At 46.2% G+C, this 45,649-nt stretch carries 38 protein-coding genes, 2 tRNA genes and 1 other annotated feature; of the genes, 13 read left to right on the forward strand and 27 right to left on the reverse strand.

Annotated features, from left to right (window positions below):
• The first annotated feature begins 87 nt into the window (after window positions 1–87).
• Window positions 88–222, forward strand: a complete 135-nt coding sequence (cutA, locus tag QUA74_RS23115) for a divalent cation tolerance protein CutA (RefSeq protein WP_333333852.1) — start codon at window positions 88–90, stop codon at window positions 220–222.
• Between the two features lie 67 nt (window positions 223–289).
• On the opposite strand, the gene QUA74_RS23120 is transcribed toward cutA, so the two are convergent.
• Both QUA74_RS23120 and QUA74_RS23125 read right to left on the reverse strand, forming a co-directional pair.
• On the reverse strand, window positions 290–829 hold the full coding sequence (locus QUA74_RS23120) for a DUF2231 domain-containing protein (RefSeq protein ID WP_333333854.1): 540 nt from the start codon (window positions 827–829) through the stop codon (window positions 290–292).
• A 51-nt stretch (window positions 830–880) separates the two neighbouring features.
• A complete protein-coding gene (locus tag QUA74_RS23125) occupies window positions 881–1,159 on the reverse strand; it encodes a hypothetical protein (RefSeq protein ID WP_333236180.1) in 279 nt (92 codons plus the stop codon).
• Between the two features lie 211 nt (window positions 1,160–1,370).
• Here QUA74_RS23125 and QUA74_RS23130 point away from each other — a divergent pair, with 211 nt between their 5' ends.
• On the forward strand, window positions 1,371–2,543 hold the full coding sequence (locus QUA74_RS23130) for an FAD-binding oxidoreductase (protein WP_333333856.1): 1,173 nt from the start codon (window positions 1,371–1,373) through the stop codon (window positions 2,541–2,543).
• A 289-nt stretch (window positions 2,544–2,832) separates the two neighbouring features.
• Here the strand turns inward: QUA74_RS23130 and QUA74_RS23135 are convergent, their stop codons facing one another.
• The 7 genes from QUA74_RS23135 to QUA74_RS23165 all read right to left on the reverse strand — a co-directional run bounded on the left by QUA74_RS23135 (window position 2,833) and on the right by QUA74_RS23165 (window position 15,991).
• Window positions 2,833–3,948, reverse strand: a complete 1,116-nt coding sequence (locus QUA74_RS23135; protein WP_333333858.1) for an ATP-binding protein — start codon at window positions 3,946–3,948, stop codon at window positions 2,833–2,835.
• Between the two features lie 4 nt (window positions 3,949–3,952).
• Window positions 3,953–7,657, reverse strand: a complete 3,705-nt coding sequence (locus QUA74_RS23140; protein ID WP_333333860.1) for a PAS domain S-box protein — start codon at window positions 7,655–7,657, stop codon at window positions 3,953–3,955.
• A gap of 83 nt (window positions 7,658–7,740) precedes the next feature.
• A complete protein-coding gene (locus QUA74_RS23145; RefSeq protein WP_333333862.1) occupies window positions 7,741–10,527 on the reverse strand; it encodes an adenylate/guanylate cyclase domain-containing protein in 2,787 nt (928 codons plus the stop codon).
• Between the two features lie 57 nt (window positions 10,528–10,584).
• Complete coding sequence (locus QUA74_RS23150; protein WP_333333864.1) at window positions 10,585–12,141, reverse strand: PAS domain-containing sensor histidine kinase; 1,557 nt, start codon at window positions 12,139–12,141, stop codon at window positions 10,585–10,587.
• Complete coding sequence (locus QUA74_RS23155; protein WP_333333866.1) at window positions 12,138–12,674, reverse strand: Rab family GTPase; 537 nt, start codon at window positions 12,672–12,674, stop codon at window positions 12,138–12,140. The genes QUA74_RS23150 and QUA74_RS23155 overlap by 4 nt, the downstream gene beginning before the upstream one ends.
• A 2-nt stretch (window positions 12,675–12,676) precedes the next feature.
• Window positions 12,677–15,376 (reverse strand): OmpA family protein, encoded by a 2,700-nt coding sequence (locus tag QUA74_RS23160; RefSeq protein ID WP_333333868.1) that lies wholly within the window; start codon window positions 15,374–15,376, stop codon window positions 12,677–12,679.
• Between the two features lie 6 nt (window positions 15,377–15,382).
• A complete protein-coding gene (locus tag QUA74_RS23165) occupies window positions 15,383–15,991 on the reverse strand; it encodes a hypothetical protein (protein WP_333333870.1) in 609 nt (202 codons plus the stop codon).
• Window positions 15,992–16,972: 981 nt separating this feature from the next.
• Here QUA74_RS23165 and alaS point away from each other — a divergent pair.
• From alaS to QUA74_RS23185, 4 genes are all read left to right on the forward strand, one after another.
• Window positions 16,973–19,633, forward strand: coding sequence for an alanine--tRNA ligase (alaS, locus tag QUA74_RS23170; RefSeq protein WP_333333872.1), 2,661 nt, complete (start codon window positions 16,973–16,975; stop codon window positions 19,631–19,633).
• A gap of 317 nt (window positions 19,634–19,950) precedes the next feature.
• Entirely contained in the window at window positions 19,951–22,893 is a 2,943-nt protein-coding gene (locus QUA74_RS23175; RefSeq protein ID WP_333333874.1) for a CHAT domain-containing protein, read from the forward strand.
• A 253-nt stretch (window positions 22,894–23,146) separates the two neighbouring features.
• Window positions 23,147–23,509: a hypothetical protein gene (locus QUA74_RS23180; protein WP_333333876.1), complete on the forward strand. Its 363-nt coding sequence runs from the start codon at window positions 23,147–23,149 to the stop codon at window positions 23,507–23,509.
• Window positions 23,496–25,046 carry a hypothetical protein gene (locus QUA74_RS23185; protein ID WP_333333878.1) on the forward strand — a complete coding sequence of 517 codons (1,551 nt, stop codon included), beginning with the start codon at window positions 23,496–23,498 and terminating at the stop codon, window positions 25,044–25,046. Before QUA74_RS23180 ends, QUA74_RS23185 begins: the two co-directional genes overlap by 14 nt.
• A gap of 47 nt (window positions 25,047–25,093) precedes the next feature.
• Here the strand turns inward: QUA74_RS23185 and moeB are convergent, their stop codons facing one another.
• The 8 genes from moeB to QUA74_RS23225 all read right to left on the reverse strand — a co-directional run bounded on the left by moeB (window position 25,094) and on the right by QUA74_RS23225 (window position 32,059).
• Window positions 25,094–26,266 carry a molybdopterin-synthase adenylyltransferase MoeB gene (gene moeB / locus QUA74_RS23190; protein WP_333333880.1) on the reverse strand — a complete coding sequence of 391 codons (1,173 nt, stop codon included), beginning with the start codon at window positions 26,264–26,266 and terminating at the stop codon, window positions 25,094–25,096.
• 79 nt (window positions 26,267–26,345) lie between these two features.
• Entirely contained in the window at window positions 26,346–26,825 is a 480-nt protein-coding gene (locus QUA74_RS23195) for a M67 family metallopeptidase (RefSeq protein WP_333333882.1), read from the reverse strand.
• A gap of 330 nt (window positions 26,826–27,155) precedes the next feature.
• On the reverse strand, window positions 27,156–27,383 hold the full coding sequence (locus QUA74_RS23200; RefSeq protein ID WP_333333884.1) for a ferredoxin family protein: 228 nt from the start codon (window positions 27,381–27,383) through the stop codon (window positions 27,156–27,158).
• A 144-nt stretch (window positions 27,384–27,527) separates the two neighbouring features.
• Window positions 27,528–28,763, reverse strand: a complete 1,236-nt coding sequence (locus QUA74_RS23205; protein WP_333333885.1) for an ATP phosphoribosyltransferase regulatory subunit — start codon at window positions 28,761–28,763, stop codon at window positions 27,528–27,530.
• A 299-nt stretch (window positions 28,764–29,062) separates the two neighbouring features.
• On the reverse strand, window positions 29,063–29,986 hold the full coding sequence (locus QUA74_RS23210; protein ID WP_333333887.1) for a DnaJ domain-containing protein: 924 nt from the start codon (window positions 29,984–29,986) through the stop codon (window positions 29,063–29,065).
• Between the two features lie 101 nt (window positions 29,987–30,087).
• Entirely contained in the window at window positions 30,088–30,903 is an 816-nt protein-coding gene (locus QUA74_RS23215) for an inositol monophosphatase family protein (protein WP_333333889.1), read from the reverse strand.
• Between the two features lie 237 nt (window positions 30,904–31,140).
• Window positions 31,141–31,656, reverse strand: a complete 516-nt coding sequence (locus tag QUA74_RS23220) for a thermonuclease family protein (RefSeq protein ID WP_333333892.1) — start codon at window positions 31,654–31,656, stop codon at window positions 31,141–31,143.
• 34 nt (window positions 31,657–31,690) lie between these two features.
• Window positions 31,691–32,059 carry a 2Fe-2S iron-sulfur cluster-binding protein gene (locus QUA74_RS23225; RefSeq protein ID WP_242721298.1) on the reverse strand — a complete coding sequence of 123 codons (369 nt, stop codon included), beginning with the start codon at window positions 32,057–32,059 and terminating at the stop codon, window positions 31,691–31,693.
• Between the two features lie 207 nt (window positions 32,060–32,266).
• Here QUA74_RS23225 and QUA74_RS23230 point away from each other — a divergent pair.
• Window positions 32,267–32,351 (forward strand) — tRNA-Ser (locus QUA74_RS23230).
• Window positions 32,352–32,610: 259 nt separating this feature from the next.
• On the opposite strand, the gene QUA74_RS23235 is transcribed toward QUA74_RS23230, so the two are convergent.
• On the reverse strand, window positions 32,611–33,417 hold the full coding sequence (locus tag QUA74_RS23235; protein WP_333333894.1) for a pentapeptide repeat-containing protein: 807 nt from the start codon (window positions 33,415–33,417) through the stop codon (window positions 32,611–32,613).
• A 71-nt stretch (window positions 33,418–33,488) separates the two neighbouring features.
• Here QUA74_RS23235 and QUA74_RS23240 point away from each other — a divergent pair, with 71 nt between their 5' ends.
• The 4 genes from QUA74_RS23240 to QUA74_RS23255 all read left to right on the forward strand — a co-directional run bounded on the left by QUA74_RS23240 (window position 33,489) and on the right by QUA74_RS23255 (window position 38,790).
• Window positions 33,489–34,391, forward strand: coding sequence for a phosphodiester glycosidase family protein (locus tag QUA74_RS23240; RefSeq protein ID WP_333333896.1), 903 nt, complete (start codon window positions 33,489–33,491; stop codon window positions 34,389–34,391).
• Window positions 34,392–34,941: 550 nt separating this feature from the next.
• Window positions 34,942–35,598, forward strand: coding sequence for a HEAT repeat domain-containing protein (locus QUA74_RS23245; RefSeq protein WP_333333898.1), 657 nt, complete (start codon window positions 34,942–34,944; stop codon window positions 35,596–35,598).
• A gap of 231 nt (window positions 35,599–35,829) precedes the next feature.
• Window positions 35,830–36,999, forward strand: a complete 1,170-nt coding sequence (locus QUA74_RS23250; RefSeq protein ID WP_333333900.1) for a ribbon-helix-helix protein, CopG family — start codon at window positions 35,830–35,832, stop codon at window positions 36,997–36,999.
• Between the two features lie 180 nt (window positions 37,000–37,179).
• A complete protein-coding gene (locus QUA74_RS23255) occupies window positions 37,180–38,790 on the forward strand; it encodes an FAD-dependent oxidoreductase (protein WP_333333902.1) in 1,611 nt (536 codons plus the stop codon).
• Window positions 38,791–39,086: 296 nt separating this feature from the next.
• Here the strand turns inward: QUA74_RS23255 and rplL are convergent, their stop codons facing one another.
• The 6 genes from rplL to secE all read right to left on the reverse strand — a co-directional run bounded on the left by rplL (window position 39,087) and on the right by secE (window position 42,786).
• On the reverse strand, window positions 39,087–39,476 hold the full coding sequence (rplL, locus tag QUA74_RS23260; protein ID WP_333333904.1) for a 50S ribosomal protein L7/L12: 390 nt from the start codon (window positions 39,474–39,476) through the stop codon (window positions 39,087–39,089).
• A 137-nt stretch (window positions 39,477–39,613) separates the two neighbouring features.
• Window positions 39,614–40,240: a 50S ribosomal protein L10 gene (gene rplJ, locus QUA74_RS23265; RefSeq protein ID WP_333333906.1), complete on the reverse strand. Its 627-nt coding sequence runs from the start codon at window positions 40,238–40,240 to the stop codon at window positions 39,614–39,616.
• 29 nt (window positions 40,241–40,269) lie between these two features.
• Window positions 40,270–40,442, reverse strand: a sequence feature (ribosomal protein L10 leader region).
• A 109-nt stretch (window positions 40,443–40,551) separates the two neighbouring features.
• Window positions 40,552–41,265, reverse strand: coding sequence for a 50S ribosomal protein L1 (gene rplA / locus QUA74_RS23270; protein ID WP_333333908.1), 714 nt, complete (start codon window positions 41,263–41,265; stop codon window positions 40,552–40,554).
• A gap of 223 nt (window positions 41,266–41,488) precedes the next feature.
• Entirely contained in the window at window positions 41,489–41,914 is a 426-nt protein-coding gene (rplK, locus tag QUA74_RS23275; protein WP_006635588.1) for a 50S ribosomal protein L11, read from the reverse strand.
• A 3-nt stretch (window positions 41,915–41,917) separates the two neighbouring features.
• Entirely contained in the window at window positions 41,918–42,556 is a 639-nt protein-coding gene (nusG, locus tag QUA74_RS23280; protein WP_333253475.1) for a transcription termination/antitermination protein NusG, read from the reverse strand.
• A complete protein-coding gene (gene secE / locus QUA74_RS23285; protein WP_333333910.1) occupies window positions 42,553–42,786 on the reverse strand; it encodes a preprotein translocase subunit SecE in 234 nt (77 codons plus the stop codon). The genes nusG and secE overlap by 4 nt, the downstream gene beginning before the upstream one ends.
• A gap of 78 nt (window positions 42,787–42,864) precedes the next feature.
• Here secE and QUA74_RS23290 point away from each other — a divergent pair, with 78 nt between their 5' ends.
• Complete coding sequence (locus QUA74_RS23290) at window positions 42,865–43,059, forward strand: hypothetical protein (protein WP_333333912.1); 195 nt, start codon at window positions 42,865–42,867, stop codon at window positions 43,057–43,059.
• 58 nt (window positions 43,060–43,117) lie between these two features.
• Here QUA74_RS23290 and QUA74_RS23295 read toward each other — a convergent pair.
• Together QUA74_RS23295 and rplS are read right to left on the reverse strand one after the other, a co-directional pair.
• Window positions 43,118–43,190: transfer RNA gene (locus tag QUA74_RS23295), tRNA-Trp, on the reverse strand.
• 133 nt (window positions 43,191–43,323) lie between these two features.
• Window positions 43,324–43,707 (reverse strand): 50S ribosomal protein L19, encoded by a 384-nt coding sequence (rplS, locus tag QUA74_RS23300; RefSeq protein ID WP_333047681.1) that lies wholly within the window; start codon window positions 43,705–43,707, stop codon window positions 43,324–43,326.
• A gap of 67 nt (window positions 43,708–43,774) precedes the next feature.
• On the opposite strand from rplS, the gene QUA74_RS23305 reads away from it, so the two are divergent.
• Window positions 43,775–45,148, forward strand: a complete 1,374-nt coding sequence (locus QUA74_RS23305; RefSeq protein ID WP_333333914.1) for an inorganic phosphate transporter — start codon at window positions 43,775–43,777, stop codon at window positions 45,146–45,148.
• 63 nt (window positions 45,149–45,211) lie between these two features.
• On the opposite strand, the gene QUA74_RS23310 is transcribed toward QUA74_RS23305, so the two are convergent.
• Entirely contained in the window at window positions 45,212–45,472 is a 261-nt protein-coding gene (locus QUA74_RS23310) for a hypothetical protein (protein WP_333333916.1), read from the reverse strand.
• Window positions 45,473–45,649 lie beyond the last annotated feature (177 nt).

Raw genomic sequence — 45,649 nt, forward strand, 5'->3', positions numbered from 1 at the left:
CTTATCACCAGCGACCGTTGCCGTTGGTGAGTGCAGTGACGATCGCGATTTAATAGCTGTTTAGTCTAAACTCCAGTTAAAACTGATTTGGCTAAATTTGAGGCTTTAAAAACAAAAGTTCAGGAACTCCATTCCTATGAAGTTCCCGAAATTATTGCTATTCCTATTATCGCTGGCAGCGATGCTTATCTCAATTGGCTGGGACAATCTTTAAGTTTGTAGTAAGGACTTTAGTCCTAAAGTGTCAAATGAAGAGGGACGGAAGTCCCTACTACAAATGGTCAGAAACCTAAGAATTATGACTGGTAGGGCCGATGACGCCGATTTTATGGCGAAAACTTAGTTCACCGCCGAACCAGCCTGTAATGCCCAGCAAAGCTGCAACGACGATCGATATTGCTAAACCTGTATATACGATCGGCTCAGCCGGATTTCCTTGGCGCAACAGCAAGTTAATCAGGGTAAGTACCATAACCGCCACATTGCCCCCCATGTGCAACCAACCGGCACTGCGATCGCGCACTCTTTTAACTTTGAAAAAATCTAAAAAGCCCGTGATTGCGGCCAAAATCCCCGCAGCAAAACCAACACCGATCAGCCAAACCGAAGCTCTCGCCCAAAACGGATCGCTTGTCAGCCAATAACCGATGTCCGTGCCGGCGGCTCCTACTAAAAAGGCTACCGGAAACAGTACGAGCACGGGGTGAAGCGGATGGCCTGCAATTGCAACTGAACTCGTAATGCCGGCGTCGCGATACTCTGCGTCGTCACTTTCGAGAATCGGCGGAAGATTGGGATAGGGCGTACTATTTCTTTGATTTGTTTCCATGATTTCTACAGATAACTTTTGTACAACAAAACCGTTTTTATTGGAGTGAACTTAATCCCAAATCCGCTCGCCATTTTCGTCAACGCGGGCCTGCCGAATTACGTCGGAAATTTCCTCGGCGTCTTTGACGTGGTGCAGGGCTTTCTTTTCCCCATCGGGTTCTTCTACGATCACATAAGTTGGAACTGTAACAACATCGCCCGTGATGTCTGGCACGTGGTCTACCGCCAGTTGCTGGGCTTTTTCTTCGATGGTTTGCGGTTCGTCGGAAATGCGATCGCCCGGATTGACCGTGCGCTCCATATCTTTGCCTGGTTTGTCGATACTCATAAAAACCTCTCTGGTATTTCTAATTTTTTGTTGACTCTAATTCCTACTATTGAACGAAAAATATCTCTACCCAAACATCTCCCGACGGGTGGAAGTTTCAGTTAGGGCGATCGCAGGCAGCCTCTTCCTGTAGGTAGAGGTTTTTCGATTGGTTCCGAAAAAACCTAAGCTAAAATCTAAGCATGATATTTTCCTTCCCTTTGAGTTGCCCATGAAAAGTTACGATTGGATTGTTGTCGGCGCTGGCATTACGGGTGCGTCACTGAGTTACGAACTGGCAAAAAAAGGTTTTGCTGTCCTGCTTTTGGAACGAGATGCTACCATGCAAAATGCTACTCGTTTTAGTTATGGCGGCTTGGCTTATTGGTCGGGAACGACTGATTTAACTCGTCAATTGTGTCGGGAAGGTATCGAACGTCACCGCAATTTATCGGCGGAATTAGAGGCTGATACTGAGTTGCGCGAGTTGGATTTGTTGCTGACAATTGATGCGGGTACTGATGCCGAAAAAGCGGTGGCTAATTACGCGCATTTTGCGATTGTTCCGCAGCTTTTGAGCGTTGCAGAAGCTGGGGAGTTGGAACCTTTGTTGAATAAAAGTGCGATCGCCGGAGCTCTGACTGTGCGTCACGGTCACATTTCGCCTACTGCCACAAATAAAGCTTATTGTCAAGGGTTTCTACGGTTGGGAGGAACGATAGAATTTGCTGAAGTAATTGGGTTTATAGAAGAGGGAAATCGGATTTCGGGAGTCAAGACGGCGCAGGGAATTTATCGTTGTGAAAATGCTGTTGTTTGTGCTGGAGGTTGGAGTCGGAGTTTGCTGAAAGCCGCTGGTGTTTCTGTGGGAGTTTATTTTACTCGCACGGAGATTTTGGAAACTGCACCTGTGGATTTTAAACTCAGAACTTTGGTGATGCCTGCGATATTAAAACGTTTTGAATTGGAAGCTAAATCTAGTAGAAATGAGGTTGATTTTCTTTGGGATGAACCTGGTAAGGAGTTGCTGTCGCCGATTTTAGATTCGGGTGCCATTCAATTTAATGATGGGAGTTTGCGGATCGGGCAATTGTCTCGCACTTTGAGCGATTTGAATGCTAAAGTCGATCGCGAAATTAGCGAAAGGGCAATTCGTGCAGGAATCTGCAAAGTTTTGCCGGATTTGGCACATTTACCGGCAACTTGGCACGAGTGTATTGTGGCATTTAGCGCGGATAATTTGCCTGTAGTGGGGCCGATTGCCGATCGCCCTGGATTGCACGTTTTTTCGGGTCTCAGCAATCCTTTGGCTATTGTACCTGCTTTAGCTGAGCGATTTGCGAATGCGGCGGGGGGAGAAGAAGATAGGGCGATCGAGCTTTTGTCTCCCAATAGATTTGCTTAAAAATGATATCATGTCCGGCAGGATTCAGACTTGTATGAATTTTGTAGGGGCAGGTTCACTAACAATAATTGCCTGTAATCTACAATCTCATAAACCCGCCCCCCCGATACTTTTATCTCATCTCGGTTGAATTGTCCGCGATGAAATTCTGTCGCGTGGTGGGGACGGGTTTATGTAGATTGTTAGTCTGGATGATAGATTGTTGGTGAAACCCGCCCCTACAAGTATTGTGCTTATTTTACCGGACATGACTAATGACTACTGACTACTGACTACTGACTACTGACTACTAACTACTAACTAAAAAAGGCAGCGCGACAATAAATGTAGTACCTTTGTCTACTTCACTTTCCACACTTATTGTACCGCCGTGCAGGTCAACTATGTGTTTGACAATGCAGAGTCCCAAACCCGATCCTTTAATCTTGCCTACATTAGCACCCCGTTCAAACTGCTGAAATAATTTTCCTTGATATTCCAGTGTCATCCCAATTCCCTCATCTCGAACGCACAAAATTATTTGCTGGTTTTCGCAGCTTAATTCTAAACTGACATTGCCGCCGTTTGGAGAATATTTAATGGCGTTTGAAAGCAAATTAGTCAACAGGTGGTGCAGTAGTTTTGCATCGAGATTGGCGTGCACCGGATTGGTTTGGGTGCGGAAAGTTACGAGGTGTTTGTCGGTGACGATAGGTTGCAGTTCTTCTAAAATAGATGTGCAAAAATCCGTCGCATTAATCTGATTTAAATTTAAGGAAACTTTGCCTGATTCTGCTTTGCTAAGCATTAAAATATCTTCCAGCAACCCACTCATATTACTGACGGCTTTTTTAATCCGATCGACATTTTTATTGCTAGTTCCGGGGTTTCTCTGCAAGTCGCTATCTTCTAGCATTTCAGCCGATAACTGTATAGTAGTCAAAGGAGTGTTTAAATCGTGGTAAGCCATTGAAATAAAGCGCGCTCTATTTTCGCTTTTTTCTGCTGCTAATGCCATTATTTTTTTCAGGCTAACTGCTTCTTGATGTTTGCTCAGTGCTATCTTGATAGTGGCGTGCATTTCTCTTTCTTTAAAAGGTTTGAGCAGGTAGCCGTAAGAACCAGTATTTTCGGCTCGCTGCAAAGTTTCGTCGTCGGCATAGGCAGTTGTATAGATAATTGGTATATCTAATTCTTGATTAATTATTGCTGCTGTTTCTATGCCGTCAATGTCACCTTTGATAACTATATCCATTAAAATTAAATCGGGTCTTAGTTCGCGGGCGCGCTGGATGGCATCCGCTCCTGAAGAAACGATATCGGCGATTTGATACCCCAATTTTTCTAACTTTGGGGATAAATTTTTAGCAATTAACAGTTCGTCTTCGACAATCAAAATATTAATTGGTTTTGCGGCAAAACTCATATTTTTACAATCTTTGAAAGTAGTTTAATTCGTTAAATTTTAAGTGAAACGATGTACCAAATTCTCTGGATATTTCGATGGTTCCTTCTAACTGATCGGTTAAAGTGCAGACAACTTGAAACCCCATTGAGTGAGTTTTCCGAAAATCTAAGTTTTGAGGAAAGCCAATGCCGTTGTCCTTAACTAAGAGGTTGATTTCTTGATCGCCCGTTTGATAGCATTCTACACTAACTGTACCAGTTGTGCCATCAGGAAAAGCGTGTTTCAGGGTATTTGAAACCAATTCATTGGCAATTAAACCGCAGGGAGTAGCAGTTTCAAGATTTAGGGAAATTGGCTCAGCTAATACCTGCAACTGAATTTGGTTGTTGCTAATATTGTAAGAGTGAAACAAGCTACTTACCAAATCTTCGAGATATTCGCCAAAATTAATTTGGGCTAGGTTAGTCGAGCGGTACAGTTTTTCGTGAATCAGAGCCATAGAATAAAGGCGATTCTGACTTTCTTCAAACATTTTGCTTACTTGCGGGTCGGCAACTGTGTTCGATTGCAATTCTAACAGACTGGCAACTACGCAGAGGTTGTTTTTGACGCGGTGGTGAATTTCTTTGAGCAAAATCTCTTTTTCTCGGAGAGAGTTTTTTAAATTTGCTTCCGCTTGTTTGCGGTCGCTCAGTTCAGCTTGCAGTTGCTGGTAGAGCAGAGATTGCTGAATGGCGATCGCTAATTGATTCACCAACTGCTGAAATAAATTGATTTCCCATTCTAGCCACTCACGAGGGCGATCACATTGGTGGGCAATCAGCAATCCCCAAAGTTGGCTGTGCTGAATAATCGGCACTACTAACTTTGCCCTAACTTGAATCTGTTTCATAAACTCCACCACACAAGGCGTAATGCGGGGGTTATCTAGTTCGGATAGGGCAGAAATTCGCCCCTGCAAATAAAGCTGATAACTTTCATCCGGAAAAACCTCTTCGCCAAAACATCTATCCATGAGTTGGCTGCATCCTTCGGCCACTGCTTCAGCAATGACTCGCCCGCCGCTTTTGGGTAAAATTTGATAAACCAAAACTCGATCGGCTAATAATACTTGCTGGAGTTCCGCAACCGTAGTGTTGAGAATTTCCTCTAATTGCAAAGACTGGCGGACGCGACGGGCGATCGCCTCCACAAGCCGTTCTTGCTCGAACTGCTGCCCCCTAGCGAGTTCGGCGTATTTAGAATTGCTGATATCAGCGGCGTAACCAATAATTTCGATCGGAATGCCCCTGCTGTCAACCAATAGTTTTAGTTCCGTCCGCAGCCAGCGGTAAATTCCGTCTTGATGTAGAAAACGATACTCGCAAATGCAATTTTTTTCCTCGGACAAACCCGAAAAATTTACTACAAATTGTGGCCGATCTTCAGGGTGAATCCGGCTCGACCAAAAGTTAGGATCTGCTAACAGTTCTTGGGGCTTGTAGCCAACGATTGCCTTAACGTTGTCGCTGATGTAAGTAGTACAAAAATCTCCTGTAGGTGCGGTCGTAAAAATTACTGCCGGATTAGAAGCCAGCAAAAATTGCAGCCGTTCTTTTAACTGTTGCAATTCCATTTCTGCTCGCTTGCGATCGCTAATATCTTCGATCGCCCGCATGATGTAGAGAGGAATGCCCTCGCGATCGCGGATCAGCGTCACCGTCAAGTTTGCCCACATCAACTCGCCATTTTTCTTAATCAAGCGTTTTTCCATTTGGAAGCGAGGAATCTTGTCGCAGACCAACTGCTTAAATTGCTCCACATCTGCTTGTAAATCTTCTGGATGTGTGAGTTCAGTAAAAGTCATGGTAGCCAACTCCGCATCGCTGTAGCCCAACATCTGGCGGTGAGCTTCATTCACTTTGATCGTGCGGTAGTCGCGCACGCTTGTCAAACCGATCGCGATCGGAGCATCATCAAATAAGTTGCGAAACTTTTCCTCGCTCTTTTGCACTGCTGCTTCTGCGTGTTTGCGAGCGGTAATGTCTCGGGCGACCCACATCACTCGATCGAGATCCAGAGGCGAAATACTAGCATCAAACCAGAATAACTTGCAGCCAATTTCCATCCTGTATTCAACTCTGTGGGTTTGCCCAGATGCCAATGTTTGGCGAATGTGGGTCAGAGCAAAATTAGCTTCCGCTTCTGGGAAGATTTCGGCGAGGGTTTTGCCCAGCACTTCAGGAGCCGGTTTGTACAGCAATTCGGGAGCCGTAGGGGCAATTTTGAGGTAGCGGCCCGTTGCGTCGAAAACCAGCACGATATCCGTCATCGCATTAAACAGCGCCAGCAGTTCGGCTTCGGAGTTTTGGAGTTTTTCTTCGGTCAATTTGCGCTCGGTAATGTCGGTGTCAGTCCCAGTCAGGCGGCAAGCCTTGCCGTCCGCTGATCGGATCGCGCTGCCGCGGGCAAGTATCCAGCAGGTGCTGCCGTCTTTACGCAGCATCCGGTGTTCTACTTCATAAATTTCTGTCACACCCTCTAGATAAGCATTTACTGCTTCGGCGACTGCAACTCGATCGTCGGGATGAACGTGAGACACCCAATTTTCCATGCGGTTGGGAATCTCTGCATCCTGATAGCCTAACAAAGCTTTCAAAGACGGAGCAATGTAGATTTCGTCGGTTTCCAAATTCCAGTCCCAAACCCCCACTTTGCCCGCCGATACTGCCAGTTCGTACCATTGTGTCCGCTGCTGGACTCGCATTTCTAACTCTGCATTGAGCTGCTGCAAAGCGATTTCTGCTTGTTTGCGATCCGTGACATCCCGGCCTGCAGCTTGATACTCGACGATTTGTCCGCTCTCGTTGAATATAGCCCGATCGATCCACTGCTGCCAGCGAATTTCCCCGCTCGGCACAATTACTCGGTGTTCGGACGTAAAAACAGGCTTATCGGGAGACACAGAAGTATAGTGTTCTTGAAAAATTTCTCGGTCTACTTCTGGGAGCAGCCACATGAAGGTGTTGCCGAGCAAGTTTTCTGGTTGCACGCCGAAATAACGGCAATAAGCTTGATTGACAAATGTGATTTTACCGTCGGGAAGGTAGCGGCAAATCAGTTCGGTTTGCTCTTCCACAATCGCCTGGTAGCGCGCCTCGCTCTGCGGCAGGGCATTTTCGGCATTTTTGCGATCGCTGACTCGTTTTTCTAGTTCACAATTACCGTCTAACAGTTCGCATTGTTCCTGGAGTTTTGCCACTTCTTGATGCAGTGCCTCTATCCAGCTATACATTGCTGGGCGAATACTTTTTTCGCTGACTATACCTACGAGTTCACCCCCTTCATCCACAATTGGCAAGCAATCAATCGAGTATTGACAAAATAGCTTAAATGCGGTAGAAATATCTTTAAATTCTGATTCTTTTAAGACAATTAAATTCCGCGTCATTGCGTCGGCAACTTTCATGCCTTGCCATCCGTATTCGGCCGCGGCTAAGTTCAGCACATCTTCCGGGCTTAGCAGTCCGACTAGCTGATTTGCATCGGCAACTAAGACGCAACTAATCGATGCTTTTACCGTTTCGTTAGAGTGCGGCGGTGAATTAGGCAGCGGACAAGGGTCGATCGCCCCACGCATCAGGGCGATCGCATCCCCGAGGGAAGTAGAGGGCGCAACCGTCACAGGGTGGCGATCGACAGCTTCGTCGGGCGATCGTAAATTTGCCGACAAATTAGCAAGTTCCATTAGTCTTGGTGAAAAAGTATTGTTAATTAACTTTAGCAACACTTTTAGTCATCAGCCAGATGACTGATGACTGATGACCTGCCTTATTTTCTGCCCATGAGAATATAAGTTTTCATTCCCCCTTTGCCTTTAACTTCAATCATTCCTCGCTCCTGAAACAAATATTTGTCTTCCACTAACTTATAAGTAGTTTCGCTCACTTGAATCCGCCAAGGCAAACCCTGAGATTCCATGCGGGAAGCAATATTTACCGTATCGCCCCACAAATCGTAAATAAACTTCTTTATGCCAATAACTCCGGCAACAACCGGGCCGCTATGAATGCCGATACGGATACTAAAATATTTATTATGGCTAGCATTAAATCTGGCTATTTCTGCTTGCATATCTAGGGCCATTTGGGCGATCGCCTCGGCGTGGTCTGCCCTGGGTTCAGGCAGTCCTCCTACTGCCATGTATGCGTCGCCGATGGTCTTGATTTTCTCTAACCCGTGCCGTTCGCACAAAAGGTCGAATTCTGAGAAAATCAGATTCAGGAGCTCCACGAGATCGATCGGATTCATGACGGCAGACAAAGCAGTAAACCCCACAATGTCAGCAAACAAAACAGTCACTTCTGGAAAGTATTCGGCAATAGTAGTTTCGTTTTGCTTGAGGCGTTCTGCTATTGCCTGGGGCAAGATATTTAACAGCAGGTTTTCTGATTTTTCTTGTTCTTCCCGCAGGGCATCTTCTGCTTGCTTGCGTTCCGTAATGTCGTGGTAACTCCAGACTCTGCCGATAATTGTATCTCCGAGCCGCTGCGGTTGCGAATAGCGTTCAAAAAATCGGCCGTCTTGAAATTCCAACAAGTCGTAACTTTCGGCTTCTGGCTGCTCATAAAGCGATTCAATTCTCTCTTGAAATGCTTGGGGGTCTTTGAGTTGGTTCAGGACAAAGGCGATCGTTGTGGCGTCGTCTCGCATTGCCATCACTTCATTAGGTATGCCCCACATTTCCACAAATTCTCGATTGAAAGTGACAATTTTTCCGCTTCTGTCAGTAGCTAAAATACCGTCCGCAGTAGAATCAAAAGTTGCTTGCAGCAAGGACACAGATTTTGCCAGGGCGTCTTCCGCCCTTTTTCGAGCAGTAATATCTCGCAAAATAGCGCGAATCGCTACTAGCGAACCTTCGGCGAATTTACAGCTTATACTGCCTTCCAGCAAAATTGGCTCGTGATATTTAGTAATAAATGTTGCTTGAATATAATCTGGATATACAGTATTTTCATTTACCGTTTTTTGGGCAATAGCGTGATATAATATATCCCTATACTCTTCGGAACTATTGGGATGAATGATATCAAACACAGTCATTTGAGCAATTTCTGCTTCACTGTAGCCCAGAGTTTCTCGCCAAGCCCGATTTACATACAAAAAATGACCGTCCGCTCCAATACTTTGAATTAAGTCAGTAGCATTTTCAAATAAATCTCGTAGTTGTTCTTCGCTTTCCCGCAAAGCTATTTCCGCTTGCTTGCGTTTGATAAATTGACCGAGTTGGCTGCCGATGGTTGTCATTATCTGGAGCAACTCTTCATCAAAACACTGCACTTCGCGGCTGAATAAAATCATCACCCCCAACACAGACTTAGCCGAATTTTCAGGGTCGTAGTCGCCCAAAATTGGGAAAGCAAAAGCTCCGTGCAGTCCTTCTTCAGCAGCGATTTCGCGGCGCAGACAACTGTCGCTTTTTGTAACATCCGCAATCCACTGAGAGGAACCGCTCGCCCAAACGAGACCGGGCAATCCTTCGCCAAACGCACAAGTCATTTGTTCGGTAAATTCGGCAAATTTGGGGATAGAAACTGAGCGTTTTGTCCAACTGGCGACGCACCGAAGCAAATTGGGGTTGGAAACCCCAGTTATTCTTTTAGTTTCTGACAGCAGTTTTTCCCCAGATTCGGGCATCCAAAGTTCGGCAGTATCCCATCCCAAGCTGTCACAAATTACGGGGAGGATTGCTGCTATAGCTTTTTTGATTGTTTCGGATGCCGACAGGATGCGAGTGGTGACGTACTGAGTTATTTGTCGCTTGCGGGCGCGCTGTCTATCTGTGACATCGCGGCCGATGTACACGAAATCTTGAACGGCTGGCCAAGAGCCAGAAACGCCTTTAATGTCAGTCGAAATCGCCGTACAGGAAAACGAAACTGTGAGCTTTTCTCCGCTTTGGCCTCGGCAAATTACTTCGGTGTGAGTTTGAGATTGTTGACTATCCTCTTGACTGATTGCTTGCAAAGAGGAGCCAACAGCAGCAAGAGTGTCTATTGGCTGGCCTACTAATTCTGATTCGCTGTAACCAAACAAATCTTGAGCCGCTTGATTGACTTTTTTAATTTTTCCCGAGGCTGTTGTTACCAACAAAACTTCGGCCATTGAAGTAATAATTTTTTCAACATAATTATTAGTAGTGGCTAAGGTACTCAATAAAATATCCATTTCATTGGTAGCTTGCACTAGAGTTTGTTCTAAAGCCATCCTGTCGGTTACGTCTTCAAAAAATATAATTAATCTCTGATAATTATCGTCCTTGGTGAACTCGACGATATACATATCAAAATAAAGCCGCGATCCATTTGCTAATAGCCTCGTGATTGCTTTTAATTCAAAGTGTGGCAAACGTCTTTCAAAAATATTGATTAAAATTTCTTCAGTTCCCACTAATTCGGGAAAGGGAAGGCGGACATCGTTGCCGGCGGCTACTTCCTCGGGACAGTCGCCAAACCGCTGCACTTTGATAGAGGTTTCTTGGATTAAAAAGTCTTTATCCAGTGCTAGATACTCCAAGTGGGGGGGAACTAACAGCTTTTTTAACAGGGTTTTCATGTTGAATTTTTAGTAGTGAATGCGCTCTCTGTAGCGCATTATCTGAAATTAATCTATTTATCTGTGTTGGTAAAATGGAATTTTGACTATAAAGGTAGTGCCTAACCCTGTCTCGCTGAAAAATTCGATTTGACCTCCGTGCAAGTCTACACACTGCTTGACTATGGATAAACCCAGTCCTGTACCGGGTATTTTTCCGACATTTTTGGCTCGATAATAAGATTCAAACAGTTGTTCTTGGTCTTCTAGAGGAATGCCAATGCCTGCGTCTTTAATTTTAAATATAACTTCTTCATTATTCTGACAATTTAATTCAAAATAAATATGGCTATCGAGGGGCGAATATTTTATAGCATTTGACAGCAAATTTGTCAATATGTGGCGCAGCAATTTTGCATCGAGTGCGGGCAAGTTTTGCGTTTCCTGCGACTCGTTATCATTTGTGGTCGCGGGCGTGACTAATTCTTGATAACTAAAGTTAATTGTATGATTTTTTCCATAACTAATTTTAATTGATTCTACTAACTCGCTGCAAAATTTTTTTAAGTCAACTGGTGCGGGATAAAATTCGAGTTTTCCGGCTTCAGCGCTGCTGAGCAACCGCACGTCATCTAATAGCTGAGCCATTTGTTGAGATGCTGATTTAACGTGTTGCAGGTATTTTTGTTTTTCCGCGTGGGTGATTTCGTCGCCGAAGTCTTGGAGGATTTTAGTAGCAAATAATACTGTACTTAGAGGATTGCCGAATTCGTGAGCAATCATCGAGAAAAAACGAGATTTTACCTGTCTGAGTTCTTGCTCTTTTGCCAAAGAGCCGCGAATTTCTATTTCTTTTTGTTTGCGTTCCGTGATGTCCCTGCCTATATAAATGAAATCGTAAAGTCCCTCTAATTCTGTCTGAATTGGCGAACAGGAAAATTCTACCCAAATTTCTTCTCCTGCTTTAGTAGTGCCGACTATTTCTAGTTCTCTACGCAGCTCGTTCTGAGACAAAATATAGCGGTGGCGAGCTTGGCAAATCAATGTTTCTTCGAGTAATATTAAAGACAGGGGGTTGCCGAGCAATTCTGCTTCGCTATACCCAAATAACCATTGGGCCGATTGATTGATTGTTTTGATAGTTCCTAATGTTGTTGTCACCAACAAAGCATCGCCCATCGAACGAATAACTTTATCTATATAATCTTTAGAAGCGGCTAAGGCGCTCACCAAAAGATTAGCTTCATTGGCCCTCTGAATCAACGATTGCTTCATCACCATCTTTTCGGTGGTATCTTCAATCAAAATTAGCAATTTATTTGGCACATCTTGTTGTTCGTCTTCATGTTTGATAGCCAACATATCAAAGTATAAAGGGCGGTTGTGGTCGGCAAACCGAGCGATACCTTTGACTTCAAAACCCGGTAGCCGTCCCATAATGATAGACATGAGGATATTTTCAATGCCAATCAGTTCGGGAAAACTCATGCGAGCATCTGCACCGGGTATCGCGTCGCTCGGAGTATCGGCATAATGCTGCACTTTGGCGGAGGTTTCCTGAATGATGAAATGGTGATTTACTACAAAATACTCTATTTGTCGCGGGTTCAATAACTTTTTTAAAAGGGGGTTCATACTGCTTCTATCATTGTGTAAGCTAGTTTATAAAAAATTTCGTCCACGTCTTTGCCTGTTTTAGCAGATGTCGTGTAAACTGCTATTACTTTGTCTTGACATATCGCATGGGACATTTCCACTAGCAGTGCCAATTTTTCCTCGTCAATCAAGTCTACTTTGTTCAAAGCGACGATTATTGACCCTTTAGGATTGACGGCAGAAAAAAGCTGAATGTGTTCGGAGATTCGCTCAACTGTTTCGGAGCGGCTGACATCGGCAACGATTAAAACGCCGCTAGCTCCCTGCAAGTAAGTCGGTGCTATTCCTTTGAATTTTGTATGTCCTTCTAAGTCCCAAATCAGCAACTTTGCAGTCACGTTTTCCCGCTGTTTTACCCCTTCTAATTCTACGATTTTGCTGGAAATTTTTACTCCCACAGTGGAGAGGTACTGGTCGCTGAATTGCTGATCGACAAAACGGCGGATCAGGCTGGTTTTGCCCACGCCAAAATCGCCAATCATGCACATTTTTTTAGATATAGGAACTGACATAATTATTTACTGTTTATGGCCTTAGTTATTGGTTCAAATACCACGCATCTGCTTAAAAGTCGTGGTTGATTGGGTTCCACGTCGGCAGGAGGATTGGGGATGCCAACCGTTTGGAGGCGCTTCGGGTTAGCACCTTGCCGCACTAAAACATCTCGCACGGCTGCGGCACGCCTGAGCGACAACAGTTGATTTGTAGCAAGTTCTCCACTTCGATCGCTGTGCCCAATTATCTTAATCTGTTTTTGAGGATATTGATCCATGAAATTTTTGACACTGGCGATGATTTCTTCATCTGTTGAGTCTAATTTTGTCGTTCCTTGCTCGAAGTAGATGCGGGTTGTAATTTTCAGCGGCTCTAATTTAACGGTACTGATGACCGACTGAACACCGGGAATTTGCTTCAGGGACTGAGCTATTTTCTGTGCGTCTGCACTGTCTCTAACTCGCCCCTCTACTGTAAGTTTGCGATCGCCATACCGAGTAGAAATAGAAACGCCCTCTCTCTGGTTCAAAACAGCGGTGATCCGCTGCACCTCGGCTGCCGTCAAAACTGGATCTGGGGGGACATCTACAGCTATAATTCTATTATCTAATTGCAATTTCGGTGCAGTTGATGCGGCTATTTTTTCTGCTTGTGCCCGCAATTCTTGATTTGGCAACTTTCCTGTTAGCTTTAAAGTTTTGCCATCAACTGCAACATCTAAGCGGTAAACTGCTAATTCGGGAGTCGAGGCTAAAGCGGCGACGGCATTTGCTTCGAGGCGGCGCTCAACACTGCTGCGGTACTGATAAATTCCCCAAGGTACTAAGATTAAGCTTAGGGCGGCTAAACCAATACCCGCTAGGGCGATCGGGGGTTTGGTTGATTTTTCCGTTTGTAGCGGGTCGAATAAAGTTTTTATACACGGGTGCAGCGACTCCGGTATAGTACCCGGATCGCCGTTAAACTCGTGAATTACTTTACCATAATTAAGGATGAGATTACTAACGGTTTCTCGTATTTTCTTGATGAAAGAGTCTGGCGGTTCTCCTTTAATCACGGCTGCCATGTAGCAATATCCCGCTACTTCTAACATAATCTTGGAGTCGCCGTATTCAATTTGATTTAGTTCGGAAACTTCTCCGGGCCGAACGATACAGTCGTTAACAAAGCTGCGAATAGCTGTGAGCATTCCGGCTACCATTTCTGATTCTAACTGGTAGCTTTCTGAGTTTTGAACTTCGGAAATGATCAACCCAGATGCTTTGTGAATTAAGAAGGCTGCTTGGACGGTAAAGGGTACTGATTCTTTGAGGATTAATTCCGCTTCGGAGACTCCTTGTACTTTGGAGCGAATTTTTCGCTGAAATCCTTCGACGCTGATGGCATTGGACACTTTTTCATTGATTGTCTTGATAGCTTCTGCCATGTATCGGGAAATTGTACTGCCAATTACGGGATAGAGCGCATCCACCATAGAGTCGCGTTCGAGTTTTATTTGGGCTGTAATTGCTTTGCCCATTTCCGGGGCGATCGCCTGGGCGATCGACTCTTGGTCGAGGCGAATTTGCTCTTTGATTGCCAGACCGATTTCTGGGGCGATCGCGTTAGCAATTTCCGCTGGCGAATTCACTATTTGTTGAGCAAGTGCGTCGGGAAGCAGCTCAGCTATTGCCGCACTCATTGCTGACTTGTTTTCGTGAGTTTTTGCCCTAATCACTTCGTCAATAATGGGGACGATCGCGTTGACAACTTCTTCTCTGGAATCGGCAATTTTGCGGCTGAGAATTTCTGCGATCCAAGGAAGCATCAACTCAATCAACTCTTGGGGCTCGTAGATTTGGTTCTCCAGCTTTCCTAATTTATCGTCGATTGTGGCCATCAGGTGGCGCACCCCCGGCAAATCGTTTTCTGCCAGCAGACTTTTCACTTGCTCGATATCCGACATTTTTGAGCCGAACATCAGATTTTGCAGCCTTTCCATCGCGCTGTCGGCTTCATTTAAGTCCTGTTTAATTTGCCCTAATATTTCTGTCGGCTGTTCTCGTAAGTTGGGAATTGCTAGATCCGAAGCCACCGCAGCATCTAAATATCCAGTTTCTGGTGGCTCTGAGACTGTGGAAACTATGGGATTATCGGGAATTTCCGAGGGTTTTGACTCGGTTTCGGAAGCGGAAACATCCTGTAAATGCCGATCGATACCGTGGGATTCTTGAGCCTGTACTTCCTGTAGAGAATCTTTTATTGTCAAGTTAGACAATTCTTCGACAGGCTGTGATTTGTCCTCCAAATCCGGCTGAGCGATCGCTGAAACATCTATAGTTTTAGCTGAGGAATAGTCTTTTTCCAGTTCTGAAGTGTTGAGTTTGTGAGTAGCGAATAGCAAACTTTTGAACTCGTCTGCAACAGGCGGGGAATCGCCCGACTTCGGTTTGCGATCGCCACTTTCGGGTACAATCGCTGGAACTTCCTCTTGCTTTTCTGAGGAAATACCTAACAAATCCATCAACCCGCCGAGGGCCCCAGCTTGATTATTTTCGCCACTGCTGTCATCTTCGGGCTCTGCATTTTGCTGGTTGGAACCTGCAATAATTTTGAGATCGACTAACAGATTCAGCAAGGGTTCTAGCTGGGTTGCTGCATCGGCAGCAGACTCGTCAGGTTTAGAAACAAAACCCTCTAACTCATTTTCGTCAGCCGGATTTTCTTTCGGTAAAGCCATGCGTTATTATCCGTTATGGTGGCGCTCCGGCAACAGAAATTCGTTATTTAACTTATTATCAGCAACGCCTTTAAGTTCGGGCACAAATTCTGTTCCTTTGAGCCTCATGCCGAGTTCAAACAGAATTTCTGCCATGTCATCTCTGGAAACTTTAACATCTCTGAGCATAGAAAAGCGGCGATCTAGCTCTTCAAAAACCTGTGTTTTCAAAGTGCGGGTTTCTTCAGATAGTCGATCTCTGGTTTGGGAGAGTTCGTTGCGAAGCGAACTGGTTTGATTGTCGATAGCTTCGTCGAGGGCTTCCACGCTGCTGGAGAATTTGCGGTTAACGCGATCGACTTGCTGGCGGATGTCTGCGCTTTCTTCTTGGGTGTTTGAGGTGAGCGATTTAACTTTTTTTTCTAAGGAATCAACCGCCGCCTTCATTTCTCCAGAAAGAACTGTTTTTACTTGTTCGATGCGAGTTTGCATATCTTGCTGCATCATCGACAAGTCGGAATCTATTTTATCGAAGCGATTATCGTATTCTCTAAGCTGCGCTCCAAAAATTATATCGCGAATCTGGTCGATATTTCCCAGCCGTTCGCGCATTTCTTCTTTAGTTATTTCGGCCATGCTTGTACCTAGAATCTCCGCAGATTGTGAGTTTAAGAACTGTGCTAGTGATTTACGACATTTGTTGGCGGCACTAGCTTTTTTGAGTGGGCGGGCTTTTATTGTTTGAACTCTCACCCCTGCGTCGGGGATGGGATATTTTAGAGTTTTGACTCTAAATATCCTGAGATTCAAATTCTTGAGCCAGGTCTTGTCACCAAAAATGGCGGTTGGCTATCCTTGGCTTGCAGCAAGCTCAGAGAAGCGTAGATTTGCTGCTATACAGGACAGCGGGGTAGGTTTTAATGTCTTGTACGGACATCTTCAATGATATCGCATCTTGACAGTGCCTCATACCACAGCGCTTGATCCCCGGCAAAAGGCGGGGGGCGCACTCCGCGTCTAATTATATATAAGATATAACTCAAAAGCTGCACCGATCGCTCGCCGATCGGCTCCGACGGATGTTTCCTCTCAACAGAAAGCACTTATACAGTCGAACTCGGCCCCTCTTTCCCTCTTTCCAAAAAAGCGTAGGGCCCGATCGACAGCGACCAGACCCAATAATATGAGAACTTTGTTTTTTCTAACAAACGAGATGTGTTTCCGGTTGAGAACTTTTACTTACTAGGGTGTACAACTTGTGCAGCTTTACTTTTAATCCGCCGCTACAACTAAGTCTCACTCGACTGCGGTTTGGCTTGACTGCTCGATCGGCAGTTCGCCACTATTCCAAGTTGTGTTCGGTTAATTTCTGCTGCGCCTCGGAATCTAGACCGGAGACACCATGCCTATATCCTCGAATTTTCTTTCTAAATATAGCGACCTCCTTTCTCTTTCTGTCCCGGTGTCTATTATTAAGTTAGCATGGCCTTTCGGAGGAGTAAAGCACTATTTGCAAAACTTGATAGGTCTTTACATTACTAAGTATAATGATATAAATATCCACATAGATGTAAGTTCTATTATTGCTACATCTTTACATACTTAACAGTTCTTGTCATGTCTATTTCTCCTAAGTTTCTCAGTGGCAGCCAAATCCGCCAAACATTCCTCGACTTTTATGCCCAGCGGGGACATAAGATGTTGCCGAGTGCTTCTTTGGTGCCCGAAGATCCGACGGTGTTGCTGACGATCGCCGGAATGCTACAATTCAAGCCGATATTTCTCGGACAGCGCACCGCCGAATCACCGCGCGCCACGACTTCTCAAAAGTGCATCCGCACCAACGACATCGAAAACGTCGGCCGCACCGCCCGCCACCACACGTTTTTTGAAATGTTGGGTAACTTCAGTTTCGGGGATTATTTCAAGAAACAGGCGATCGCCTGGGCGTGGGAACTTTCCACGGAAGTTTTCGGTTTACCAGCGTCGAATTTGGTTGTTAGCGTTTTCCGAGAAGATGACGAAGCTTTTGCGATTTGGCGCGATGAAATTGGCATTCCGGGCGATCGGATTCAGCGCATGGGAGAAGATGACAATTTCTGGCAATCCGGCCCGACTGGCCCCTGCGGCCCGTGTTCGGAGATTTACTATGATTTTCACCCAGAGAGAGGCGACAATATTGACCTCGAAGATGATACCAGGTTTATTGAATTCTACAACCTGGTTTTCATGCAGTACAATAAGGATGCAGAGGGCAATTTAACACCGCTGCAAAATCAAAATATTGATACTGGCTTGGGACTGGAACGGATGGCGCAAATCCTCCAGAAAGTCCCCAATAATTACGAAACAGATTTGATTTTTCCGATCGTTCAATCGGCGGCGGAACTGGCCGGAATTGATTACCACAATAGCGATGATAAAGTCAAGGTTTCGCTGAAAGTAATTGGCGATCACATTCGGGCTGTGGTGCACATGATTGCGGACGAAATTCGCGCGTCGAATGTCGGCCGGGGTTACATTTTGCGGCGGTTGATTCGCCGGGTGGTGCGCCACGGGCGGCTGATTGGAATTCAGGGCGAATTTACGGTGCGGGTGGCTGAAAGTGCGATCGCCCTTTCGGAAGCTGCTTATCCGAACGTGCGGCGGCGGGAAGCTCAAATTAAGGCGGAATTGGCAAGGGAAGAGGCGCAGTTTCTCAAGACTTTGGAACGCGGAGAGAAGCTTCTGGAGGAAATTGTCGATCGCACAAAACAGCAAGCAAACCAACAAATCAGCGGTCAAGATGCTTTCACTCTTTACGATACCTACGGTTTCCCCTTAGAACTGACTCAAGAAATTGCTGAGGAACAGGGAATATCTGTGGATTTGGAGGGCTTTGAAGCAGCGATGAAGGAACAGCAAACTCGCGCTAAAGATGCTCGCCAAACAATCGATTTAACCGTGCAGGGTTCTTTGGATAAGTTGGCTGAAACTATCCAAGGAACTGAGTTTGTCGGTTATGCTGAATTGTCGAGTTTAGCTGAGGTGGAAGTTATCTTGGTTGAGGGTAAATCTGTCGAGGAAGCAGCCGCCGGTACTGAGGTACAAGTTGTTTTGAACCAAACGCCGTTTTATGCTGAATCCGGCGGACAAATTGGGGATAAAGGTTATTTGAACGGCAGCATTCAGGGAGAGAATGGAGAGGGTTTGTTGGTAAGAGTTGATGATGTGAAGAAGGAATCGGATTTCTTCGTGCATTTCGGCTTTGTGGAACGGGGAACGCTGAGACTTGGCGATAGTATTACTGCGAAAATTGACAATAGCGGTCGCCGCCGAATTCAGGCTAACCACACAGCAACTCACTTATTACAATCAGCTTTGCGAAAAATTGTGGACGATTCGATTTCGCAAGCTGGTTCGCTGGTATCGTCTGAGAGATTGCGGTTTGATTTCAATTCTCCGCGCGCTGTCACAGCAGAAGAGTTGCAGAAAATTGAGGATTTAATTAATAGTTGGATTGCTGAAGCGCACGCTGCGGAAGTTGCAGAAATGCCGATCGCCCTTGCGAGAGAAAAAGGCGCGACTGCGATGTTTGGCGAGAAGTACGGCGATGTGGTGCGGGTTATCGATTTTCCCGGCGTTTCGATGGAATTGTGCGGCGGAACTCACGTCAGCAATACCGCAGAAATCGGGCTGTTTAAGATTGTTTCCGAAGCGGGGGTAGCGGCGGGAACTCGCAGGATTGAAGCGGTTTCCGGTCAAGCTGTTTTGGACTATTTGAATGTGCGCGATAAGGTGGTGCGCGATTTGGGCGATCGATTTAAGGCGAAGCCTGAAGAATTGCCGAACCGGATTACTAATTTGCAGAATGAGTTGAAGGATACTCAGAAACATTTGGCTGCTGTGAAGTCGGAATTGGCGATCGCGAAATCCGACCAGTTGCTGAGTGCGGCTGAGGATCTCGGCGAATTCAAAATCATTGTAGCTCAATTGGGAGATGTGGATACAGAAGCGCTGAAAACTGCGGCGGAAAGATTGCAGCAAAAGTTAGGAAATGCTGCGGTTGTTTTGGCATCAATTCCTGAACCGGATAAGGTAAGTTTGGTGGCTGCTTTTAGTCCTGAAGTCAATAAGAAAGGATTGCAAGCTGGCAAGTTTATCGGGGGAATTGCTCAAATTTGCGGCGGAAAAGGCGGCGGGCGGCCTAATTTGGCGCAAGCTGGGGGACGCGATGCAAGTAAGTTGCAGGAAGCGTTGGAAAGTGCTCGCAATCTGTTAGTTGAAGGGTTGGGTTAGTCTGGGTTTTCTGTAGGAAATAAAAACTCTTTGTATCTCTCGTTTATCGCCGAGTCTCGATCCCCCTAAATCCCCCTTAAGAAGGGGGACTTTGATCGGAATCTTGTCCCCCCCTTCTTTAAGGGGGGCTAGGGGGATCGGGGCCTAATCGTCAGTTCGATCGCTTCCGTCTGCCTGCCTCTCCGCAGGCTGCTACCGCATATTTTGGCCCTTACATTTGCGTTTATCCGAGTCCATCCGCCAATATCTGCGGTTAAAAACTCCCTTGATTTCCCACCACAAAAAATGTACAATTATCCAAATATGGCTAGTAAAAAATGAACGAAGAACGCCACCAAGCCTATCTCACCCTGATTCAATCTCTCCTCACCTGGGACACCGACGAACAAACCGCCATCCTGCAAGCCAATCTCGAATTATTAGACGATGATTTTGCCCGATATCTGCGAGAGTGGGCAACTCCAACTCTGGAAAACTTGGATGCAGACCAAGCATACAATCATGCTTGTATTTTATACAATTTAAATCTAAGTTTTTCAAGTCTTCAGCAAGGCAGTCGGGCAAGCAACATAGAGATTGCGATTGCTTGTTTGGATATAGGATTAACTATTTTTACTCGCGAAGGTGACTCACAAAAGTGGGCAATGTTTCAAAATAGTATAGGTATTAAATATAGTTACAGAATCAAGGGAGAACGGGGTGAGAATCTCGAAAGGGCGATCGCATTTTATGAAGCTGCTTTACAAGTTCGTACCCGCGATGCTTTTCCCCAAGATTGGGCGATGAGTCACAATAATTTGGCTGCTGCTTACAAAGATAGAATCAAGGGAGAACGGGGTGAGAATATCGAAAGGGCGATCGCATTTTATGAAGCAGCTTTACAAGTTTACACCCGCGATGCTTTTCCCCAAGATTGGGCGACGACTCACAATAATTTGGCAAATGCTTACAAAGATAGAATCAAGGGAGAACGGGGTGAGAATATCGAAAGGGCGATCGCACTTTATGAAGCAGCTTTACAAGTTTACACCCGCGATGCTTTTCCCCAACAATGGGCGATGACTCAAAATAATTTGGGAGAAGCTTACAGAAATAGAATCAAAGGTGAACGGGGTGAGAATATCGAAAGGGCGATCGCATTTTATGCAGCAGCTAGTGAAGTTTACACCCGCCCTGCTTTCCCGCAACAATGGGCGATGACTCACAATAATTTGGCAAATGCTTACAAAGATAGAATCAAAGGAGAACGGGGTGAGAATATCGAAAAGGCGATCCAAGTTTTTAAAGCATCTTTACAAGTTTGCACTCCCACCGCTTTGCCAATTGACTGTCTGAAAACAGGCCGAAATCTAGGCAATTTAGGATTTGCAGAAAGTTTGTGGGAAACAGCCATATTCGGCTACGAAAAAGCCATTGAAGCAGTCGAACAAAGCCGCGAGTGGATAACATCCGACAAACGCAAACGAGAAATCATCGAACAAAATCTCAACATCTACGAAAAAATGATGCAATCCTGCATCAATCACCAACAATATGACAAAGCCCTGCAAACAATTGAACGCAGCAAATCCCGCTACCTAGTCGAACTCTTCACCAACAGCGAAATCTACCCCAAAACAGCCACCGACACCGAGAAACAGCAACTCCAAAACCTGCGCCGCCAAATCGGCGCCTCCCAACAATTCCTAGAAACAGAAACCCCATCTCCTCCCCCTCTTTCTCCCCCCCTTACCAACGGGGGACTGGGGGGGGTTCCCGAAGACTCTCCCTCACAACGCACAACCCAAACCCGCAGCCTCAGCCCCGAATATTTCCAACAACAAAAAGCCAAATTAGAAACAACATCACAGCAACTAACACAACTGCTGGAACAAATAAAACAGCGAGAACCAGAATTCTCCCTAACTCAAAAAGTCGAACCCATCGACATCACCAAATTCCAACAAACCTTAGACACCGAAACAGCAATCATAGAATGGTACATCGGCAATAACTCCAACTCCGATGATAGCTGGGGCGGATCAGCCTTCATCATCACCCGCGACAGCATAAAACCACTCACATATAGCACAACCGAAATAGCCGACTTAGAAACCTGGAAAAACAACTATCTCGACGAATACCGCAACAAAAACACCAACACAACCTGGCAAAAAACCCTATCCCAAAAACTCCAAAAACTCTCAGAAATCCTGCGACTAAACGAGATAATCGCCCACATCCCCCCCAACTGCAAACAACTAATCCTAGTACCCCACCGCTACCTGCACCTATTCCCCCTCCACGCCCTACAATTCACCTCAGAAACCCGATTTAAACAAAAAACCAACTTTCGCGGCTACCTCCTCGACAGCTTCCCCGCAGGCGTGAAATACGCCCCCAGCTTGCAACTGCTGGAACTCGTAAAAAATCGCATCACCACCAGAAACTCCCCCCCACCAAATCAGCAACAACTATTCGCCCTCCAGAATCCCACCGAAGACTTATTCAACGCCGACATGGAAGTAGAAACCATCAAAACCAGATTCAATCCGCATCAAATTTTACTCAAAAAACAAGCCACAAAAACCGCCCTCAACGAAAACCGAGAAAACCTCTCAAACGCCAACTACCTGCACTTTTCCTGTCACGGCGTATTCAACTTTGACAATCCGCTGCTGTCATCCCTAGTCTTAGCCGATTCCCTGGAACCATTACCCCCCAAATCCGTAGGGGCGGTGCCCCCGTGCCCGCCCGAACCCCCGCCCCCAGAGTCAAATCATCCCGCTGAAAAACAGCGCTATGTCACCCTACGCAGCGGCAGAAAAGCCATCCCAGAAAAATGCCTCACCCTGCGAGAAATCTTTGCCGAATTGCAGTTACCGCAGTGCAGTCTCGTCACACTTTCCGCCTGCGAAACCGGGTTAACCACCTCAACCGCAATGACCGATGAATACATTGGTTTACCCAGCGGTTTTTTGTATGCGGGTAGCATGAATGTTGTCAGCAGTCTGTGGGCTGTCGATGATTTTGCCACCGCAATTTTAATGATTAAATTTTATCAGGAATTGCCGGAGGCAGATTCAGTAGCCATCGCTTTGAATACGGCGCAAAACTGGATGCGCGGAGTGAGTATGGAGGATTTGCGAGTTTGGGTAAGATTGTTAAATTTAGATAAAAAATCTAGAGAAAGTGTGGAATTGTGGTTAGTGTGTTCGAGTGAGGAACAGCCGTTCCGCGATCCGAAATATTGGGCAGCATTCTGTGCGACGGGATATTAAGTTAGGTGTGCCATCATGATTTTGTAGGGGCGGGTTTTACAAACAATATATAACGATGACCAACAATCTAGATAAACCCGCCTCCCACCACCAATAACCCAAATCAACCTGAAATTTGCATCGAATGTTAAAATGTAGATGATGATTTTTCGTTTGGTGGGGGCGGGTTTGAAAGATTGTCGATTTCAGGCAATTATTGTTGGTGAAGCCCGCCCCTACAAAATTATATTTTTAAATCCCCGGAGTAATTACAATGGAACCAGACAAAGTTATCACTATCTTTCTCAAATGGCTGCACGAAAATCCGAGTATCTTCCTGCCGACAGCATGGAAAAAATTACCCCAATTAGAGGAAGAGATAGCAGAATCCGCAGATGATGAATTGTTTCCCATTGCTTTTACTATCAGCAAGTGGTGTGGCAAGAATGGATTGGGAGAACAATTAAGAGATTGTCTGCGAAAAGATTTCGACGATGCGGGCGAACCCACCCCAAGTACAACACGGCCACTAATCAATATCACTCAAACTCTGCGTACAAGCATTGAAGATAGCTACAAAAAACTTCAAGAAATCGCAGCAAATAATCAATCAGAAACCAGCAATGACTCAAAGTAGCAAAATCTATGCCCCCAACGTCTATTTATTTGCTTTTCACCTCTGCAACGCCATAGAATCAGAGTTTAATTCCCCTGTGGAATCCGCCAGTCTGTGGCAGAAGTGCGATGAGATTTTGCAAACTAAATTAGCAGTCAGTACAAAATTTAATGACAGCTATTTGCACAAAAAAGAGGAACCTGTCGGCTTCCGAGTTAACCTGATTAATAAACAATTTGTTGGCAACCGCAATTCTCTACCCTTTGATAAGGAGATTTCGGTTGAAAATCAGCAAATTCCTGTCAAGGGCTTTGCCCAACCGCTGCGAATTGAGGACAGCTATGCCCTGGGTTTAAAAATTTTTGTTCCCGAAAAAGTTAACGGCATTAAAACACCTGCTGTCGATGTTAGCATCTTCAAGGAATTTAATCCCGATAACTGCTTGATGCCGGATTTTGTGCAGAGTTATTTCGGGCAAACTCTGCTGCTTACAGCTTGGCTGAGTGTAGAACAAAATCAGGCGGCGCGGGCAGATTCGCAGTTTCTCCAAGCTTTAGGCAAACAGTGTCTGGAAAAGTTGATTTCTGGTCAAAATCTGCCGGATTTTTACCGTCAAGGCGAATTGTTCGGCAGTCCGATTTTGGAGTATGGTAATCCGAGTCAGCCCGATAGTTACTGTCACGTTATTATCTGGTTTTTCAACAGTTCCGCAACTGATGAAATCTGGGATGAGACGCGGTACAGCGATTTTATGGATTTGTTTTTGTACCGAAATAAGATTCTTCGCGCTTATCACGACAGCCGCAAGCTTTACGCCGTGACTCGCGAGGAATACAAACAAATTGAACTGGATATTGACAATACTTTTAAGTATTTGCAGCGAGATAAAGCTCAGCAGAGGCCATCGAAAGGTGCGGGTTTAAAGGAGGAGGAATTAAAATATCTGGAAACTCAGATGATTGAGATGCCGCCTCGGGCTGTGAAGTATGCCCGAATGCTGATTGATTTGGAGTTTCGCCAAAATACGATCGCCATTAACGCCCAAAATTACCAAGATAAATTAAATCAAATAAGTCTTGACATCAAAGCAGCTAAAAAGTACAATGATAGTGATGCCGATTTAAGTTTCCTCGCAACATTCAGCAAAGAAACTTGCCCGCAGTTTCAAAGGCAGATTCAAGCAGATTTAGGCTATTTCAAACACGGTTCGGGCTTGCTAGACCAAGCAACCGAGGCAATTAGAGCTATTGTGGCGATCGAAGAAGCTTATCGGGATGCGAAACTAGAGGTAACGATTCAAGCTGTCGGCTTTGGTTTGGGAGTAGCCGGAGTGGTGGCTGGAAGTGCTCCTTATTTAATTAAACAAGACCCGCCGAATCAAATGGTTGCTTTGCCTTTGCTGAAGGTGGGAATTAATTCTTTTGCCTTCGTATTGTTGATTAGTATCGGTGCCGGGGCTCTAGTTTGGGGTGGGGTTTTGTTACTGGCCAATGGCAAGAATCTACTAGGTAAGTTCAAGAATCTACTAAATAGAAATAAACAGTTGCCCCCCCAATAATCTCGGTTCCGGGCGGGCAAATCACCCGCCCCAGAAAAAGATTAGCCTTAATATTGAGGTACAGATGGGTCTACTTCTTCACTCCAAGCAGTAATTCCGCCCTTAACATTAATCCCCTCAATTCCAGCTTCCTTCAAAATCCCCAAAGCCTTCGCAGAGCGCCCGCCCATTTTGCAGTGTGCAATCAAGCGGTGTCCGTTCAACAATTCCTTGACCTTGGCGACACCTTCGCCGTGTTCGATATCCGGCAAAGGAACCAAAACCGACCCAGGAATTTGAGCAATTTGATACTCGTTGGGATTGCGAACATCTAACAATACAAAATCCTTCGCACCGCTGTCGATTAACTCCTTAAGTTCTGCGACAGTCATCTCAGAAATTTGCTGTTGTTCTTGCGCTTCCTGCGCTTTAGCTTGAGGAATGCCGCAGAATTGTTCGTAATCGATTAACTTTTCAATTACCGGACGCACTGGATTAGGCCGCAGTTTCAATTGCCGGAACGTCATATCTAAGGCATTGTAAAGCAACAGTCTGCCGCTCAAAGTTGTGCCTTGACCCAAGATAATTTTGATAGCTTCCGTTGCTTGGATAGAACCAACAACTCCGCACAAAACGCCTAAAACGCCGCCTTCGGCACAAGAAGGAACCATCCCAGGAGGCGGGGGTTCCGGGTACAAATCGCGGTAATTCGGGCCGCCTTCGTAGTTGAAAACTGTTGCTTGCCCTTCAAATCGGAAGATGGAACCGTAGACGTTGGGCTTGTTTAAAAGCACGCAAACGTCGTTCATCAAATAGCGAGTCGGGAAGTTGTCCGTGCCGTCGATAATGATATCGTAAGGAGTGGCAATGTCGATCGCATTTTCGGAACTAACGCGAGTTTCGTACAAATCAACTTGACAAAAAGGATTAATTTCTAAAATCCGATTTTTAGCCGACTCAATCTTCGGTTTCCCAACCCAAGAAGTGCCGTGAATTACTTGCCGCTGCAAATTGGAATGGTCAACAATATCAAAGTCTACAATCCCAATGCGGCCAACACCGGCGGCTGCTAAATAAAGCAGCAGCGGCGAACCGAGGCCTCCCGTACCGATGCAGAGCACGCTGGCAGCTTTGAGACGCTTTTGCCCATCCAATCCAACTTCTGGCAGGATCAGGTGGCGAGAGTAGCGTTCGTATTCTTGTTTGTTGAGCTGGATCTCGTCCAGATTAGGATTTAGCATGATATTGTGTGTAGCGCAGATTTTGAATTACATCCTATCTGAATCTTTCGCATTTTTACCTGTTTGTTATTTTTACTAATTATTTCTTAATCTCAGTCGGTTCCACTAGGCGAATTTCCTCTGCTTGAAAGTTCCCCTCTCCGTCAAGACTCCAACTGCGGATGTCTTCTGAACAGCCTTGTCTGACGGAGACAATAATATAAGAGTATTGGGCCCAGGCCAATGTCCGATCGCACTCTGAGGGCACTGCGGGACAATCCGTGTGAGAATGATATATACCGATAATATCCAGAGTGCGATCACGCCCATGCTTCATCGCCCGCAACATATCTTCGGGCTTTATAGCATATCTTCGTGTTTCTGTCAATCCTTTTTGTTCCGGCCAATTCTCCTCAGCTTCCACACTCCAAGCATTGTCAGTCGGCCAAACTTCTACCACAGTTTTAACATCGCCAGTAACTCGACCGAGCAACAAACCGCAGCATTCTTCAGGATAAGCGCTTTCGGCGTGGGTGCGGATGGATAAAATTTGAGAGTCGGAAAGTGCGATCGGCTGCATAGGATTTTATTGTAGATTTTATTGTAGTTTTTTTTTTAAAGTGCGATCGGGCTTTTTTTTAAACGAACCGCGAAGACGCAAAGGACACGTTCGGCGAAGCCGTTCCCGAAGGGTAGGAAGACAAGAGAAGGCAAGAGAAAGAACTCAAAAAAGTAACATAATTAATTACCTCACTTACAGATCTAAACGTTAGATTTTTCCAATATTTCTCACTCCTTTTCTCTGTGTCCTCTGCGCCCTCTGCGGTTCGCAAAAAAAGTGAATGTAGGGTGCGCTATTGGCGCGCACCTTATCCCTTAGTTAATGTAGCTATCTAGCCCTCAATTGAAATCAAGAGGGAGTTTGCTGCAACTCAGGGCGTTCCTCTGGAACGATCGCACCTTCGACAGGACACACCTGCAAACAAATACCGCAGTCAATACAGGTATCAAAATCAATCCAAAACCAATCAGTACCCTTGACATTTTTGCCGGGGCCGGGGTGAATGCAAGCAACCGGACAAGCACCGACGCAATCAGCAATTCCCTCGCAAATATTCGTAACAATAGTGTGTGCCATAGTGTTCTCTCAAAAGATTTTACTTAGAGCGGGAATTAGCAATTAGTAATTGGCAAAACCTGATCTCACTCAGCAGGATACATAATATCATATCTGGTGATTTTTAACCAATTACCAACTACTAATTACCACTTACCAATTCGCCTAATTTACCGTTTCAATTGTTGGCAATCCTTCGGCATTTACCCAAGCAATTTGAGTAATTCGTCGATCGCGCGCGTATTCCCGCGCCGCCTCCTCCGTCTCCCGACTCTCCAAATCTATTTCTACCCGAACTAGGTGAGTAGACTCTCGGAGTTGGCGGGCATAATCAAAGGCCGCCGCCCCAGCTTCAGGAGTTAGAGGCACAACCAACCATTCGCTAGCTGGCGTCTCCGTGGGCAATTGCCCCTCGGTCAGCAAAACTTGGTGCAAATCTTCAATATTCAGACAAAACCCGATGCCGGGGGAATTTTGCCCTTGGGGGTCGAACAGTCCCAACAGTTGGTCGTAGCGTCCCCCTTGTCCTAAAACTCGCTGTCCTGTCTTGCTGCTGCTGACAACTTCAAACACAATTCCAGTGTAGTAGTCAAATGTTTGAATTAAACTCAAATCGAGGTGAATGTGGGATTTTAGATTGGGAATTTTTGACTGGCATTGGTGCAGCAATTCGATCGCCGATTTGAGATTATTTAACGCGGCTTGCTGCGGCAAATCTAAATCTAGTTTGGCAACAATTGGCAACACATCTTCTGGGCGGCCGCGCAAGTCAAATAATAGCAGTGCTCTTTCTCGCAATTCGGTTGACAGCGGCAAAGTTTCCAAGGCAATTCGATCGAGATTGGCGATCGCCCCCCGAACTTTTTGGCGCACGTTTGGCGGAAACGGTTCTAGCAATGTTGCTGTCAAGCCCGCTTCTCCCAAAACCAAATGCCACTCATCAATTTCCAAGCTCTGCAAGCACTCAGACAGCAGCAGCAGCACTTCCGCATCCGCAACCGTCCCCCCCGCGCCGAGGAGCTCTACCCCAGCTTGATAGAACTCCTGTTGCCCGCCTGAGCCAGTATCTGGGCCTTTGCGGAACACGTTAGCGTTGTAGTAGAGGCGCTGAGGCTGCCAGCGAGTCCCGGCCATCCGCATTGCAGCCGCGCGGGCGATGGATGCTGTCAATTCCGGCCGCAAACCAAGTTCTCCATCCTCGGCGTCTTGCAGTTGAATTAAGGTCGATCGGTCGATCGCGCCCCCAGCCATCAAAGTTTCCAGCCTTTCTAGAGTAGAGGTAATAATCCGGTGATAGCCCCAGCGGTGAAAAACCTGCTGTAAGCGCCGTTCGATCGAAATTTTTTGAGCAACGTCAAGGGGCAATAAATCTCTTGCGCCGGATGGGGGTTGGTGAACCATATCAATTTTAGATTTTAGACTTTAGATTTTAGATTGGGCTTAAAAGCTTAGGGCGTGTTCTCAAACCCAGAATTGCCTTAAATTGTAGGTTGGGTTCGTTCCACGGGCCCAACCTACCGAAGAGTTTGAAAACACGCCCTAGGCTTTAGGGGACGGTGTTAAAGTCGAACCAGGCAAGCTTAACATTCGACTTTAACAAATTAAGGTGTCACCAAGTATTGATTTTTTTACTCGATCTCACTCGACTGCTGTGCAGTTCACCACTTTCTCAATATCCAAGACTCACAACTCACAACTTCTCACTTCTTCTTGCCGCCAAACAAACTTGCAAAAAATCCTGGTTTATCATCACCTTTTTTGGCTTTGGCGGAAGCTTGTTCCAGCTTTTTCTTAACCTCCAAAGCCGTCGGTTCTTCAGGATTTGATGCCAAAGCTTTGTTCATCTCAAGTTTTGCCATTGTGGCTTGATTTTGTTCAAGGTAACACATTGCTAACATACCGTGGGTCTTGCTGTGTTTTGGATCGCGCTTCAGGCCTTCCCTCAACTCCAAACTTGCTTTAGCGTAATTTTTGCTGTCCATAAATCCTTGAGCTCGGCGGCAATAGGGTTCGGCCTGCGAGTCTGGACGCGGAGGTGGAGTTGGGGTTGGGGTTGGGGTTGGAGTTGGAGTTGGGGTTGGGGTTGCATCTTTTATTGGGGTTCCATCTTTTATGGATGAACCGGGTGCAACCGCACCACCACCCATGCGCTCTTTTCGCAGCAGGTAAACCATGTTGAGTTCGCTAATTTGATCGATCGCCTCTTGCGTTTCCTTAACTGATTCGTACTGCTTGAGAGCGAGTTTGCTAACTGCTGTTTTGTAAGCTTCTTCCCAATTTTGAGCGGTAGCTAACTGTTTGGCTGCTGCGCTTTCAATTTGCATTTTTGCCTGTTCTTTAACGACGCGCTTGCCGATGGCTGCTAATAGCAGGCTGTATTCTTTGCGATCGCTTTCCTTAGAGAATTTGTTGTAGGCAGGATTGACTACTTTTGACAAAAATTGGTTAGCCCAATCTTTATCGGCTTGGCTTTCAAAAGAGCAAGTATCCGAATGCAACCGGCGGGCGATTTTCATGTAGCGCTTGCGGATGTCGTTAAACTCGGCGTCTAAGGGAATTCCCAAAATTGCGTGCTGATCTGTAAAATCATACTTGAACAGCCCTTTTGTCATTTCAAAAGACATAACTTTTACTCTTCCTTTCCTGGCTTTTCACTATTCTTTAATGTAGCTTGAGTCAAGGGGTTGTGACCCCCGTACTACCCCCGATCTATTGCTCGGAGGCGCTACTTCCAAGAAGATAAGGGAGGAACTGCTAGCAGTGCGCTGCTGAGTTCGGCGTGTATTTTGCCGTTTGTGGCCAAAATCCGACCTGAGTTCATCTCAAAGCCACTACCGTCATAAGCTGTAATTTGACCTCCGGCTTCGGAGACGATGACTACACCGGCTGCTACGTCCCAAGGCGCGAGTCCCCGTTCCCAGTATCCGTCCGATCGCCCCATCGCGAGGTGTGCGAGGTCTAGGGATGCGGAACCGCTGCGCCGCACGCCTTGGGTGAGGTGGGTGAGATGACAGAATTCGGCATAATTATTGTCTGCTGTTTCGCGCCGATCGTATGCAAAGCCAGTGACTAGCAAGCTGGTTCTCAATTCTGGGATTTGGGAAACTTTGATCGGTGATCGGTTGCAGGTTGCTCCCAATCCTTTGCCTGCCCGAAATAATTCGTTATGAAAAGGGTCGTAAATTACTCCAATTTGTGGTATGCCGTCGATTAAAAGTCCGATCGACACGGCCCAAAAAGGATATTGGTGAGCATAATTGGTTGTGCCGTCCAAAGGGTCGATCGCCCACAGGTATTTGCTGCTAGCATCCCCTAATTTGCCGGATTCTTCGGCGAGGATGGCGTGGTCGGCTACGTGGCGGCCGAGAATTTCTAAGATAACCGCTTCAGAGGCTTTGTCGGCTTCTGTGACTAAATCGCCCGATCGACCTTTTTCTTGAATTTTTTCTAATTTTCCGCAGAAAGATTGCAGGACGGAACCGGCGGCTAGGGCTGCTTCGGTGGCTATTTCTAAGAAGTTTTGCAGTTGATTGTCAGTCATTTGTTAGTTGTTTTAGCAGAAGGCAGAAGGAAGAAGGAAGAAGGAAGAAGGAAGAAGGAAGAGGAAGTACGAACCGCGAAGACGCGTTAGCGAAGCGGCGCGTAAGCGCTAGGACACGAAGGAAGAGGGAAGAGGGAAGAGGGAAAAGGGAAGAATGAAATCATTGCTCATTAGTTGTTAGTTATAACTGAGGAGTTTTTAGTCATTGACTAATGACTAATGACTACTGACTACTGACTATTTCCGATTTTGCTGGCGAAATTCTGCGGGAGTTTGGCGCAAAGCTCGTTCTGGATTCCACAAGCCTTTACCCATGAGTCTCGCCCATTCTTGAGCGTTGATGAGTCGCTGCTGATATTTGGTGTTGGGCGATCGCACTGAGGCCAGGGCATAACCTTCTTTGACTAGCTGTTCGTTGAGCAAATTTTTATCTTGCCACAAGTAGGCTAGTTTGCGATCGAACTGGTCTTTCTCTTCGATGTCTGATTCTAACAATACCTGTTTTCCCCCAATTAGCTGTTCTAGTCTTTGTTTGGCTGCTTCTCCCCAAGGCTGCTGTTTTAAATCCGGCGCATCAATACCAATTAGCCTGATTTGTTCTAATAAGGCTATTTTGTTGGCTGTACTGATAACTTCGATTGTTTGCCCGCTGATGGCCCTTTCTACTTTGGCGATCGTACCTTGGGGCGTTTCTGGTTTTTGGCAGCTAGCTAACAACAGACAAAGGGCGATCGCAAATAACCGATAAAGCATGGATAATTGGTAGTTGATTATTTATCAAATTGCCTTATTCTTCATCCAACGGCAAACCGGCTTTAACTTTACCTTTGCCGAAGTAACGACCGAATTGCAGTTCGTACACTTCGTCTTCGTCTTGTGTCTCTACCTCGATGTTGGAACGGGGATAGCTGACGCACAGCAGGGCATAACCTTCTTTTTGCAGTTCCACAGAAAGCCCCATTGCTTCTGGCTGGTGCAGTTCCCCCGACTTGACGCGCACCGCACAGGCGGTACAAGCGCCGTTGCGGCAGGAAAATGGCAATTCTACTCCTTGGTTTTCGGCGCTTTGGAGGATGTAGCGGTCTTCGGGTACTCGCACGGTGTGGCGATCGCCTGTCTGTCTGTTATGAATTTTAATTGTGTAAGAGTTAGTCATGGAATTTTAGATTTTAGATTTTAGATAGGGGTTGGCGGGGCAAGATCCTTGAAATGAATGGGTTTGCGACCCCGGAAGGAGAACCCAAGCCTGCCCGTTTCACACCCTACCCATATTAAACAGCAAATTTATGCCGTTACCCCTTCCCAAATCAGATTTGTTCTGCTAAGATAGTTTAGCTGTGGCTAAATGAATTAATTTAGCCCTGGAGAGGTGGCCGAGCGGTTGAAGGCGCACGCCTGGAAAGTGTGTTTAGGGCAACTTAACGAGGGTTCGAATCCCTCCCTCTCCGTTAAACAAGCTGTTTAGGCAAAAAAAACAGCTTGCAAACAAAATCTGTGATCAGAGATAAATACTTTGATTATAGCGAGATCCCTTGAATTCTTTTAGAAAAATCAAGGGATCTCGCTTTTCAATGTTTGAGTGTAAATTACGGGCGATCGAACCGAGAATAAACGCCCAGATATATAGAAATCCTAAATCATTTGTGAATTTCTTACTTCCTCCCCGCGGGTTCGGGGAGGGTTGGGGTGGGGTAAAAAATTTATGACTCATTTAGGATTGCTATAGAGGTAATTTATATCGAACTTAGCATCAGCGAGATTTGCCCCTCTGAACGAAGTACCCTCAGCATTTCCAATCTCTCGAACAATAGCGGAGAAAGACACAAACGCAAACCAAAGATACAGCAGCGAGAGCAAACCGAAACACATACCCCAAAACAGTTTGTGAGTGCTCAGAAAAGCGCTCGCCGTTGCACTGAACAAAAAAGCCGCTGCGTAAGTCGCCACACTTCCAGCCGATGCGATCGCAACCTGTGCAAATTGGCTACGAATCCGGGAATTCACAAAAAACATTAACACCCCGCCGATCGCCATTCCAGCAATAGCAGCCTGGGAATTATTATTAGTTGCAGTGCCAGCATAGAAAAATCCCAACAAAGCTCCTGATAGAATAGCAGAAATTGTTCGTGCCAATCTACCCGCTTTTGAGGTTTTTGGCTGTTTGCTGGCGATCGCCGATGCTAAACCAGCAGCGCTCAAAACCCCGTACAGCAACACAACAAAAGGCCAACTGGGAGAGTCCGGTACTTGTCCTTGGGTTCCCAAAATCAGTCGAGTCAGAACATCGCCCACAACCAAACAAATCGCGATCGCCCCACCACTCAAAACAGCTATCTGTCGCCGAGAAATCCCGATTTTCGCACCCATAAAATTCGCACCCGCTAACTGAGCATTTCTAAAATTGCAGCCTCGAACATCCGCACCGCTGAAATCAGCACCGTTAATAACTTGTCCTTGGAACGATCGATTTCGTAAATCTTGATTGCTAAAATTATTGGAATCCGAATACTTCATATTAGTAGAGGATGCTGGAAAATATATAAATCAGTCCGTGTTTCCGTCCCCAACCTCAAATCTAAAATGGTATGACTTATCGGCCCACTATTAAACAAATTTGGCAGATTCTCGGTCTCGGAATATTGCTCGCACCAATACTACTCTATAACATTCCCTACTTTTTGCGTCCCGAACAAACAAGCGAAGCCCGATCGCTCTTTCAAGGAATAGCCTACCGCAGGGAATTTCGGACTAATCCGCGTCCCACCCTAATTCACATTGTTAGCATCGACCTAAAAGCGCCGGGAATAGGAATTTTTGTCACTCCCGGAAACCCAACACCCGATTTAACAGAAACCAATGCCCGCACCGCTACTGAATTCCTGAAAGAATTTAAATTGCAATTAGCAGTCAACGGCAATTTTTTTTATCCCTGCATCGAGAAAGCACCTTGGGATTACTATCCCCGCAGTGGCGATCGAGTAAATAATGTCGGACAGGCCATTGCCAAAAACCAAGCTTATTCTCAACCAGATCCAGGCTTTCCCGCCCTTTGTTTTGATGCCAAAAACCGCGCTCAAATAATCGAAAACGGCACTTGTTCTGCGGGAAAAGCCTATGCAGTTGCCGGAGATAATTTGCTGGTAAAAAATGGCAAACCCGTCGCACAAAGTCAGGAAGAACGCAAACAGGATAAACCATATCCCCGTGCAGTGGCGGCGATCGACAAAACAGGCGACAAGTTGTGGTTAATTCTGGTAGACGGCAAGCAGAGGCTTTACAGTGAAGGGCTGAAGTTGAGCGAAATAACTGAGATTTCGATGCAGTTAGGAGCCGAGACCGTGCTAAATTTAGATGGCGGCGGGTCGGTAACTTTTGCAGTAGAATCGCCGTCAGGAGCGAAACTGTTGAATGCTCCGATTCAGAATAAAATCCCCATGCAGGAACGTCCACTTTCCAATCATTTGGGATTTTATGCGCGGGATAATTAGGGGTAAAAATTGCATTTTTATCTCAGATAATAGAGGTTAAAAGTGATTATATTGTCCCCGGCACCCAAGCCGCTAATTGTAAACACTCAGCGCTTAAAACCACTTATATACAAACAAACTATGCCTCCGCTGACTCAAATAAAGAGGGCACGTATTGCACAGATTACTACCAAATTTTGCTTAAATACCCGATATTTTTATTTGTCACTCTCGGCTAAAATTTTGTTTGTTTAGCACTAATTTAAATCGCCGAATTTGATATTAAACCCAGCGTTAATTAACCATTGAACGGTTTAATAATAAGTTAAGATAACGGATTTCGAGGTTAGTTATAAACAACTAAACTTTTTATAAAAAATTATATGGGAGCCTTGTGGTTTTTATTCACCATTATAACGAATCATTACATATTTAGGACTAGCGGGTGTTGAAGTTTGAGGCTCTAAATTTGCAGACATAATCTAATCACTGAATTTTTTTTAATCTGCCCAAAATCCGGGAATTTTTGCTAAAATTGTAAAGAAACGTAACAAAAATATATAATTGGCTTATGAAAATTAGCGAAATCCAAGCAGCGCTGCAAAGTTCGGATTCTCAAGAGAGGCTGCGGGGGGTAACGGCTCTGAGAAAGTGCGATTCTGCGGTGGCGCTACCGATGTTGCTGAGCAAAGTGGACGATCAGGAGTTTATCGTGCGATCGTGTGTGGCGATGGGATTGCGGCAGATTCAAACTGCGGAAGCTTTTGCCGCGCTGTTAAAAATGATGCAGTTCGATCGCGATCCGAACGTGCGAGCAGAAGCCGCTAACTCTTTGTCAAGGTTCGGAACCGAGGCAATTTCTCATTTAGTGGAAGCTTTTCGCCGCGATGACAATTGGCTCGTCCGCCGCAGTATCATGGCTCCGCTGTACGAAATGCAGTGTCCTGATGAAGTATTTGACATTTGTGCGATCGGTCTTGGCGGCGAAGATTTACCAGTTCAGGAAGCAGCAATTGACGGATTGGGTCTGCTGGCAAATACCCCGAAGCAAGAACAGGCATTGCAGCAATTATTACCTCTAGTAAGTTCGGATAACTGGGGAATTCGGCTGCGAGTTGCTCGCGCGCTGAGCAAATTTGACAATCCTCAAGCTGGCGCTGCTGTGAGCTATTTGGCAAAAGATCGAGATCATCGGGTTGCAGGTGCGACTTTGGAAGCTTCGCTTTAAAACAACGGCTTACAAGCTCGACTGCGCTATCTGCGGTATCTTGCCGAAAAAACCCCTGGTCAGGAAATGTTCAGGCGGTTCTAGGGGGAGGAATGGATCGAAGAATACATTCACGGCTTTTTGTTAAATTGGGAACGCAAGCTGGCACAATTGGTAAGTAACAAGAATTAATTTTAATACAAGCTTCAGCCACTATACTAATAAGTGTAGGTTGGCATGAGGAAAATGCCAATGGTCAAAAAAAATCGCAATGTAGTTAGTTCCAATTCAGAAAGTAAAGTCAAAGTCGGACTTTCGCTGACTTCTTCTAGTGCCGATCGATTAAATGTGATCGCTCGCAAGCTCGGAATATCAAGGTCGGAACTCCTAGAACGCTTGGCACAAGGCGCTCTGGATATTTCTAAGGACAAGACGGAAGTTACTGTCACTTGGAAAAAAGGTGAAGAAACGGAGGTAGAGGCCCCCGACTTGCAAGGGGAAACAGCCGAAGAAAGCGAAATTAATGACGCTGTAACGGCAGAAACTCTATCGGACTCGGTGAGCGTACAGCCAAATCCGCTGCAAGAAAGTTACGAAAGTTTACAGCAGCAGTTGAGTGAACGCGAAAGTTCGATCGCTTCTTTGCAGCAGCAACTCGCTACCGAAAAGCAAAATCTCGAAAGCCAACAGCAGGAAACAGTAGCAAAGTCAAGTTACGAAAGTTTACAGCAGCAGTTGAGTGAACGCGAAAGTTCGATCGCTTCTTTGCAGCAGCAATTAGCTACCGAAAAGCAAAATCTCGAAAGCCAATTAGCCGAAACAGTAGCGAAGTCAAGTTACGAAAGTTTACATCAGCAGTTGAGTGAACGCGAAAGTTTGATCGCTTCTTTGCAGCAGCAATTCGCCGAAAGAGAACACCGGGAACCCGAGTTTCAGCAACAGCTAGCCGAAAAATCTAGTGCTCTGGAATCTTTGCAGCAGCAATTCGCCGAAAAATCCGGTGCTCTGGAATCTTTGCAGCAGCAATTCGCCGAAAGAGAACACCGGGAACACGAGTTTCAGCAACAGCTAGCCGAAAAATCTAGTGCTCTGGAATCTTTGCAGCAGCAATTCGCCACCGAAAAGCAAAATCTCGAAAACCAATTCCAGGAAAGCGTGTCGAAGTCGAGTTACGAATCTTTGCAGCACGAGTTAGCAGAAAAGTCAAGTGCGATCGGCGACTTCCAAGTTCAACTAACCAAGTTGCACTCTCTAGAAAATCAATTGAGCCAGAGTGCGGCGATACAGCGAAATTACGACGCTTTGCAGCAACAGTCTCAAGAACAGCTAAGAACCATCAAAGCTTTACGGGAACAGCTAGCTCAAATGCAGGCTGTGGCTGGGATTGGCGAAGCTTATCTCAACAAGTGGCGCCGTTCCTGATTCTCTCATCAGCACGCCACACTCTAACGCTCCGGGTGCACCCGGAGCACTTTACCCCTAAAACGTCCTCTAAACTCGGCCTCCTTCCTCTTGTAGCGATAGATTTCAACCTGTCGCTACAAGAGCTTTTTATTGCAAAATATGAGCATACTATTAAGAAATATTACAATAAATAAATTTATGACAGGCGATCGCACCCCTTTGGGCAAATCCAGTCCAGCAGACACTAAGGGCCGCGTCACGGTAATTGGAGGCGGAATCGGCGGGCTCACAGCAGCCGCCCTGCTAGCCCGCAGAGGATATAAAGTGCTAGTCTTAGACCAGGCGATCGTCCCCGGAGGATGCGCTTCCACCTTCAAACGCAAAGGCTTTACCTTCGATGTCGGGGCCACGCAGGTTGCAGGATTGGAACCTGGAGGCATTCACCACCGAATTTTCTCAGAATTAGACATAGAACTTCCTGCTGCCACACCCTGCGATCCCGCTTGTGCAGTGTTTTTGCCAGGAGAAACCACACCGATTAGCGTGTGGCGAGATCCGCAAAAGTGGCAGGAAGAAAGGCAGCGGCAGTTTCCTGGAAGCGAAGCTTTTTGGCAATTATTGTCTGCATTGTTCAAAGCTAGCTGGAACTTTCAGGGGCGCGATCCAGTTTTACCGCCCAGAAACTTATGGGATTTCTGGCAATTAATTCAAGCTGTTCGGCCCGATACTCTAATTACTTTGCCTTTCACTTTTATGACAGTGGGAGATGCTTTGCGGCTTTGTGGGCTGGGCGACAATTTGCGCTTGAAAACTTTTCTGGATTTGCAGTTAAAATTGTATTCTCAAGTTGATACCGAAGAAACGGCGCTACTTTACGCGGCAACGGCTTTAGGAGTTTCGCAAGCGCCGCAGGGATTGTATCATCTACAAGGAAGTATGCAGGTATTGAGCGATCAACTTGTAGGGGCGATCGAACTCTACGGCGGCAAAGTCCTGTTGCGACACACAGTTGAAAGTATTGTCACCGCCAACGGCAAAGCCACCGGTACAGTGATTCGCAATCAAAAAAGCGGCGAAGTTTGGACAGAAACTGCCGATCGCATTGTTGCCAACGTGACCGCGCAAAATTTAGTAAAATTGTTGTCAAGCGAGCAGATTGTCGGAAATTTAACAGAGAATTTATCCGTTAAATCAAAGACTTCAAAGACAAAAAACCAACTCCCAAATCAAATGGCAGGCTACAAATATCGAGTAGATAAATTGCCGCCCGCATCCGGTGCTTTCGTGATATATTTGGGAGTACATGAAAGCGCAATTCCAGAAAATTGTCCGCCGCACCTTCAGTTTCTCTACGATTACGACGGCGAGATTGGGGAGAATAATTCATTATTTGTTTCTGTCAGCCATCCGGGTGATGGCCGAGCACCAAAAGGCATGGCGACAATTATCGCTTCGTCATTTACCGATACTCGAATGTGGTGGAATTCGGCTGATTATGAAGGATTGAAGCAAAAATATACCGCAGGGGCGATCGCCCGTTTGAGCGAATATTTCAATTTGACGCCAGAGTCGATCGTACACCAAGAAGCCGCCACACCCCGCACCTTTGCCCGCTACACAGCGAGAGATAGAGGCGTTGTGGGTGGCCTCGGCCAGCGAATACCAACCTTCGGGCCCTTCGGATTTGCCAACCGCACACCAATTAAAAACTTGTGGTTAGTGGGCGACTCCACCCATCCGGGAGAAGGAACTGCCGGTGTTTCCTATTCTGCTTTAACAGTAGTGCGGCAAATGGAAGCAGAATTTTGATGATTGGGTAATCAGCCCAGCCGCATCTAAATCTTATAGTCAAGTTTGATGAAATTCTTGTGGGGAGTAGGGGTTGGGCGTCTCGCCCGCCCAAAAAGACAATTTAGATGTCCAAGAGCTGATCGTGTTCGGTAAAATAACCGCTATAGGTTTGTAGAAGACTAAAGTCCTCCAAAAAGCTGAGGACTTTAGTCCTCTACAAACCTGATATCAAATTAACCGAAAAAACCTCAGTCTGCACCAGCAAACTGAGGTTTCATAGCGACAGGTTTCAACCTGTCAACTACATTCTCTGACTACTTGATAGAAATCTTTGCGCCCACAGCTTCAAGCTGTTTCTTCATTTCTTCAGCAGCTTCCTTAGCAATAGCTTCCTTAACTGCCTTCGGTGCGGCTTCTACCAAGTCTTTTGCTTCCTTCAGACCCAGACCAGTAATGGCGCGGACTTCCTTCAGAATTGCGATTTTCTTGTCAGCAGGAACTTCTTCCAGCATGACAGTAAACTCGGTTTGCTCTTCTACTGGTTCAGCAGCAGCAGCAGCAGGGCCGCCCATCATCATCATGCCGCCTACAGGAGCAGCAGCGCTGACGCCGAAAGCTTCTTCAATTTGCTTGACCAATTCAGATGCTTCGAGCAAAGTCAAAGACTTAAGTTTGTCCAAGATTTCATCAGTTGCAGTAGACATTTTTTGAACTCCTAGTTCGATTGTAGATTGTGGATTGTGGATTGTGGATTGCTCATTAATTATGAGTTTCTCGTCTCCAGTCATGAGTTTGTTTCTCAAAACTAACAACTCTTGACTCGTGACTAATTACTAATGACTTACGCAGATGTGCTTTCAGCTTCTGCTGGTGCTTCTGCTTCAGCTTGTGCTGGTGCTTCTGCTTCAGCTTGTGCTGGTGCTTCTGCTTCTACTGCTGCTGAATCGCCGTCTTTTTCAGCATAAGCTTTAAGACCGCGAGCGATCGAAGTAGGAACTTGATTGATACCCACAGCCAACTTGGTTGCGACACCGTTGATAGCGCCAGCAATTTGAGCCATGAGTTGTTCTTTCGACGGCAGATCAGCTAATGCTTTAACATCAGCTTCTTTCAGCACCCGTCCTTCCATCACGCCGCCGCGAAGTTCAGTCTTCTTAGAGACTTTTTGGAATTCTTGGTAAGCTTTAATCGCGCCGCCAATATCTTCTTGCACGAACAGAAACGCCGACGTACCTGTTAGCAATTCTTGTATCGGCTGCCAGGTTTCGTTGCCTTCAACCGCAATTCGCATCAGCGTGTTTTTTGCTACTTGGCAACTGCTGCCTTTCGGACGCAAACGCCGACGCAAATCTGTGATTTCAGCAACAGTTAAGCCCGTGTAGTCAATCACGATCGCCAATTGAGATTCGCTCAAGGTTTGCTTGAGGTCTGCAATAATCTCATTTTTTACTGCTAAAGTTTTGCCCATACTTATTTCACCTCCTTTTAGGATCGAAAATTGCCCGTCAAAAACCCCGACCTTCGAGCCGGGGCAGAGAATTAAAAATTAACAAGTCAGAATTAAAAATAGAAAATTTCTAATCTTTGAGTCTTGAGTTTTTATTTCTTCAGCCTCGGCAGGAAATTAAGCGATCGGCACCTGCGGTCTTCAGCTTATTGATTTTTGATTAGGCTATCATCAGAAGGCAGACATTAGCAAGGGTCTAGCGTAAGTCTTGTGAGAGATTTACACAGACAGCCGAAGCTGTCTTTTACCTTCTGCCTTCTGCTTAATTCTTTCTACGCAGCATCAAGTTTGGTATCGCGCAGGGCACTGATATCGACTTCAATCGACGGGCCCATTGTTGCGGATACGTACAAACTGCGCCAGTAGCGACCTTTAGCACCAGAAGGACGGTTGCGGTCAACTGTTTCTTGCAAAGCATGAAGGTTGACCAGCAAATCTTCCGCTGAGAAAGCTGCCTTGCCAAACATAACATGAACGATGCCAGTTCGATCGGCACGGAATTCTAGTTTACCACCTTTAAACTCGTTGATCGCCTGAGCAAGGTCAGTCGTCACCGTGCCACCTTTCGGAGAAGGCATCAAACCACGCGGGCCCAACAAGCGACCCAATTTTGCCACCAACGGCATCACGTCTGGGGTAGCAATCAGGCAATCGAAGTCCATCATGCCCTTCTGAATTTCATCGATCAACTCTTCAGAACCAGCAATATCCGCGCCGGCATTCAGAGCTTCTTTAACTTTTTCGCCCTTAGCAATCACCGCAATTCTGACTACTTGACCAGTTCCTTTTGGTAGCGATACAGTTGTCCGCAACTGTTGGTCAGTATATTTCGGGTCAATTCCCAAACGGATGTGAGCTTCAGCAGCTTCGCCAAACTTAGCGGTTGCTGTTTCTTTCAAAAGTTGCAGAGCTTCCAGTGGTAGATAAGGTCTGTCTTCAACTTTCTTTTGAAGTTCTTGCAGTCTTCGCGATACTTTCTTTGCCATTGTTATCTCCTGGGGTCAGTCGATTTTAGATTTTAGATTTTAGATTTTAGATTGAACCTATCGGACAATCTTAAAATCTATCAGTTTTCGGTTACTAGCGAAGCTTTGCTTCTCCCCCTGAACCGATCGATTTTGGATTTTGGATTTTGGATTTTAGATTGAAGATTTGACCTTCAAAATCCTGAATTACTGACAACTGCCAACTGTCAACTGACAACTGACTTCAATCAGCGATCGCCACGCCCATATTTTTAGCCGTTCCTGCCACAATTTTCATAGCAGCCTCAACATCATTAGCATTGAGGTCAGGCATTTTGGTTTCAGCGATTTCTCGCAACTGAGCCTGTGTAATCGTCCCTACTTGCTTGCGGTTAGGTTCTCCCGAACCTTTAGCAATGCCAGCGGCTTTTTGGATCAAAACCGACGCCGGCGGGGTTTTGAGAATAAACGTAAAACTGCGGTCTTCAAAAACCGAAATTTCTACCGGAACCACTAGACCCGCTTGGTCTGCGGTTCTAGCATTGTACTCCTTGCAAAACATCATAATATTGACGCCGTGCTGACCCAAGGCTGGGCCGATCGGAGGAGCTGGGTTGGCTTTTCCCGCCGTAATCGCCAACTTAATTACTGCAACAACTTTCTTTGCCATTAGTTAGTTCTGTTTCTGAACCTGATTGAACTCCAATTCTACAGGCGTATCGCGCCCAAAAATCGAGAGTAAAACTTTGAGCTTGTTTCGTTCCGGGCTAACTTCAATCACATCACCTTCAAAATCCTTAAATGGCCCGGAAAGTACCACAACGTGGTCTCCCGTAGACATCGATACTTTGACAACTGGTTCTGATTCCTGAGCGTTTCTGAAGATCCGTTCTACTTCCGAATGACTCAGAGGTAGCGGTTTGACGTGACCCCTGCCGCGCCCGTAGCGGCGTTTCTGCTCTGCCCCGACAAAATTAATTACATTCGGGGTATTCTTGATCACCTGCCACGTATCCTCGTCCATAAACATACGGATGAGTACGTAGCCGGGAAAGATTTTTTCATCTGACTGCCGCCTGGAACCGTCTTTGCCGACTTTGATCGCCGGAGTTTGCGGAATTTCGACTTGAACGATGCGATCGGCAACATCCAAAGTTTGAATCCGCTGATCCAAGTTGGCCTTCACCCGCTTTTCGCAGCCAGAGGCAACTTGAACAGCATACCAGCGAGCATCAATCTCCGGCACCTCTGGCGATGCTGCCTGTCCCGTCGCTTCTGTGGAATACTCAGATTCTTCTGATGCAAAAGTCATGGCCCAAACACCTTTCCCGCGCCCCAGTTAAAGAAATTATCCACAAAATAGATCAGGCTTGCTGAGAGGATTACCATCAAAAGCACGGCCAAAGACTCGCTGATTAGCTGCTGCCGGCTTGGCCAAACCACTTTGTCGAGTTCTTCTCTAGTTTCCTTAAAAAAACCCGCAGGATTAAACCCAGACGCCGTTATTTCTTGAGTTTCTTGAGCTTCGTCTTTTTTCGCCACGATTGAATCCCCCTTGCGATTTTAGATTTTAGATTTTAGATTTTAGATGGTGTGAGTGGCCCGCGGCTCTCAGATTTTTTGACACTAACCACTTACGCCCAAGTCCAAAATCTCAAATCCAAAGCCATCACTTTTTTACAAGCCCAACCCTTCAACGATGTAATTGCCGATCGCCGAAACCGACGATCAAGAAGCCACACCGAGCATTTGTTGATGGCATTTTTTGCGAACCGCCCACAAAAATTAATTCTACCCGAAAGTTTGCGGTTTTGACTGTTGCCAGCCAATAATCCGGGCGCTTTCGGGCAGAATTTAAAGTTTGGTGATTCAGCGCGCCCTGGAGGACTTGAACCCCCGACATCAGGTTTTGGAGACCTGCGTTCTACCAACTGAACTAAGAGCGCACAGGTGAGGTTGCTGAAACTCGCTTAACCCCTAGATTTCTATTTTAACACAGTGCGCTCATAAATGGAAAACTTTTTTTGAAATTTCTCAATTTCCCATGAATCATGAACCAAGGGGAAGCTGGGTGCATTCCTACAGGGAGCGATCGAACCGTTGTTTGACGCGAGTAGCTTTGCCCACCCGATCGCGCAGGTAGTAAAGTTTTGCTCTGCGAACTTTCCCGCGGCGCATCACTTGGATCGTGGCGATGCGGGGCGAGTGAATCAAAAACACCCGTTCCACTCCGACGCCCTGAAACACGCGACGGACCGTGATTGTTTCATTAATCCCGCCGTTACGCATGGCAATCACAGTCCCTTCGTAGGGCTGAACCCGTTCTTTGTTACCCTCTTTAATTCTCACGCCGACTCGCACTGTGTCGCCGACGTAAATTTCGGGGAGAACTTTGCTGAGTTCTACCTTGACTCTATTTATTTCTGCCGTCTCGATTGAACGGATTATTTCTGCGCCTTTCATGGGATTTACCAAAACTCACAATCCCTTATCATATATCGAAATGCCCGTTTTATGTCAAAAAATTTCTATGTTAGATACCTCTGGAGTCGTATTTCTGCAACTAGGGGCAATGGCGGCACTGGCCTTGTACGTCGCCGCCAACTTGGGGGCAAACGATGTCGCTAACTCGATGGGGACATCCGTAGGCTCTAAGGCGCTAACGCTGCGGCAGGCAATAATTGTTGCAGGCATACTCGAGTTTTCCGGCGCAGTGCTGTTTGGGCAAGGAGTTTCCGAAACTCTGGCAACAGGAGTTGTGAATGCAGAAGTGTTCGCGGCCAAACCGCAAGTATTTTTAATCGGGATGGTGTCAGTGCTGATAGCTTGCGGGATATGGCTGCAAATCGCTACCAGTCGAGGTTTGCCCGTTTCTTCATCCCATGCAGTGGTGGGCGCGATCGCGGGTTTTAGCTGTGTTGCAGCCGGAATTAATGCAGTGGATTGGCGAACCATCGGCACCATCTCCCTAACATGGGTGGCGACACCTTTTGCTAGCGGTGCTTTAGCCGCGCTATTTTACAGTGTGGTGAAGTATTCGATTCTCGATCGGCCAGATCCTCTATCTCAAATGCGCGAGTGGATACCTTGGCTGAGTGCAGCACTGCTGAGCGTATTTGGGGTAATTGTACTGCCGTCTGTTGTGAATGTCGCTTTGGTGCAGACAGGGGCGATCGCCGCGGCGCAGGATAGATTTGGGTGGAATCTTCCAATTCACGATATTGTCATTGGCATCGGGGCAATAGCTGCGATGGCCCTCACACTCAATAGTTGGAAAAAATTAGAATCCGTTGAGAAGGAAGAAGAAAGAAGGAAGAAGGAAGAAGGAAGAGGGGATAAGGGATTCGGCCCAAGTACAAACTCCTCCGCCACTCCGAAACTCCGTCACTCTCCCATCGAGCAACAAATGGCGAGATTTCAAGTCTTGAGCGCCTGTTTTGTAGCATTTGCCCACGGTTCCAACGACGTAGGAAATGCAGTTGCTCCCCTAGCTGCGATCGCCTACATCCGGCGCACAGGTTCCTTTCCCTCAGGGGATTTCAGCGTTCCCCTGTGGATTTTAGTCGTCGGAGGGGCAGGAATAGTCATCGGTTTAACCATCTGGGGCAAAAATGTAATTGCCACAGTCGGCGAAAAGATCATCGAACTCCAACCCAGCGGCGGATTTTGCGCGGAATTAGCCACAGCCACCACAGTCTTGCTAGCATCCCGCTTCGGTTTGCCAGTTTCCACATCCCACGCTTTAGTCGGTGCAGTCGTCGGAGTCGGGCTGATCAAAGCTTGGAAAACAGTACGCTTGCAAACTTTGCTGTCAATTGGTTCGGCTTGGTTGGTGACAATTCCGATCGCAGCAGGTTTGGCTGCTATCATCTTCAGCATCGCGCAATCCATTGGGCAATTTTAGATTTTAGATTTTAGATTGAGGCATTTCAGAACAGTCAACAGTCAACAGTCCACTGTCACCGGACTAATCCTTCTGATTGCCTCGGTTGGGATAAACTCGCGAAGGCAAAAACTTCCAAGCCGCAGCATCTGCAGCCCAGTTGCGAAAAATCTTCACTGAAGCGAAAATTTTAGCGAAACGCCAATTATAGCAACGCTTCCAGTCAGGAGGCCACTGGGCGGTTTCGTCAGCGGCTTGCAAAGCTCTGACTTCAGCTTCGAGTGCTGCGGCGTGGCGCTGCATGATGATTTCTAGTTGCAAAAAGTGTTCTTCGGGCGATCGCAATTTTTTGACATCCTAACTACAAGCGTGATAAAGCGTATTCCAGTACAGTAGGGAGACGGCAATGCCCTGTCCCTTGAGTCTCATAAAATTCTGAGGACTTTAGTCCAATGGCACTGAAAAAGGCTTAATCACGCCCGCAGTTTAGCTTTCAAGACAGAGCGAGGTTCCTGCATTCGA

Source organism: Microcoleus sp. LAD1_D3 (assembly GCF_036702135.1).
Taxonomy (GTDB): domain Bacteria; phylum Cyanobacteriota; class Cyanobacteriia; order Cyanobacteriales; family Microcoleaceae; genus Microcoleus.

What these genes read in the sequence shown, in the direction of transcription:
- QUA74_RS23120 (WP_333333854.1), bottom strand. Translation starts at nt 829, where the DNA reads ATGGAAACAAATCAAAGAAATAGTACGCCCTATCCCAATCTTCCGCCG.
- QUA74_RS23125 (WP_333236180.1), bottom strand. Translation starts at nt 1,159, where the DNA reads ATGAGTATCGACAAACCAGGCAAAGATATGGAGCGCACGGTCAATCCG.
- QUA74_RS23130 (WP_333333856.1), top strand. Translation starts at nt 1,371, where the DNA reads ATGAAAAGTTACGATTGGATTGTTGTCGGCGCTGGCATTACGGGTGCG.
- QUA74_RS23135 (WP_333333858.1), bottom strand. Translation starts at nt 3,948, where the DNA reads ATGAGTTTTGCCGCAAAACCAATTAATATTTTGATTGTCGAAGACGAA.
- QUA74_RS23140 (WP_333333860.1), bottom strand. Translation starts at nt 7,657, where the DNA reads ATGGAACTTGCTAATTTGTCGGCAAATTTACGATCGCCCGACGAAGCT.
- QUA74_RS23145 (WP_333333862.1), bottom strand. Translation starts at nt 10,527, where the DNA reads ATGAAAACCCTGTTAAAAAAGCTGTTAGTTCCCCCCCACTTGGAGTAT.
- QUA74_RS23150 (WP_333333864.1), bottom strand. Translation starts at nt 12,141, where the DNA reads ATGAACCCCCTTTTAAAAAAGTTATTGAACCCGCGACAAATAGAGTAT.
- QUA74_RS23155 (WP_333333866.1), bottom strand. Translation starts at nt 12,674, where the DNA reads ATGTCAGTTCCTATATCTAAAAAAATGTGCATGATTGGCGATTTTGGC.
- QUA74_RS23160 (WP_333333868.1), bottom strand. Translation starts at nt 15,376, where the DNA reads ATGGCTTTACCGAAAGAAAATCCGGCTGACGAAAATGAGTTAGAGGGT.
- QUA74_RS23165 (WP_333333870.1), bottom strand. Translation starts at nt 15,991, where the DNA reads ATGGCCGAAATAACTAAAGAAGAAATGCGCGAACGGCTGGGAAATATC.
- alaS (WP_333333872.1), top strand. Translation starts at nt 16,973, where the DNA reads ATGTCTATTTCTCCTAAGTTTCTCAGTGGCAGCCAAATCCGCCAAACA.
- QUA74_RS23175 (WP_333333874.1), top strand. Translation starts at nt 19,951, where the DNA reads ATGAACGAAGAACGCCACCAAGCCTATCTCACCCTGATTCAATCTCTC.
- QUA74_RS23180 (WP_333333876.1), top strand. Translation starts at nt 23,147, where the DNA reads ATGGAACCAGACAAAGTTATCACTATCTTTCTCAAATGGCTGCACGAA.
- QUA74_RS23185 (WP_333333878.1), top strand. Translation starts at nt 23,496, where the DNA reads ATGACTCAAAGTAGCAAAATCTATGCCCCCAACGTCTATTTATTTGCT.
- moeB (WP_333333880.1), bottom strand. Translation starts at nt 26,266, where the DNA reads ATGCTAAATCCTAATCTGGACGAGATCCAGCTCAACAAACAAGAATAC.
- QUA74_RS23195 (WP_333333882.1), bottom strand. Translation starts at nt 26,825, where the DNA reads ATGCAGCCGATCGCACTTTCCGACTCTCAAATTTTATCCATCCGCACC.
- QUA74_RS23200 (WP_333333884.1), bottom strand. Translation starts at nt 27,383, where the DNA reads ATGGCACACACTATTGTTACGAATATTTGCGAGGGAATTGCTGATTGC.
- QUA74_RS23205 (WP_333333885.1), bottom strand. Translation starts at nt 28,763, where the DNA reads ATGGTTCACCAACCCCCATCCGGCGCAAGAGATTTATTGCCCCTTGAC.
- QUA74_RS23210 (WP_333333887.1), bottom strand. Translation starts at nt 29,986, where the DNA reads ATGTCTTTTGAAATGACAAAAGGGCTGTTCAAGTATGATTTTACAGAT.
- QUA74_RS23215 (WP_333333889.1), bottom strand. Translation starts at nt 30,903, where the DNA reads ATGACTGACAATCAACTGCAAAACTTCTTAGAAATAGCCACCGAAGCA.
- QUA74_RS23220 (WP_333333892.1), bottom strand. Translation starts at nt 31,656, where the DNA reads ATGCTTTATCGGTTATTTGCGATCGCCCTTTGTCTGTTGTTAGCTAGC.
- QUA74_RS23225 (WP_242721298.1), bottom strand. Translation starts at nt 32,059, where the DNA reads ATGACTAACTCTTACACAATTAAAATTCATAACAGACAGACAGGCGAT.
- QUA74_RS23235 (WP_333333894.1), bottom strand. Translation starts at nt 33,417, where the DNA reads ATGAAGTATTCGGATTCCAATAATTTTAGCAATCAAGATTTACGAAAT.
- QUA74_RS23240 (WP_333333896.1), top strand. Translation starts at nt 33,489, where the DNA reads ATGACTTATCGGCCCACTATTAAACAAATTTGGCAGATTCTCGGTCTC.
- QUA74_RS23245 (WP_333333898.1), top strand. Translation starts at nt 34,942, where the DNA reads ATGAAAATTAGCGAAATCCAAGCAGCGCTGCAAAGTTCGGATTCTCAA.
- QUA74_RS23250 (WP_333333900.1), top strand. Translation starts at nt 35,830, where the DNA reads ATGGTCAAAAAAAATCGCAATGTAGTTAGTTCCAATTCAGAAAGTAAA.
- QUA74_RS23255 (WP_333333902.1), top strand. Translation starts at nt 37,180, where the DNA reads ATGACAGGCGATCGCACCCCTTTGGGCAAATCCAGTCCAGCAGACACT.
- rplL (WP_333333904.1), bottom strand. Translation starts at nt 39,476, where the DNA reads ATGTCTACTGCAACTGATGAAATCTTGGACAAACTTAAGTCTTTGACT.
- rplJ (WP_333333906.1), bottom strand. Translation starts at nt 40,240, where the DNA reads ATGGGCAAAACTTTAGCAGTAAAAAATGAGATTATTGCAGACCTCAAG.
- rplA (WP_333333908.1), bottom strand. Translation starts at nt 41,265, where the DNA reads ATGGCAAAGAAAGTATCGCGAAGACTGCAAGAACTTCAAAAGAAAGTT.
- rplK (WP_006635588.1), bottom strand. Translation starts at nt 41,914, where the DNA reads ATGGCAAAGAAAGTTGTTGCAGTAATTAAGTTGGCGATTACGGCGGGA.
- nusG (WP_333253475.1), bottom strand. Translation starts at nt 42,556, where the DNA reads ATGACTTTTGCATCAGAAGAATCTGAGTATTCCACAGAAGCGACGGGA.
- rplS (WP_333047681.1), bottom strand. Translation starts at nt 43,707, where the DNA reads ATGAAAGGCGCAGAAATAATCCGTTCAATCGAGACGGCAGAAATAAAT.
- QUA74_RS23305 (WP_333333914.1), top strand. Translation starts at nt 43,775, where the DNA reads ATGTTAGATACCTCTGGAGTCGTATTTCTGCAACTAGGGGCAATGGCG.